This is a genomic window from Shewanella sp. SR43-8, assembly GCF_014163775.1.
In the GTDB taxonomy this organism is placed as follows: domain Bacteria; phylum Pseudomonadota; class Gammaproteobacteria; order Enterobacterales; family Shewanellaceae; genus Shewanella; species Shewanella vesiculosa.
Genome location: NZ_JACJDX010000018.1, coordinates 1 through 52,259, shown reverse-complemented (window position 1 = coordinate 52,259; position 52,259 = coordinate 1). Strand labels below are relative to the sequence as shown.

40 protein-coding genes and 2 tRNA genes are annotated in these 52,259 nt (G+C 40.9%); 21 read left to right on the top strand and 21 right to left on the bottom strand.

Annotated elements, in window-relative coordinates:
* Positions 1–193: 193 nt before the first annotated feature.
* From H5114_RS19200 to H5114_RS19190, 3 genes are read left to right on the top strand one after another with little or no spacing between them, the layout of a single operon-like run.
* Entirely contained in the window at positions 194–1,954 is a 1,761-nt protein-coding gene (locus H5114_RS19200; protein WP_124014968.1) for a cytosine permease, read from the top strand.
* 59 nt (positions 1,955–2,013) lie between these two features.
* Complete coding sequence (locus tag H5114_RS19195) at positions 2,014–3,540, top strand: mannitol dehydrogenase family protein (RefSeq protein ID WP_404948364.1); 1,527 nt, start codon at positions 2,014–2,016, stop codon at positions 3,538–3,540.
* A gap of 2 nt (positions 3,541–3,542) precedes the next feature.
* The gene (locus H5114_RS19190; RefSeq protein WP_182723791.1) at positions 3,543–4,463 is read left to right on the top strand and encodes a carbohydrate kinase; all 921 of its coding nucleotides are present in this window, start codon (positions 3,543–3,545) and stop codon (positions 4,461–4,463) included.
* A 124-nt stretch (positions 4,464–4,587) separates the two neighbouring features.
* Here the strand turns inward: H5114_RS19190 and H5114_RS19185 are convergent, their stop codons facing one another.
* From H5114_RS19185 to H5114_RS19145, 9 genes are all read right to left on the bottom strand, one after another.
* Positions 4,588–5,964: an anti-phage deoxyguanosine triphosphatase gene (locus H5114_RS19185; protein ID WP_220492617.1), complete on the bottom strand. Its 1,377-nt coding sequence runs from the start codon at positions 5,962–5,964 to the stop codon at positions 4,588–4,590.
* 9 nt (positions 5,965–5,973) lie between these two features.
* Positions 5,974–6,561 carry a 5'-deoxynucleotidase gene (gene yfbR / locus H5114_RS19180; protein WP_182723790.1) on the bottom strand — a complete coding sequence of 196 codons (588 nt, stop codon included), beginning with the start codon at positions 6,559–6,561 and terminating at the stop codon, positions 5,974–5,976.
* A 105-nt stretch (positions 6,562–6,666) separates the two neighbouring features.
* Entirely contained in the window at positions 6,667–7,881 is a 1,215-nt protein-coding gene (locus H5114_RS19175) for a pyridoxal phosphate-dependent aminotransferase (protein ID WP_182723789.1), read from the bottom strand.
* Between the two features lie 277 nt (positions 7,882–8,158).
* Entirely contained in the window at positions 8,159–8,719 is a 561-nt protein-coding gene (efp, locus tag H5114_RS19170; protein ID WP_124014963.1) for an elongation factor P, read from the bottom strand.
* 49 nt (positions 8,720–8,768) lie between these two features.
* The gene (earP, locus tag H5114_RS19165) at positions 8,769–9,956 is read right to left on the bottom strand and encodes an elongation factor P maturation arginine rhamnosyltransferase EarP (RefSeq protein WP_182723788.1); all 1,188 of its coding nucleotides are present in this window, start codon (positions 9,954–9,956) and stop codon (positions 8,769–8,771) included.
* A 94-nt stretch (positions 9,957–10,050) separates the two neighbouring features.
* Positions 10,051–10,578, bottom strand: a complete 528-nt coding sequence (fldA, locus tag H5114_RS19160; protein ID WP_124014961.1) for a flavodoxin FldA — start codon at positions 10,576–10,578, stop codon at positions 10,051–10,053.
* A gap of 51 nt (positions 10,579–10,629) precedes the next feature.
* A complete protein-coding gene (ybfE, locus tag H5114_RS19155; RefSeq protein WP_011637372.1) occupies positions 10,630–10,902 on the bottom strand; it encodes a LexA regulated protein in 273 nt (90 codons plus the stop codon).
* An 8-nt stretch (positions 10,903–10,910) separates the two neighbouring features.
* The gene (locus H5114_RS19150; RefSeq protein WP_124014960.1) at positions 10,911–11,132 is read right to left on the bottom strand and encodes a DUF2788 domain-containing protein; all 222 of its coding nucleotides are present in this window, start codon (positions 11,130–11,132) and stop codon (positions 10,911–10,913) included.
* 98 nt (positions 11,133–11,230) lie between these two features.
* Positions 11,231–12,004 (bottom strand): alpha/beta fold hydrolase, encoded by a 774-nt coding sequence (locus H5114_RS19145; RefSeq protein WP_182723787.1) that lies wholly within the window; start codon positions 12,002–12,004, stop codon positions 11,231–11,233.
* A gap of 302 nt (positions 12,005–12,306) precedes the next feature.
* Between H5114_RS19145 and seqA the strand changes: the two genes are divergently transcribed.
* The 3 genes from seqA (at position 12,307) to H5114_RS19130 (ending at position 15,179) form a co-directional block, all read left to right on the top strand.
* On the top strand, positions 12,307–12,933 hold the full coding sequence (gene seqA, locus H5114_RS19140) for a replication initiation negative regulator SeqA (RefSeq protein ID WP_182723786.1): 627 nt from the start codon (positions 12,307–12,309) through the stop codon (positions 12,931–12,933).
* A gap of 53 nt (positions 12,934–12,986) precedes the next feature.
* Positions 12,987–14,630, top strand: coding sequence for a phosphoglucomutase (alpha-D-glucose-1,6-bisphosphate-dependent) (gene pgm / locus H5114_RS19135; RefSeq protein WP_182723785.1), 1,644 nt, complete (start codon positions 12,987–12,989; stop codon positions 14,628–14,630).
* Between the two features lie 141 nt (positions 14,631–14,771).
* Positions 14,772–15,179, top strand: coding sequence for a hypothetical protein (locus tag H5114_RS19130; RefSeq protein ID WP_182723784.1), 408 nt, complete (start codon positions 14,772–14,774; stop codon positions 15,177–15,179).
* 116 nt (positions 15,180–15,295) lie between these two features.
* Here the strand turns inward: H5114_RS19130 and katG are convergent, their stop codons facing one another.
* The 3 genes from katG to dacB all read right to left on the bottom strand — a co-directional run bounded on the left by katG (position 15,296) and on the right by dacB (position 21,328).
* Entirely contained in the window at positions 15,296–17,482 is a 2,187-nt protein-coding gene (gene katG, locus H5114_RS19125; protein WP_182723783.1) for a catalase/peroxidase HPI, read from the bottom strand.
* A gap of 633 nt (positions 17,483–18,115) precedes the next feature.
* On the bottom strand, positions 18,116–19,528 hold the full coding sequence (locus H5114_RS19120; RefSeq protein WP_124014954.1) for a TonB-dependent receptor: 1,413 nt from the start codon (positions 19,526–19,528) through the stop codon (positions 18,116–18,118).
* 231 nt (positions 19,529–19,759) lie between these two features.
* On the bottom strand, positions 19,760–21,328 hold the full coding sequence (dacB, locus tag H5114_RS19115) for a D-alanyl-D-alanine carboxypeptidase/D-alanyl-D-alanine-endopeptidase (protein ID WP_182723782.1): 1,569 nt from the start codon (positions 21,326–21,328) through the stop codon (positions 19,760–19,762).
* A 722-nt stretch (positions 21,329–22,050) separates the two neighbouring features.
* Between dacB and pssA the strand changes: the two genes are divergently transcribed.
* The 5 genes from pssA (at position 22,051) to H5114_RS19090 (ending at position 27,156) form a co-directional block, all read left to right on the top strand.
* Positions 22,051–23,391, top strand: a complete 1,341-nt coding sequence (gene pssA, locus H5114_RS19110; protein WP_124014952.1) for a CDP-diacylglycerol--serine O-phosphatidyltransferase — start codon at positions 22,051–22,053, stop codon at positions 23,389–23,391.
* 71 nt (positions 23,392–23,462) lie between these two features.
* On the top strand, positions 23,463–24,272 hold the full coding sequence (locus H5114_RS19105; protein ID WP_182723781.1) for a tRNA-uridine aminocarboxypropyltransferase: 810 nt from the start codon (positions 23,463–23,465) through the stop codon (positions 24,270–24,272).
* Positions 24,273–24,421: 149 nt separating this feature from the next.
* Positions 24,422–24,775, top strand: a complete 354-nt coding sequence (locus H5114_RS19100) for a hypothetical protein (protein WP_124014950.1) — start codon at positions 24,422–24,424, stop codon at positions 24,773–24,775.
* Between the two features lie 105 nt (positions 24,776–24,880).
* On the top strand, positions 24,881–26,884 hold the full coding sequence (locus H5114_RS19095) for an ATP-dependent DNA helicase RecQ (protein ID WP_182723780.1): 2,004 nt from the start codon (positions 24,881–24,883) through the stop codon (positions 26,882–26,884).
* Entirely contained in the window at positions 26,881–27,156 is a 276-nt protein-coding gene (locus H5114_RS19090; protein WP_124014948.1) for a hypothetical protein, read from the top strand. The genes H5114_RS19095 and H5114_RS19090 overlap by 4 nt, the downstream gene beginning before the upstream one ends.
* A gap of 201 nt (positions 27,157–27,357) precedes the next feature.
* Here the strand turns inward: H5114_RS19090 and eco are convergent, their stop codons facing one another.
* Positions 27,358–27,924, bottom strand: a complete 567-nt coding sequence (gene eco, locus H5114_RS19085) for a serine protease inhibitor ecotin (RefSeq protein WP_124014947.1) — start codon at positions 27,922–27,924, stop codon at positions 27,358–27,360.
* A gap of 222 nt (positions 27,925–28,146) precedes the next feature.
* On the opposite strand from eco, the gene H5114_RS19080 reads away from it, so the two are divergent.
* Entirely contained in the window at positions 28,147–29,169 is a 1,023-nt protein-coding gene (locus H5114_RS19080) for a GGDEF domain-containing protein (RefSeq protein WP_182723779.1), read from the top strand.
* A 139-nt stretch (positions 29,170–29,308) separates the two neighbouring features.
* Here H5114_RS19080 and H5114_RS19075 read toward each other — a convergent pair whose 3' ends face one another.
* The 3 genes from H5114_RS19075 to H5114_RS19065 all read right to left on the bottom strand — a co-directional run bounded on the left by H5114_RS19075 (position 29,309) and on the right by H5114_RS19065 (position 36,700).
* Positions 29,309–32,017, bottom strand: a complete 2,709-nt coding sequence (locus H5114_RS19075; protein ID WP_182723778.1) for an acetate--CoA ligase family protein — start codon at positions 32,015–32,017, stop codon at positions 29,309–29,311.
* Positions 32,018–32,321: 304 nt separating this feature from the next.
* On the bottom strand, positions 32,322–35,507 hold the full coding sequence (locus H5114_RS19070) for an efflux RND transporter permease subunit (protein WP_182697418.1): 3,186 nt from the start codon (positions 35,505–35,507) through the stop codon (positions 32,322–32,324).
* A gap of 5 nt (positions 35,508–35,512) precedes the next feature.
* Positions 35,513–36,700: an efflux RND transporter periplasmic adaptor subunit gene (locus H5114_RS19065; RefSeq protein ID WP_182697417.1), complete on the bottom strand. Its 1,188-nt coding sequence runs from the start codon at positions 36,698–36,700 to the stop codon at positions 35,513–35,515.
* A gap of 148 nt (positions 36,701–36,848) precedes the next feature.
* Between H5114_RS19065 and H5114_RS19060 the strand changes: the two genes are divergently transcribed.
* Positions 36,849–37,409: a GNAT family N-acetyltransferase gene (locus H5114_RS19060; RefSeq protein ID WP_124014942.1), complete on the top strand. Its 561-nt coding sequence runs from the start codon at positions 36,849–36,851 to the stop codon at positions 37,407–37,409.
* A gap of 76 nt (positions 37,410–37,485) precedes the next feature.
* On the opposite strand, the gene trxB is transcribed toward H5114_RS19060, so the two are convergent.
* Together trxB and msrA are read right to left on the bottom strand one after the other, a co-directional pair.
* Positions 37,486–38,439 carry a thioredoxin-disulfide reductase gene (gene trxB, locus H5114_RS19055; RefSeq protein ID WP_124014941.1) on the bottom strand — a complete coding sequence of 318 codons (954 nt, stop codon included), beginning with the start codon at positions 38,437–38,439 and terminating at the stop codon, positions 37,486–37,488.
* A gap of 200 nt (positions 38,440–38,639) precedes the next feature.
* Positions 38,640–39,119 carry a peptide-methionine (S)-S-oxide reductase MsrA gene (gene msrA / locus H5114_RS19050; RefSeq protein WP_182723777.1) on the bottom strand — a complete coding sequence of 160 codons (480 nt, stop codon included), beginning with the start codon at positions 39,117–39,119 and terminating at the stop codon, positions 38,640–38,642.
* Between the two features lie 220 nt (positions 39,120–39,339).
* Between msrA and astE the strand changes: the two genes are divergently transcribed.
* The 5 genes from astE to nadA all read left to right on the top strand — a co-directional run bounded on the left by astE (position 39,340) and on the right by nadA (position 45,502).
* Entirely contained in the window at positions 39,340–40,368 is a 1,029-nt protein-coding gene (gene astE / locus H5114_RS19045; protein WP_182723776.1) for a succinylglutamate desuccinylase, read from the top strand.
* Positions 40,369–40,524: 156 nt separating this feature from the next.
* A complete protein-coding gene (locus tag H5114_RS19040; RefSeq protein WP_124014936.1) occupies positions 40,525–41,703 on the top strand; it encodes a thiamine pyrophosphate-dependent dehydrogenase E1 component subunit alpha in 1,179 nt (392 codons plus the stop codon).
* 3 nt (positions 41,704–41,706) lie between these two features.
* Positions 41,707–42,684, top strand: a complete 978-nt coding sequence (locus H5114_RS19035) for an alpha-ketoacid dehydrogenase subunit beta (RefSeq protein ID WP_124014935.1) — start codon at positions 41,707–41,709, stop codon at positions 42,682–42,684.
* 9 nt (positions 42,685–42,693) lie between these two features.
* Positions 42,694–44,331: a dihydrolipoyllysine-residue acetyltransferase gene (locus H5114_RS19030; protein ID WP_182723775.1), complete on the top strand. Its 1,638-nt coding sequence runs from the start codon at positions 42,694–42,696 to the stop codon at positions 44,329–44,331.
* Between the two features lie 103 nt (positions 44,332–44,434).
* Positions 44,435–45,502, top strand: coding sequence for a quinolinate synthase NadA (gene nadA, locus H5114_RS19025; protein WP_124014933.1), 1,068 nt, complete (start codon positions 44,435–44,437; stop codon positions 45,500–45,502).
* Positions 45,503–45,603: 101 nt separating this feature from the next.
* Here nadA and H5114_RS19020 read toward each other — a convergent pair whose 3' ends face one another.
* The 3 genes from H5114_RS19020 to H5114_RS19010 form a co-directional block, all read right to left on the bottom strand.
* Entirely contained in the window at positions 45,604–47,520 is a 1,917-nt protein-coding gene (locus tag H5114_RS19020) for a methyl-accepting chemotaxis protein (protein WP_182723774.1), read from the bottom strand.
* Positions 47,521–47,999: 479 nt separating this feature from the next.
* Positions 48,000–49,010, bottom strand: a complete 1,011-nt coding sequence (gene gap, locus H5114_RS19015; RefSeq protein ID WP_124014931.1) for a type I glyceraldehyde-3-phosphate dehydrogenase — start codon at positions 49,008–49,010, stop codon at positions 48,000–48,002.
* Between the two features lie 229 nt (positions 49,011–49,239).
* Positions 49,240–50,070 carry a DUF2989 domain-containing protein gene (locus tag H5114_RS19010; protein ID WP_182723773.1) on the bottom strand — a complete coding sequence of 277 codons (831 nt, stop codon included), beginning with the start codon at positions 50,068–50,070 and terminating at the stop codon, positions 49,240–49,242.
* Positions 50,071–50,271: 201 nt separating this feature from the next.
* Between H5114_RS19010 and H5114_RS19005 the strand changes: the two genes are divergently transcribed.
* The 3 genes from H5114_RS19005 to H5114_RS18995 all read left to right on the top strand — a co-directional run bounded on the left by H5114_RS19005 (position 50,272) and on the right by H5114_RS18995 (position 52,210).
* Entirely contained in the window at positions 50,272–51,708 is a 1,437-nt protein-coding gene (locus tag H5114_RS19005) for a glyceraldehyde-3-phosphate dehydrogenase (RefSeq protein ID WP_124014929.1), read from the top strand.
* A gap of 311 nt (positions 51,709–52,019) precedes the next feature.
* Positions 52,020–52,095 (top strand) — tRNA-Gly (locus tag H5114_RS19000).
* 41 nt (positions 52,096–52,136) lie between these two features.
* Positions 52,137–52,210 (top strand) — tRNA-Cys (locus tag H5114_RS18995).
* The last annotated feature ends 49 nt before the right edge of the window (positions 52,211–52,259 follow it).

Sequence of the window (52,259 nt, the reverse complement as noted above, 5' to 3'; positions counted from 1 at the left end):
CTTACTAATACTAATACTAATACTAATACTAATACTAATACTTTAGTCATTAATAAGGACGATAAAAATATAAATGGGGTTATTATTTCTACTCAAGCGAAATAATAAATAGTCAGTAAAGGTTATACAGTATCACTTTATCATCATTTTTAGGTGAGGGTTTTACTTATCTCCTAAACAGGAAATAAAAATAATGACAATAAGTCAACATGAGGCTTCATTCAAACTGATGAATGAAGAGCAACTTCCCGTTGCCAAAAATAAATTGCACGGTTGGAAACATTTTGCAGGTTTGTATGCTGGGGAGCATGTTGCCGCAACTGAATTTGTTATTGGGGCAACGTTTGTCGCTTTAGGGGCGTCGACCATTGATATTCTTTTAGGCTTACTTATTGGCAACCTACTAGCCATGTGTTCATGGTGGCTATTAACTGCACCAATTGCGGTCGAAACGCGTTTAAGTTTATATAATTACTTAAATAAAATTGCAGGCGATTCGATGACTAAGCTTTATAATTGGGCAAACGTGGTGATCTTTTCGGTGATATCGGCAGCAATGATCACTGTATCATCCACTGCAGTTCGCTTCTTGTTTGATATTCCCGCACAGTTAAATTGGTATCCCAGTAGTCTATGGTTTGTGATGATTGTATTAGCCGTTGGCTCAATTGTTGTTGTGGTCGCCATGTATGGTTTCTCGACTGTGGCAGATTTTTCTAAAATCTGTGCGCCTTGGTTATTTGTTATCTTCATCGCGGGTTCTTTTTCGTTATTCCCAGCGTTATCAAATCATGTGATTGGTAGCACCACTCTCAATAGCTGGCAAGATTTTATGACGATAGGTGATAGTTCAATCTGGACCGGCTTAAATGATAAAGGCGAGCCTGGTATTGGCTTGCTCGAAGTGATTGGTTTTGCATGGGCCGCCAATTCAATTACTCATTTTGGTTTGATTGATATGGCAATTTTTCGTTTCGCTAAACGTAAAAGTTATGGTTTGTTATCAGGTGTCGGGATGTTCTTTGGTCATTATTTAGCGTGGATCTCCGCAGGTATTATGGGGGCGGGGACTGCCGTCATACTTAAGACCACTATTAGCCAACTCGATCCCGGTGATGTGGCATATCAAGCTCTAGGTTTTTCTGGTTTTGTGATTATCATTATTGCTGGTTGGACTACTGCTAACGCCAATCTCTATCGCGCAGGATTAGCTGCACAGTCGATATTTGTTAAACAATCTCGTGAACGTACTACTGCGATAGTCGGTCTTGTGACCATGGTGATTGCCTGTTTCCCGTTTGTATTTACTCAGATGTTACCCTTATTGACTTACGCTGGTTTATTAGTCGTTCCTGTGGGAGGCATAGTGTTTGCTGAACACGTGTTATTTCCTAAGATTGGTTTAACCCGTTATTGGGCTAAATATCAAAACTTAACCAAGAGCACTCCGGCAATTGCATCTTGGGCATTAGCACTCGTGTTTGGTTTTGGCCTAAATACGCTTAATATTATTTCATTTTATTATTTGTTTATTCCTACGTGGATATTCACCATTATTATTTATACTTTATTAGCTAATAAATATGGTGCAGGTTTGGATTATTCTGAACATATTAAAGCTGATGAAATAGAGCAAAAGCAAATTGCACAGTATCAGGATACTATGGCCAAAGGTGATAACCCTCACGTTGAAGACAATAGTAAATTAACAAAATTACTCAATGGTTTTGCATTTTTCTCATTGGTTATGATTAGCATTTTGGCGGCAAGAGTGATGTTTTATAGCCCAACTATGGAGATCTATACCGTTAATAAATCACTGTTTGAAACCATCTGCCTGGTTTGTACTGTTATTTATTTTAGTTGTTCTTATGTCGCATTAAGAAGACATAAAAAATTAAATTATCATACTGCTGAACCAAGACTTATACGAACAACGGCAAATGAGTCTTAGTCTGAAGTGTTATTTAATTGAAATAACATTCAGTTCCATCATTTATTATTTTATGAGGCATGTACATGCATCACGCTCAACAAGTAAACGTTCCACTTAAGACCTTAAATCAACAATGTTTATCCACTTTACCTAGTGATGTTGATGTACCTAGGTACGATCGTAGTAAGTTAACAGCAGGTATCGTTCACATTGGTGTTGGCGGTTTCCACCGTGCTCATCAAGCGGTATACATTAATGAGTTATTAAAACAGCCGGGCTCTGAATCTTGGGCTATTTGTGGCGTTGGTTTATTAGAAGCCAATCGTAGTTTACGTGATGTGTTGGTTAAACAAGACTACTTATACAGTTTAACCGTGCGTCATCCGAATGGTCAGATTGATCATCAAGTGATTGGCGCTATGATTGATTTTCTGTTCGCACCAGAAAATAAGCAAGCCGTGATTGATCGATTGATACATCAACATACTAAAATTGTGTCACTGACAATTACTGAAGGGGGCTATAACTTTAACCCTGCTACGGGTGAGTTTGATTACTCTAACCCAGATATTATTCATGACATGAGTCATCCAGAAGATCCTATTACCGCATTTGGTTATCTAACTGCCGCATTGAAGCAACGTAAAATCAAAGGGATGAAACCTTTTACGGTGCAGTCTTGTGATAATATTCAGCATAACGGTGATATGACTCGTAAAGTGCTGTTGGCCTTTGTGAATAAAAACGATACTCAATTAGGCAAATGGATAGCAGATAATGTCTCGTTTCCTAATGCGATGGTAGATCGTATCACCCCAGTGACCACCAAAGCCGACATTGATTATGTTGCCAGTACCTTAGGTATTAATGATCAATGGCCGATCACGTGTGAAGCGTTTAGCCAATGGGTCATTGAAGATAATTTTAGTGATGGTCGTCCGCCGTTAGATAATGTCGGTGCACAATTTGTGGCTGATGTTACTCCGTTTGAAAAAATGAAGATCCGCTTATTAAATGCTGGCCATTCAGTATTAGGTTTATTAGGATCTATCCATGGCTTTGCCACCATTGATGAGTCAGTATCTGATCCACTATTTGCAGGCTACTTACGCCGCTTTATGGACGATGAAGTCACACCATTAGTTGAACAACTTGAAGGGATTGATTTAACCCAATACAAAGACACCTTAATTGAACGTTTTGCCAATCCGAACATTAAAGACAGTTTGGCGCGTATTTGCTCAGAAAGTTCGGCAAAATTGCCTAAATTTATCATTGCATCGATTAATGAAAATATCGCCTTAGGCCGCGACAGCTCATTGGCGACTTTAGTGATTGCGGCATGGTGTTTATACAGTGATAAGCGCGTCGATCAGCAAGGGCAAACATTAGCGATTAGTGACCAAATGGCACCGCAATTACACGATTTTGCCAGCAAGACGGCGCAAGATCCGTTGGCTTTTTTACAGTTAAGCGATTTATTTGGTGATCTTTGTCATCAAGCAAGCTTTTGCCAAGATTATCGCCAAGCGATTTCGGCCTTATATGCACCCGAAAGTGAGATTAAAACCATTATGCAAGCAAGATTAGACGCTAAGGAATAGTGATGAACAGTATATTAATTAATCATAAAGCCACCGCAGATATCAATATCAGCTGTTTTGGTGAGGTATTATGGGACTGTTTTCCTGACGGTAAACGCGTTGGCGGCGCGCCGTTAAATGTCTGTGTCAGACTCAATGCCTTGGGTATTAAAGGGTCAATGATCAGTGCGGTTGGCGACGATCAATTGGGTCATGAATTATTGGCTTTCATTGATGAACGCGGCGTTAATCGGAATTGTATCGCCATTGATACCGTAAAAAGTACCAGCACAGTGCAAGTGAGCTTAGATAAAAGTGGTTCGGCGTCTTATGACATCGTCGCCGATACTGCCTGGGACAATATCGCATTAACTGACGCTATCATCGATCTTGTTCATTGTTCAGATGTGTTGGTGTTTGGCAGTTTAATCGGTCGAAGTGCGGTGTCACTTGGTACATTAACGGCGCTGGTAGGTTTAGCCAAATTTAGTGTGTTTGATGTCAATCTTCGTGCGCCACATTATCAACTTGAGAGTATTGTCGAGTTAATGAAGCAAGCAGATTTTATTAAGCTCAATGATGATGAACTCTATGAAATCGCTAAGGCCATGGGCTCGCCATTTCACTCACTTGAGCAAAATCTCGAGTTTATTGCGGTCCAAACCCATACCGATTATTTATGTGTCACCAAAGGCAGTCATGGTGCATTACTGAGTATTGCTGGGAAGAAGTATTATAATTCAGGTTATTTAGTCAATGTAGTTGATACCGTTGGCGCCGGAGATTCTTTTTTAGGGTCGTTACTGTATCAATTGTGCACGGATACTGATCCGCAGTATGCGATTGATTTTGCTTGTGCAGTGGGTGCTATGGTTGCTCAGTCTCATGGGGCTACGCCACAGCTGACGTTAAATCAAATCCAAGCGTTTATGTACCCAAAGTAAACAGTCCGATGTTTTTTTGTGTGAAGTGTGAGAAGTGTGGGTTATTTCCCCTTATCTAACCCGTTAGCGCTTGGTCGTAATGACCAAGCGCTTTTTTATGGAAACTTAACGGCGGCAATTAATTTTATTGCTCGCTGCTTAACTCCATAATACCCGCTGCTTTTGAACCAAATAGTTGCTGATGTAAGCGACTTGCAAATCCATCTGTCATGCCAGAAATATAATCGGCAATCACTCGCATTGAATTATTCCCTTCATTACGCTCCGCTAACCATCGCTCACGAGTATTGACGGGTAAAAGACGTTCAGGATCTGAGGCAAATGCTTCAAATAATTCCATCACAATTTGTTGGCCTTTGTATTCCAGCATTTGGATTTCCGGTTTACGAATAACGTACTTGAATACTAATTGTTTCAGTACATGCAATGTTGCAGCAAAGTCTGGCTCCAGTTCGGCATTATATTTTAATAAGTCTTCGTCAAACTGCGGATTGGCGCTAATACCAATCGCGGTGACGAAACCGTTGACTAAGGTACCGATAGCATCTTTACGTAAATGATGCTCATGGGAAAACAGCTTGCCACCAATGCTAGCCATTTCCGATATCAGCCATTGATCTTTGATTTCAGTTAATTGTTCGACCACATCGCGTTGCCACTGATGTTGGTTGACAATCCCCATGACAATGGCATCTTCGAGATCGTGTACTGCGTAAGCTATGTCATCAGCCAACTCCATAATCGAGCAATCAAATGATTTATAGCGTGTTTTTAAATGGGGATAATCAAGGTGCGTATGGCTTTGTTCACTGCTGATAAATAATTGCCTGTCAGACTCTGATAATGGCGCTAATACCCAATCAATAATGGGCTTGTCATCATTAAACAATCCTTTCACCGGCGGCCATTCTGAGGGTTTTAATTGACGGTGATTAACGATATCAGGACGTTGTTGATCCACAAATAACTGCCCATGAGTTGCGGGATATTTCATTACCCCGAGTAACGTTCGGCGGGTCAGGTTCATTCCCCATGAAGGCGTGTAGGGTTCTAAACGAGTTAAAATCCGAAAGGTTTGCCCATTGCCTTCAAAGCCACCATGATGGCGCATCATGTAATTTAATGCCACTTCACCGCCATGTCCGAAAGGAGGATGGCCTATGTCATGGGCTAAACAAATTGATTCAATAAGGCTCATTGAATTGAGTAAATACCGCAGTTCTGGATATTTCCGCCGTAGTTGAGCAGTAATGCCAGTACCAATTTGTGACACTTCTAATGAATGTGTCAGCCGAGTGCGATAAAAGTCATTCATACCAACGCCAAGCACTTGTGTTTTGGCTTGAAGCCGACGAAATGCAGCTGAATGCAGAATACGGGCGCGATCACGCTGAAATGGACTACGATGATCATTTCGGCGTTGTTTATCTTCACCGAGTAAACGCTGTAGCCAACGACTGCTCTGTTGTGTATCACTGGACTCGATGGTGTTATCAGGCATAAAATTCCTTTACAGCATTTGATTAATTTCGTCTAAATTCAATGTGAAACTTGGAATAAAACACTCACGGAAATAACCTACAGCAGGGTTAGTGTTATCGTCTAACATTTGTTCTAAACGTTTACGGGCACTATTAAATTCACTATTACCGGCTTTTTGTTCTTCTAGGCACTTTAAATATGCGCAAAGTGTATCCGCCGCTTTTACAATGGCCTTATATTGTGGGTCGGCTTCTTCACTGATAAACAGACTACGATAATCTTCTCTAAACTCAACAGGGACCATTTCCAGCATACGCTGTTCTGCTATAGCTTCTATTTTTTTATATTCAGCTTCGATTTCTTTATTAAAGTACTTTACTGGTGTCGGTAAGTCGCCGGTCAAAATTTCACTGGCATCATGATAAATGGCAATCGCAGCCGCTTTATTAGCATCTAAGTCAGTAGCGAATTTTTTATTACTGATGATCACTAAAGCGTGAGCGACCATCGCCACTTGCAGCGAATGCTCTTGAACGTTTTCACGGCGTACGTTATGCATTAACGGCCAACGTTGGATCAGTTTCATCCGTGATAAATGGGCAAATAAATGACTCATGAGACTCCTTACTGCGCTCAATAGTTTGTCTCAGCTTACAGCAGCTTATCGATAAAAAAAAGCGACTGTTCAGTCGCTTAGTATTTTATGGCAGAGATATTGTGTCTATTGACGATAATCTTCTAAGAAATTGCCAAATTCAGTTATTGCTTTAGTTAGATCTTCTTTATACGGTAAAAAAACCACGCGTAAATGATCCGGTTCTGGCCAATTAAAGGCTGTGCCTTGAACTAGCAAAATCTTTTTATTTCTGAGTAAATCTAATACCAAGCGTTCGTCATCGCGTAAATTAAACTTTTTCATGTCTAATTTCGGGAATGCGTACAAGGCACCTTGAGGCTTTTTGCAACTGACACCAGGAATTTGGTTAAGCAATTCATACACAGCATCACGCTGAATCGTTAAACGGCCATTAGGTAATATCAGCTCATTAATGGACTGATAGCCGCCCAATGCGGTTTGAATCGCATGTTGATTGGGTACGTTGGCGCACAAGCGCATTGAAGCAAGCATTTCTAAACCTTCAATGTAGCTTTTAGCGGCTTTTAAATTACCCGATAACATCATCCAACCCACACGAAAGCCTGCGGCGCGATACGCTTTCGATAAGCCATTAAAGGTGATAGTTAGAATATCATCAGACAAACCTGCTGCAGGAATATGTTTAGCTTCGTCATAGAGAATTTTATCGTAAATTTCATCAGCAAATAAAATCAAATCGTGCTGGCGACATAGCTCAATAACTTGCAACAACAACTCTTTACTGTACACAGCACCAGTAGGGTTGTTTGGGTTGATTAATACTATCGCGCGGGTGCGACTACTAATTTTACTGTTAATGTCGTCTAAGTCAGGAAACCAATCCGCTTCCTCATCACAGCGATAATGCACTGCTTTGCCGCCAGCGAGGTTTGCAGCTGCTGTCCATAACGGGTAATCAGGTGAGGGGATAAGGACTTCATCATCAGTATTGAGCAATCCTTGCATAGCCATGACGATAAGTTCTGACACACCATTACCAATATAGATATCTTCAATATCAACGCCAAAAATACCCTGTGCTTGATAATGTTGCACAATTGCTTTGCGGGCAGAAAATAAGCCTTTTGACTCACAATATCCTTGAGCACTTGGCAGATTTAAAATAACGTCACGCACAATTTCTTCTGGCGCTTCAAATCCAAACGGGGCCGGGTTACCGATATTAAGCTTTAAGATACGATGACCTTCGTCTTCTAAACGGCGGGCTTCTTTATGCACTGGTCCACGGATATCGTAGCAAACAGAGTCAAGTTTATTGGATTTGATAATGGGTCGCATACTACTCTCAATAACTAAATACGGCTTAAGTTAGCGAACCATAACGAATTTATCGTTATTGTGAAAGGGGCAAATGGGTAAAAATGATAATAATATCAGTCAAAAATACTGTTTTCTGGGGTAAATTAGGCTTTGCTTCAGTGTTTTATGCTATTTATGACGCTGTATTTAGTGGTGATATAGGGTTTAATAACAAAAAAGCCAGCACGTAGTGCTGGCTTTTAATGAGTTGACTTGTGTTATTACTATTTTACTAATAACCCAAGTTAACTGGCGATTAAACGCGCTTTTTGAACTCGCCTGTACGAGTATCAATTTCGATCTTGTCACCCACTTTAACAAAGTCTGCTACCGTAATAGTACCACCACCAGTAATGGTAGCTGGCTTCATTACTTTGCCTGAAGTGTCGCCACGAGCTGAAGGCTCGGTGTAGATAACTTCACGTACAATGTGAACTGGTAATTCAACAGAAATCGCTTTCTCGTTGTAGAAAGTCACTTGGCAAACGTCTTCCATACCATCAATGATATAGTCAGCAGCATCACCTAAGTTATCAGCTTCTACATCATACTGGTTGTATTCTTCATCCATGAATACATACATAGGGTCAGCAAAGTAAGAGTAAGTACAATCAAGACGTTCTAAAATGATATCGTCTAACTTGTCTTCACCTTTAAAGGTTTGTTCAGTACCAGAATCTAGCAATACGTTCTTTAATTTTAACTTAACGATTGCAGCGTTACGGCCAGAACGAGTTGTTTCAGTCTTCTGAACAACCCATGGGCTGCCATCTAACATGATCACGTTACCAGGACGGATTTCATGAGCAGTTTTCATTTCACTATTTCCTATATATTTGGACTTTTTTTATTTATAGAGCAGTATCTTAGCAATTGTTAACGAATTGAACGAGTCGACTCGCAAGATCTGCATCATTTAACGCGTTAATTGGCCATTTAATCGCATGGTGCGTTAAAGGCAAACTAACAGAATTTAACTGTTGCCAGTGCATTACTACCGAGTTTGTATCACCACAGTTGAAGGCCGAATTCACCTCAGACCAAGTGGTAGCAATTTCTGGAGCAAGATTATCGCAGTAAATTTGCATAAAAGCTTGTAATTTTACCAAGTGATAATCATCTTCTTGAGGATAAATGTGCCATATAAAGGGTTTTGCGGCCCATTGAGCACGTAAAAACGAATCTTCACCCCGCACAATATTAAAATCACAGCTCCATAGCAAGCGATCAAAGTCATTTTGATCTGTCATAGGTAATATATGTATGGTTAGGTTGCCAAGAGTAAATTGTTGACCGGACATCAAATCTGCAATGGCGCAAGGCAATAAACTGGATAAACTATGTAAACTACGGCCTTTAGGGATAAGCGCATGGATGGGCGTTGACGATGCTTGCCATAATTCACACAGCGCAGTTAACGCGGGAGTTTCATAACTGAAAACACTGATTACCCTATCTTGAGCATTAATACCCTGCAAACCTAGTTGCTGGAATAATGCTAATTTATGTTTCGGATCGGCTTGCCATTGATCTCGTTGCTTAAATAATTGTGTTTCACAAATCAGTCCGCCAGTTTTAGGGCTAAATCCTGGAAAGTAAAACCACTTCTTAACACCATTGGGCTGTGTTGATGGTAGTCCATGACAGCCATCAACCCATTTTTCAGCGCTTAAATATTCAAGGTTTAACCAAATAGGCGTCTGAGTATCTGGCTGAATATGTAACTGGCCAATAATAGATTTAACCTGTGATGGTAATTCACAAGCAAAGGCTTCTATTATCACAGCGCCAGCTTCATACTCTATTTTAATTGGAGTTTCCCAGTGAAAAATATTCACACCATTAAATTCCTGCTGGCTTTTTGCAGGATTTAGCAAGGGTAAAATATGAGAAAAACTCAATAGATCGTCGACCCATAAATTAATGGGTATGCCATATTCGCTTGCCAATTGTTTAGCTAAACGCCAAGTTACACCTATGTCGCCGTAGTTATCAACCACGGTACAAAAGATATCCCAATGAGTGGGTAATGGGTTTGAATGATGGACTGACATATTAATAGTTACTTAATCGTTAAACCTAAACCATAGGTATAAAAAAGCGGCAATAAAGCCGCTTTTAATCACAAAACTAATTTGATGATGTGGGTTAGTCTTCTAACTCAGCTAAACACATTTCTTCATATATCTGCTTAACCCAACCGTCAACACGTTCTTCGGTAAGTTCTGGCTGACGATCCTCGTCAATCCCTAAACCAACAAAGTGCTTGTCATCAGCCATGCCTTTAGATGCTTCAAAGTTATAACTTTCTGATGGCCAATTACCAATAATAATGCCACCACGAGCTTCAACGATATCTCGTATCATGCCCATAGCATCAAGGAAGTATTCAGCATAATCTTCTTGGTCACCACAACCAAAAATAGCGACTAGTTTATCGGTGAAGTCGATTTGCTCAAGTTCCGGGAAAAAATCATCCCAATCACACTGTGCTTCGCCGTAATACCAAGTTGGAATACCAAACATAAGCAAATCGTATTCAGCAATTTGCTCTTTAGTACTCTTGGCGATGTCTTTGACATCTAACATGCTTTTACCCAGTTTTTTCTGGATCATTTTGGCTACAGCTTCGGTGTTGCCAGTGTCGCTACCGAAAAAAAGACCTACAGTTGCCATTGTCTATCCTTTAAATATCTAGTTCGCGTTGTGCGATGTTCTAAAAACGTCTCAGTTGTCGAGTTGCTGTTGCAGAATAAATTCGATTAACTGGCTACGGCTGATGTTACTGTTCAAAGCTTGTTGGTTCAAGGCATCATATAAATCTTGTGACACCTTTAACTCTATTCGTTTTAAACCGTTAGCGCGATCACGCTGAATTTGGTTACGCTTATTGATCTTTAATTGCTGCTCACGAGACAGTGGGTTACTTCTCGGACGCCCACGGCGAGTTTCTGCGGCAAAAAGGTCAATAGTCGTTCTATCTGTTGTTTCTTTTGCCATTGTACTCTTTAACCGATCCCAGAGCCTTCCCAGGTCATCTGAATAATACCTTTTGCAATAAACCCGGCGCAGCCGAGGAATAACACTGCCCAAACAATATATCGACCAAATTTGGGGACGTCACCCTGTTTAAGCACATCATGGATAGCCATGCCGATAAAAAAGAATATCGATGCAAAAAACAGGTTTAAGCCAACCGCTTCAATTTGATCCATGTATTGGTTTAACATACTTCTACCTTCGCGATTAAGTGTCTGGCGAAAAGAGGGCGCGAATATATCACATCAGGATACGATCGGCTATGTACAAAAGGGGAAATATTAAAAATTTACCCTTGGTTTTGTTCAATAAACTCAGACACGATACGGTTAAATATCTCTGGCTTTTGGGCATGTAACCAATGACCTGTGCCATTTAGTGTTTTCGCGCTGGCATGTGGAAATTGACGCATGATCTCATCGCGATGTTCAGCCGTGACATAATTTGACTCACCGCCACGGATAAATAATGCAGGCTTATCGAAATGATTGTCGTCTGTTAACGGTAATGTCCAGCCAATAATACGATCATAAGATTCAATTAGCCCAGTTAAATTCATTTTCCATTCAAAACCGCTATCAGTGCGTTGCAGATTCTTAAGTAAAAACTGCGATGTTGGCTCATCAATACCGGCAGACGTTAAATGTGATAAGGCTGATTTGCGTGTGGTATTGGCGTTTAATTCTAAACTGGTTAGGCCTGCAAACACGATTTGATGTCTTGGGCTGTAGGCAACAGGTGCGATATCGGCAACAACCAAGCTTATAACTCGCTCAGGATGAAGCAGTGCCATTGCCATGGCAATTTTACCACCCATTGAGTGGCCAACCACATGGGCTTGTGTAAGATGTAATTCATCGAGAACATCTATCATGGCATCAGCCAACTGTGGGTAGTCCATCTGATCCCAATGCTCACTTAAGCCATGATTGGGGACGTCAACCCGAATAACTTGATGTTGTTGCTCAAGCACACTACCGAGATTTTTTAGATTATCAAGATTGCCAAATAGCCCGTGAATAAGTAGGACGGCTTCACCTTGACCAGAAGATACGAAATGCATAACGCAATAAGCTCATTGGGACAATTTGTACGGCAGATTTTGCTGTAATGAGCCAATCAAATCAAGTCATCATAACGATAGTGACCATTGTTGATGATATTTTACCCGCCTTTTGATAAATTTTTAAGAATATAGGCCATTTAATGATTTTGTGACTTTATTAGTTGGTTAAGCTTGGCTTACACTGAAGCCATAATTTTTGATCGCATTAGTAATAGGCGATCTGCGCTCCCGAATTACCAAGCGCCAGTCAAATAATGGCGACAGTAGTAACAAAGACTGATAGAAAAAGGATGACTCTGATGAAATACATTGAGATTGACGAAGAACTTTATCGCTTTATTGCCAGTAAGACTGAACGCATTGGCGAAAGCGCTTCGGATATTTTACGTCGTTTACTGAACTTGTCAGTTGAAAATGTCGATATAAGTTTACCCGCTTCCATCAGTCAGCCCAGTTTAGAATCTGAATCAGCAGCTAGTCATCATCCGGTTTTTAACCAAGCAAAAGCTGCTGTTGAAAAAATCATTGCTGAACAAAATAGCACCGGCCAATACAATCCTGCAGATGAACAAACATCGTCACCAGCAACGATTGATTTTGATGCTATTGTTAGTCAGCATTTGTTGAGCCAGCAAAAAGGTGCAGTAGGGCGTTTTATGCACTTATTAGCCAGTCTTGAAACCACAGCTCGCAGTGACTTTGATAAAGTACTGAATGTACAAGGGAAAGGGCGCTTGTATTTTGCTCGTTCTAAACAAGCGCTACTCAATTCTAGTCAATCTTCTAATCCAAAAGAAATCGCTGCTAGCGGGTTTTGGGTGACAACCAATAACAATACTGCAAAAAAACAAACGATATTAACTGAAGTATTAGAGCATTTAGGTTGCGATAGTGAACGAGCCAAGAGTATCGCTGAACACATTTAATGTTTGAATTTTGTTGAGAATTATATTTTTCATTTACTAACAGGAGACCATTCGTGGCCATTCACACACGCGCAGGGCAGCAAGCTTTACAAACGGATTTAGTGAATATTCCTAAATTAATGAGTCATTATTATCGCATTATTCCAAACGTGGAAGACGTGCAGCAAAAAGTGACGTTTGGCACTTCAGGCCATCGTGGTTGTGCCTATACCGCTAGTTTTAATCAAAACCACATATGGGCTATAACCCAAGCTGTGGTTGATTATCGTATTTCTGCCAATATTACCGGTCCAATGATTGTTGGTTTTGACACTCATGCACTGTCTTATGCGGCGTTTATGTCCGTCATTGAAGTGTTAACGGCTAACCAAGTCAAAGTATTAATCCAACAAGATGACGGTTTTACCCCGACACCTGTCGTGTCTCAAGCTATTGTTCGTGCCAATTCGTCTGCACCTGCTGCCTTAATCGATGGTTTAATCATTACGCCTTCGCACAATCCTCCACAAGATGGTGGCATTAAGTACAATCCACCTCATGGCGGACCTGCTGAAGGTGAAATTACTAAAATCATCGAAACAAAAGCCAATGAATATCTAGCCAATCAGCTGTCAGGCGTTAAAAAAGTCAATTACGGTGTCGCGGTTAAATCCGGCTGGATTGATGAAGTTGATTTTATTGCACCTTATGTTGAATCTCTTGCTGAAGTGATTGATATGGAGGCGATTAAAAAAGCCAATATTCGAATAGGTGTTGATCCTTTAGGTGGGTCAGGTATTTATTATTGGCAACACATTGCGACACAATATGGTCTTGATATCACCTTAGTTAATGACAAAGTTGATCCTACTTTTGGCTTTATGCCATTAGATAAAGACGGCAAAATCCGCATGGATTGCTCCTCTCCTTATGCGATGGCAGGCTTATTAGCCTTCAGCGAAGATTATGATTTATGTGTTGGTAATGACCCAGATTATGACCGCCACGGTATTGTGTGCCCGGGATTTGGTTTGATGAACCCGAATCATTACTTAGCTGTTGCGATAGATTATTTAATGACCCATCGTCCGCAATGGTCAGAGTCGTTAGCTGTTGGTAAAACCTTAGTATCAAGCGCGATGATCGACAGGGTTTGTAATGCCTTAGGCCGTCATTGTTTAGAAGTACCAGTTGGTTTTAAATGGTTTGTTGATGGCTTAGCCCAAAGCACCATAGCCTTTGGCGGTGAAGAAAGTGCCGGTGCCGCTTTTTTAAAGCGTGATGGCAGTACTTGGTGTACCGATAAAGATGGTTTTATTTTAGCCTTGCTTGCGGCGGAGATTTTAGCCGTAACCGGTAAAACACCCGCTCAGCGTTATCAAGAGTTAACGACTAAGTTTGGCGAGAGTTTTTATACTCGTATTGATAGCCCTATTAGCCTCAAGAAAAAGGCCAAGTTTGAGCAATTAAATCGTGATAGTTTCACTGACACTCAATTAGCGGGTGAACCCATTACGGCTATTTTAAGCCACGCACCTGGCAATAATGCTGCCATTGGTGGCATTAAAGTCACTACCGAAAATGGCTGGTTTGCTGCGCGTCCATCAGGTACTGAAGCCTTGTTTAAAATCTACGCCGAAAGCTTTATTAGTCAGCAGCATTTGGATGACATTATTACTCAAGCACAGACTATGATTGACCAAGCCTTAAAAGGCTAAGTTTACTGTTAGTTGTTTAATCAATATAAAAAGCACTGATTTTCAGTGCTTTTTTTGCTTCTATTGATGAGATTTTTTGTCAGTATGGCTTAACTGTTGGTTGTTAATAATTAATGTTAAGTCATTTCAAGGAAGATATTAATGAATAAATATATGCCACTACTTTTTTTACCGGCGATGATGTTAACGGCTTGCCAAACTCAACTTGAAACTGTTCAAGTACCTCAAGCCGTGTTTAATACAAAGGTAATCACTATTGAAAATTCTCAACTCAATCAATATTGGTTATTGGAGCAGATTAAACCTGTAATGTTAAACAAACGTCCTGATTGGTTACCAAGAGGTGCAGGTAAGGGCGAATATTATATTACGATTGACTCAAACGGTAACGAAGTCAGTAAAGAGCTTATTAGCTCGCAGCCAGAGGGCTGGATGACGCAAGCATTGGTCAATAAGATGCCAAAACAGCAGTATGTGCCAGCGGCATCGAATATTAAGCGAGTACCAGTGAAAGTGAAAATGGATTTTGAAGTAAAGCGAATGAATTGATCTTGAGGTTACTTAACCTGTATTGAGCGATTTAACCCAAAATAACAACAGGGCAGAATAATACATTCTGCCCTGTTGTTATTTTACAAACTAAACATTATTACTGACGATAGTCACTACGCTAAGTCAAACCGATCAGCATTCATGACTTTAGTCCATGCTTTAACAAAGTCTTTAACAAACTTTTCTTTTGCATCATCTTGAGCATAGACTTCTGCATAAGAGCGTAAAATAGAGTTTGAGCCGAAGACTAAATCAACACGCGTCGCAGACCACTTCATCTTGCCTGTTTTGCGATCGATGATGTAATACAGGTTATCGCCGGCAGGTTTCCATGTGTATGACATATCGGTTAAATTTACAAAAAAGTCATTCGATAATACGCCTACATTATCGGTAAATACGCCGTGTTTAGTATTGTCATAGTTAGTACCTAGCACTCGCATACCGCCGACCAAGACCGTCATTTCATGAGCGGTTAGGCCCATTAATTGAGTACGGTCGAGCATCATTTCTTCTGGCTGAACAATGTAGTCCTTCTTTTGCCAATTACGATAAGCATCGTGTAATGGCTCTAACACTTCAAACGACTCAATATCGGTTTGCTCTGCAGTGGCGTCACCACGACCAGGAGCAAATGGCACAGTAATCTTAACCCCTGCTGCGTGAGCTGCTTTTTCAACCGCAGCGGTTCCGCCTAGGACGATTAAGTCGGCCATACTCACAGGTTTTGTTAGCCCAGCTTGAATATCAGTTAGGGTATCTAACACTTTATTTAATCTTGTGGGTTCATTGCCTTGCCAGTCTTTTTGCGGCGCTAAACGAATACGCGCCCCATTGGCTCCACCGCGATAATCTGAACCTCGGAAAGTTCGGGCACTGTCCCAAGCTGTCGCCACGAGTTCAGCAATGCTTAATTCACTGGATAAAATTTTAGCTTTAAGCTCAGTGATTTCTTGTTCACTTAAGCTGTAATCGACTTGTGGAATAGGGTCTTGCCAAATAAGATCTTCCGCAGGCACATCAGTTCCAAGGTAACGACTTTTAGGACCTAAATCACGGTGAGTCAGTTTAAACCACGCGCGGGCAAACACCTCTGAGAAATAGGCAGGGTCTTGATAAAAACGGTCTGAAATTTTGCGATATTCAGGATCCATTTTCATCGCCATATCAGCATCGGTCATAATTGGACTTAAGCGAATAGATGGGTCTTCAACATCAACCGGTTTATGTTCTTCCTTGATGTCGATAGGTTGCCATTGCCATGCACCAGCCGGACTCTTTTTCAGTTCCCACTCGTAGTTAAGCAGTAATTCAAAGTAGCCGTTATCCCATTGAGTAGGATGGGTTGTCCAGGCACCTTCGATTCCACTGGAAACGGTATCTCGGCCTATGCCTCGACTGGTTTTATTTAACCAACCAAAGCCTTGGTCTTCTAATTCAGCACCTTCAGGTTCGGCTTGTAAATTGTCGACATTGCCATTACCGTGACATTTACCAACAGTATGTCCACCAGCGGTTAATGCGACGGTTTCTTCGTCATTCATTGCCATACGTTCAAAAGTAGTGCGAATATCATGGGCGGTTTTTAATGGATCAGGATTACCATCAACACCTTCAGGGTTGACGTAAATTAATCCCATCATTACGGCTGCTAATGGATTTTCAAGATCTCTTTCACCAGAATAGCGGCTGTGCTCTGAACCGCTTGGGGCAAGCCATTTTTTTTCAGATCCCCAATAAATATCTGTTTCTGGATGCCATATATCGGCGCGGCCGCCAGCAAAACCAAATGTTTTTAGCCCCATAGACTCATAAGCTACGTTACCGGATAAAATGATCAAATCAGCCCAAGAGAGTTTATTGCCATATTTCTTTTTGATCGGCCAAAGTAGTCTGCGCGCTTTATCGAGGTTAACGTTATCAGGCCAGCTATTGATTGGTGCAAAGCGTTGATTGCCAGTCCCTGCGCCACCGCGACCATCAGCAATTCGATATGTGCCTGCAGAATGCCAAGCCATGCGGATCATTAATCCACCATAATGGCCCCAATCTGCTGGCCACCAATCCTTACTGTCTGTCATTAAAGTGGTTAAATCGTGTTTTACAGCAGCGAGATCGAGGCTTTTGAATGCTTCGCTGTAATTAAACGTCGGATCCATTGGATCCGTCTTTTTGTCATGCTGATGGAGAATATCGAGATTGATCGCTTTAGGCCACCAATCCATGTTATGGCTATCGTTTGAAGTATTGCTGCCATGCATAACAGGGCACTTACCTTGACTATGTTGTACTTTGTCCATGAGATTTCCCTTTATCACTAGAGTAGCTTAATTTTGATATATCATTGGATGACAAGCTCAGGCTAACTGACTGTGGTTACTAATTAAAGCGACTTTTTCCGGTTCAGTTAATCGCTTTTATTGATACATAAAAGTAAGCCGTTGATTCAAGTTTGCGCTAACGTAATAAACTCAGTCTAGTTATCAATACCATAAATGCGCCAGTAAATAACATCATGATGGAAATATACCGTCGGTTTTGCCAAGTCATAATGTTTACACTGTTTATCAACAGGCCCTAATGAGAGCCAAGATTCAACACCATTAACCTTTTAAAGCCGCTGTGACTGACATGTTTTATGCCAATGCCATTTAGCGGGTTAGGTTTAAATACATCATTAGCCTTAACGATAAGCATTGTTGAGGCAACTATCTGGATGTAGAACCAGTTCTTATTGCATTGAGGAAGTAAAAATAGATGAGTTTTATTAACGGCTAGCGCATTGTCTAGGTGATACACATAAAAATGGCTAACCCAATACAGGTTAGCCATTGAAGCGATAATACACTATAGCAGTTGTGCCAAAAGGTTGTTGCTTAGCAGTGATCAATAATCTTTAAATCAAATACTTAAGGGTGACTTTTGGTAGGATTTTATCCACGATAACCAAATAATTTTTGTTCCATGATTGCTTTGCTTACGGCTTCCGGAACGGCGTTAATCCAATCGCCTTGACCGCGGCAAATTTGTTGTAAAATTTCTCGCGAGAAAATATTAAATAAATCAGGGTTGCTCGACTCAATACTGGTGATAAAGCCATTATCGAGAACATGACGGAATAAATAGCGCAGATTATTGGGGACACTAATGGTCGTTAAGTTATTCAGATCACCTTTTTCATCTCGTTCAGGGTAAACGAATAAGCGCGTGTTATCGGGGAATAATTTACCGAATGCTTCGAGTATTCCGCCTTCCATACCGCGATAATATTCTTCATCAAAAATTTGTTTAATATTAACCATACCGACCACAATGCCGATTTGTAATTGGGTGTATTGGCGGAAATAGGCTCGTAACGAGAAATATCGGGTATAGTCGGACACCATGACATTGTAGCCGAGTAAATTAAGTAACTTGACCCGTTCCATAATGTCTTTTTCAGACATGTTGGCATCTTTACCGCTCAAGTCATTTAAGGATATTTCAGCAATCAATACGGTACTTTTATCTGTTACACCATCGAGTAAGGAAAAGGCTTTATAGCCTTGTTCGATCATATCGACATTAAGTTTTGTTACTGGCTTAAATGAACCTCGAATGGTTAATACGTTCTTTTTGTAAAGCATGTCAGCAGGAACTGCGACACTGCCATCCGCTTTAAACATAATGGCGCGCGTTTTCCAACTGCGAATAAGATGAATATTCTTGGCTTGATTGTCGACATCTTCAAAGTAGGGCCCTTGAAAGTCGATACAATCAATCTCAATTCGATTAGCTTTCATGTTATCGGTTAATGAATCGATAATCATTTTAGGATCTTCAAAATAGTAATAACTGGCGTAAATGAGGTTGACCCCTAAAATCCCTAATGCTTGTTGTTGTGCTTCAGCGGTATCGTCAAACATACGCACATGAACAACAATATTAGACGGCTCTGCCCCCGGGTACATTTGAATTCGCACACCACACCATGCATGACATTCATTTTTACGATTAAAGCTCTTGGCTGAGACAGTTGCTGCGTAGGTAAAATAACGCGAAGACTTAGAGCGAATAGCTCCTACACGGTCAACAACGAGATCAAATTCTTGCTCCATCATTGCCAATACGCGTGCTTTACTGACATAACGACCATCTTCTTGAACACCGTAAATAGCGTCAGAAAATTTCATATCATAGGCCGACATGGTTTTCGCTATCGTACCCGCAGCAGCACCAGCGACAAAAAAGTTACGTGCGACTTCTTGTCCTGCACCAATTTCAACTATAGTGCCGTACTTTTTCTCGTCTAGGTTTAAACGAAGAGCTTTTTCTTTTGTGCCACGGGAACTGACTTGCTTATCCATAATATCTCCACACGATAAAACATTGGTATCTTAAGATTACTGCTAACAATGTTATAGCAAGTTAAAATATCCGCTAGTGCTGAAAGGATATTTGTGGCGATAAATTAATAATTTAACCTTTTTGAATAGCTTATAGATGTTTATTGCGACACTTTTGATCATCGTCAACCGTGAGGAGCGCGTTAATAGCATGATTGCCGCAACCATACACGTTGCGGCTTTATAACTTTATTATCTAGGTACATCCATCATGGTTTGTAAAAATACCGCAGAAAAGGGGGCTTTTTGCTGTTTTTTAATTTGAGGACTTAAGCCATTTTCAAACAACACAAATAAATAGTTATGACCATTACTCACATTCACTCTACCGGCCAAGTTTGCAATTCCTAGCATACTGCCGGTTTTTGCAAATACATGATGTTTGAGTGGTGATTTATTAAAATAACGTTTGTAGCGTAAGGTGCCACTGACACCTGACTCTGGAAGTAAATCGAGCAAGAATCGGTATTCTGGTTGTTGATATATGACGGTGAGTACACTTAATACGTGTTCTGGTGTGAGCAAGTTATAGCGTGATAAACCTGAACCATCGGCAATGTTTGCCGTCGATAAGTCGATACCTATCGAGTACAGAATGGTTTTCAATGCCTGGCCACTGCGAGCAAAGTCGCTTGGGGTTTGATAATACACCTCACCGAGTTTTTTTAATAAACTGTCGGCAATTAAATTATCCGATTCGAGTAACATGGTTTCTAGCAATTGCGGTAAAGCATCAGATTGATGGCTGGCAATAACTTGTCGTTGAGCCATAAACTTGGGCTGCTTGTTCATCTTAATTGTCGTAATGGGGTGGTTATAGCGAATTCCTAAAGATTCGAGTTGTTTAGCTATGATGTGCTGAGCGTAAATTTGCGGATCGCTAATGGCTATTGCTAAAGGTAATGACTTAGCTCCGACATGACAACCGCTTAGGTGATAGCGATTATTATCGAAACGACTTAAGGTTAACTGACACTGGGGTACTGACTCAGTGAGGTATGCAGGCAGAGTATTGGCCACTGGTAATGTAACGGCGGGCTTTACCACTGGGTTGTCTATGGTAGGTGAAACAAAATATGCGTCATTAGTGATGTCAATTGGGCGGTTTCCCATCATGGTGATTTTCGCCACTTTATTGTAACCATTGGTGGATAATCGACCATAGACGCAATTTTTATTAATGATAAAAGGTGAGATTGGCGCAGCGTAGCAAATCCCTAAATCGTCCCATACCCAGCCAGGAGCCTGTAATTGGCTGTCTTGTTCGCTCGCCAACATAATATTCCCGGTAAGTTTTGTGATCCCCAACGTGCTTAAGGATCCAAGAAGTTGATGTAAATCTTGGAATGTTAAGGTTGGATCGCCACTGAATTCGATATAAATGTCACCAGAATAAACCCCATTGCTAATCTGAGTTTTATCCAGCGGTTGTTCGGCTAAGGTTATGAGTTGGGTTTGATAGCTAAATTGTTTACCGAGTTGCTTGGTTGCTGCCAATGCGGTTAACAGTTTTTGAACACTAGCAGGTTGCATTAATGATTGATTATTATATTGAAATACTGTTTTTTGACTGGTCATATCCCACACGGTAATGCCCAGTTGTGAATGTATCGGCTTTAATAGTTGCAACATATTATCAAGATACAGGGCTGTGGGTTGTTGATTAATATTCTCTAGGGGTGAAGAAGGTATCTGTGGTTGCACCACCGCTGGTTGAGTAAGCGGCTCGACCGCGCTGACGGTATTCAGGCAGATGATCATCAAAGACCCTAATAGAGATAAAGCACGCCTCAGCCATAAAGGTTGTTGCCTATGAGATGATTGTGGCCGTGGGAGATGGAATAGTATTGAAGTCATATAAGTCTACATCTAGGTATCACTAACGATAGGTTATGGTAGCTGATGCTAACCTTGGCTGATACGAATTTGATAATGTTTCGTCCTTTTTGATGACATGCTTATCCCTTTAGTGTGATTATCATGTTTCTACAGCTGACCATAGGCTGGCTAGTTCGCAAGCAATATGGCATTAAAGTATTAATTATCGGCAAAAAAACACACTAAAACGGCTGCTAAGTAAGAAAAATCTTGCTCATCACCTTGTTAATCGGTAATTTCTATCAGCTTAAGAGGACGCCAATCTCAACTATCTGCCAAATATCAATGCTACAGTGCTGCAACAGCAGTATTTGATTGCATATTGTGTCTTAGCAAAAGCAGATTTGAGTTTGATAGACTGGCGATAATTTATCGTTAAACAGTATTGTTTTTACTGAGATGTTATTTTGTCAATATTATCGCAATCGCGTTGTAAGAAACATCATCAGTTGAGGTTGGTTATAAAAACGGCCTTTATGTCGAGGCAAACATAGCGTGTGCTTAAACATGCAACCTTATGATTGTTAAACAATTGAACAGCGTACTCACAATTACAATATATCGCTGTGATGTTTTTGAATTTGATCCCATTACTGATAAGCGTAATGGTCACCCATTTTAAGGAGGATGCCTTGCTGGATAAGCTAGGTGGTATTGCCCTAAATGCAGATGCTGTGTCTTGGTTGCTTAACCCGAAAGATTTTAAGCAAGCCTTGCTAACTAAAATCGCAGCGGCAACATCTTCAATTTACATCGCGGCATTATATGTTGAAGATGATGAAGCAGGTCGTGAAGTATTGCAGGCGTTATTAGACGTCAAAGCCCAAAATCCACAAATAGATATTAAGGTATTAGTTGATTACCACCGTGCACGCCGCGGCTTAATTGGTCAAAAGGGCGACAGTGGCAACTATATTTTATACCGTAAATTAATGGCTGAAGCGTCACACCCATTTGATATAGTGGGCGTGCCAGTAAAGTCGCGAGAATTTATGGGCGTGTTGCATCTTAAAGGTTTTATTATTGACGACGCCGTGATTTACAGTGGCGCGAGCATTAACAATATTTATTTACAGCAACAAGAAAAATACCGTTTCGATAGATATCATGTTATTGACTGTCCAGAGCTTGCTCGCAGCATGCGTGACATGATCAAACAAGATATCGTCAGTGATCCTGCTGTAAGCATATTAAGTCAATCTGGCGATATTGAAGAAAACCCTGAAAAGAACGACATCAAAAGTTTTAAACATCGTTTATCTCAGGTGCGCTATCAGTACAAGTCAACCACAGTCGGTAACCGTATTACACCGTTAGTTGGCCTTGGCAGAAAGAACAACCAATTAAACGACACTGTGATAAACCTGGTCGATTCCTCTACAAAAGAGCTGTTTATTTGTACCCCTTATTTCAATCCACCAACGATTTTGACTCGCGCATTAGCTAGACACCTGCGTGAAGGGAAGAAAATAGACATCGTTGTGGGTGATAAAACCGCCAATGACTTTTATATTCCACCGGATCAGGATTTTTCAACCATTGGTGCATTGCCTTACATGTATGAACAATCACTGCGTAAATTTGCCAAAAATCAGCAGTGGGCGATCGAGAATGGACAACTTAATATTCATTTATGGAAAGATGGGATTAACAGCTTTCATTTGAAAGGCATTAGTGCCGATAATCGCAAGCATCTGATCACCGGCTCTAACTTAAACCCGCGAGCTTGGGCGTTAGATTTAGAAAATGGTTTATTGTTGCATGATGAGTCGGGGAGTTGGAAAGAGTCGTTCATCAAAGAGCAGCACTATATTTTACTCCACACTGAACGATTATTTCATTATAGCCAAATTGATACCTTGCAGAAGTACCCAAAACCAGTGAAAAAAATTATGAATCGAATTCGCCGTTTAAAAGCAGACTTTTTATTGCGGCGTATCTTATAATTACCTCATCAGTGTCATATCCGTTCATCACCAAATTTGGTGATGAATTTTTTTCACCTCAGAGTTCTTTAATGTCAGAGTTATCAATAAAATCAATTAAACCGCCTATTCATGCAGTCCATCGCTTACATGAATACCGAAAGTCATTATCGACTAAGCCGTTTGGTGCCCGCGGTAAGAAGCTGATTAGGTGTAATCTTTGTCTCTTAGGTGAATTATTTTGTACCTGTGAACATCGGCAATATTTAACCACGAACGTTAGCTTTATGTTGGTGATGTATAACGACGAAGTCTTAAAGCCCACTAATAGCGGCAGGTTAATTGCTGATTTAATTCCAGATACCCATGCATTTTTATGGACTCGAACAGATACCGACAGCGCAATGTTAGCGTTACTCGATAATCCTCAATACCAACCCTTTTTAGTGTTTCCACAACAATATGTGCAGAGTGAGCAAATTATTGTTGAGCAAATAACCCCAACCTTGCTAACTTCGGAGCAGGGGCAAGCTAAAATTCCTTTGTTGGTAATGCTTGATGGCAGTTGGCGCGAAGCAATCAAAATGTATCGCAAAAGCCCATATTTACATCAAATGCCGGTATTATCATTTGCGCCAGAAACCTTAGCGACTTATGCACTACGTAAAGGCAGTCATGATTTTCAGTTAGGCACAGCTGAAGTTGCGGCGCTAGCATTAAGCGCTGCTCAAGAGCCTCAAAATGGTTTGGCACTATCGACCTGGTTTGATTTATTCGTAGAATCTTCATTGCTGGGGCGTAATCGCCGCGCAAAAGAAACCTTAACCCCAATTGCTGTGTATATTGATGCGTTTAAACTCGCATTAAAAGTCAGTCATGAGCACATAAAACTCAGTATTTAGGCGGCTTAATCGACGCCAAACGGTTGCATATTGTGACTAATTACGAGATGCTAACAGACGTTTATTACTTGAGATATATTGCTAACAAATGAGCGAAGCTAAGGCTTTACGCTAATGTCAGGTTTTCATTAAGGACTGTTTTATACGTTATGGAAGAGTTGATCAACAGTGCTAAAGCGCTAAATGCTAAGAAATTGGTTGTGTTGTGTCGTCTTGAACCGGGTTGTTTAGGCCCTGATGGCATCGATCATATTGACGCTTTTTGCCAAGTTGCAGAACGTGCATTAGTGAATTTTAATGCCGATATATGTCATTGGTGTCTTGCGCCTCGCTTAGATAAAAGTTTGATTGAAATACAATACAGCCTTGCAGGAAAAGTCTTATCTCGTGATAAAGCAATTAAGTTTATCAGCTCTTTTGAACAAGACCTTGATGTCATAGAAGAACGCTTTGAAGATAAACTGACTCAATTGATCAATCAGTATATCGCCCGTAAACGTTAGATTGAGCATAGCGTGCTTTAGCTTTTCCTCCATGCGACTGATGCTCGATCTCATATCGTTAACAGTTTAATCCTATGTTATTTGGGGTTAATAATAGGATTTATTATGACTCCCTTTATAGATTCAGCCGCCGCTGAAGCCAGCCCAACATCTTCCGAAACTCAGATATTGCACCAACAATTACAACAGCAATTTGGTTTTACTCAGTTTAGAGAAGGCCAACAGGCGGTTATCGAAACCATTTTAGCGGGCCATTCTGCGCTAGCCATATTTCCTACCGGTTCGGGTAAATCCTTGTGTTATCAATTTTGCGCTCAACAGTTACCTAAGCTGACTTTGGTTATTTCACCGTTATTAGCGTTAATGAAAGATCAATTGGCCTTTTTAGCGAGTAAAGGCATAGCTGCAGCGAGTATTGATTCAAGTTTAACTTATGATCAAACTCAGCAAGTGATGCGCGATATTCGTGAGCAACGTACGCGGATTTTGATGGTATCGGTTGAGCGTTTTAAAAATGAACGCTTTAGGCAATTTCTCAAGTCGGTTCCCATTTCTTTGCTGGTGGTTGATGAGGCGCATTGTATTTCGGAATGGGGACATAATTTTCGCCCCGATTATCTGAAAATCCCTCAGTACTGCCAAGAGTTTTCCATACCGCAAAGTTTATTATTAACCGCGACAGCCACTGAACAAGTTAAATTAGATATGGCTAAGCGTTTTGGTTTGTCCGCGCAACACATAGTACAAACCGGGTTTTACCGAGCCAATTTAGATTTGGCAGTTGTTGCAGTGAGTCAGCAACAAAAACTTACTCAGCTTACACGTACCGTAAAAGACTATTCCGGTAGCGGTATTGTTTATGTCACCTTGCAGCAAACTGCTGAAGATGTAGCCGCGCACCTAATCGCTGAGGGTATCAATGCCGCGGCTTATCATGCGGGAATGGATCAAATACGACGTCAACAAATTCAACAGCAATTTATGGATAATCAAATCCAAGTAATTGTGGCAACCATTGCCTTTGGCATGGGCATTGATAAATCCGATATTCGTTTCGTTATCCATTTTGATTTGCCTAAATCGATTGAAAACTACAGTCAGGAAATTGGCCGAGCAGGGCGTGATGGTCAATTATCCCATTGTGTGACACTCGCTAACTTAGACGGCTTAAATACTGTTGAAAATTTCGTTTACGGTGACACTCCTGAACTACAAAGCATTGGCCAGTTATTAGAGACTATTGCCTCAGAAACTGACAATGGTCGCTGGGAAGTACAAGAATACCCTTTATCAAGCGCATGCAATATTCGCTCATTGCCGCTAAAAACTTTATTTGTCCAATTAGAGCTATTGGGCGTGATCCGTCCAAGTTATGCTTATTTTGCAGAATTTAAATACCGCTTTGTTGAAGAGCAGGAAGCCATTCTCAGACGATTTAACCAACAACGTCAGCAGTTTCTTCGCCAAGTGTTTGCTCATACACAGTTTAAAAAGATTTGGGGACAGTTAGATTTTGATACTTTATATCAACAACATGGCTGTGAACGGCAGCGTGTTGTGGCTGCACTAGATTATTTAGCAGAGCAAAATTTGATTATTCTTGAGACAAAAAAAATCACTCAAGTGTATGATGTACAAGAGCAGGCATTAGCGACACCGCAACAATTGCACCATTTGACTCAGCAACTGGGTCAATATTTTAGTGACAATGAACACAAAGAGATTGTGCGGATTGGTAAGCTAGTCGAATTTTTTGAACTTGATCGTTGTTTAAGTGCGAATTTAGCTCAATATTTTGATGACCACTCAGTGCCACAAAATTGCGGTCACTGCAGCGTTTGTCGTGGGCAAATTGCCATCTTATCCAAACAAGCTGTGGCTCCGTTACCAGACTCGGCCACAGTGACAACATTGCTTGAACCGTTAATCTCAGTGGCTCAAGCAAAATCGTTACCCACTCCAACCATTGCTACGCAAGCTAAATTCCTTGCTGGTATGATAATGCCAATGTTTAGTCGTTTGAAAGTTAAACAATTAGAGGGCTTTGGACGTTTTAGTGCTTATCGATATCAAGATATCCTGGATACTGTTAAGAAGGTAAATTCATGAAACCGGTTCCTAAAATATTGTTAGAGCGACACGGTGAGTTAATACAAAGTGAAGGTGTGACAGTCGTGTCCCATATTCAACGTCAAGTTGGAGACTGGGTGGTACAAACGTTAATGATTAAAGATTGTGATGTGCCATTTAAATACAAGCGACCTCAACGTTTCAAGAGCTTGTTAGATCATAAAGTCAATTTGATTTATTACCCATCGAAAGAGGTCATTGGCGGCTTTGAAATTGAAATAATGCAAGTAGTAAGGGTGCGCCGTTACTAAAACCTATATTAAGCTCAGCTCACCAAGCTTTCGGTGTGCTGAGCGCAATATCAGACAGCTTGAGAACTTGAACCCCCCAGTATGTTTATCATCTCTATCTGCAGCGTTATTGGCTGCTTGAATGAGATGCCCCCCCACAAAGTCAATCAATAGTCGATGATTAAAGACTCAAGAATTACTTAAGTCCTTTATATCTAGAGCTTACTGCCCACTAAACACAAACTCATTTGCGGTTTTCCATAATCTATAACGTAATTCAGTTCCTTGCGGCAAATAAAACACTTTTGGTTGACGACTGTCATAGCTGAGTGTCAGGGCTTGATTGAGAACAATAAATTTGGCTTTTTTCGCTTCAGTACACATCATTCTGGTCGTCGGCCCCTGCATGACCTGATCGACTTGATAATAGACATATCCCCAACCAGGTAATGATAGGGTGTTAATATCGCCCATCAGTTGAGTTTTATTACAGTCAACGACTTTATTTTGGCCTATTTGCACTTCAAGCATGTAATCTTGTTCATTTGTCAGAGCAGGCAATGTCAGGATATGTTGCACCATTCCAGAAGTGGGTGCTGGATACATTTTTGTGGACTCTTGCGCTTGATAGTCACGGGTATCCATCACGCTGCTACTGATGTTTATGCTGTTTAAGTGATTGTTGTCAACTGGGTTGGTCGCACAAGAGCTGAATGATAATGCACTCGCTATGACAACGGTAAGTGTGAGGGATATTTTCTTTGCATAAGCATATGTTTGCTGGTTCATCTTGTTTCCTTATGGAGTAAATATTGCCAATAATGACTGGCTGGTTGGCTTATCTATTTACATTAAACGTGCTGTAACTGAAAAAGGGTTAAATAAATAAAGTTAATTTTCCCATGTTTAATGGTTAACATAACGAACAATAATTGAGTTTAGTTCATAAGTATGACATAACATACTGATAACCTTTAACACATTGTATTTATCAAAAAGGTATCGTCGTCGATGCATAATACCCAAAATCTTGAGCAAACCGCGCATATTCTGAATTTAGCGTTACCTAAAATGGCGTCTTTAGCTATTCCTGTAACGCCAGAAAATTATGCTATTTGGTTTGAATATTTTGCTGAGACGAACCTTAATTTAAAGCGCTCTATTGATGGCTTAATTGCTAATGGTGTTAAATTCACACCCGAAGTTAATTTAGGCTTATATAATCGCTTTATCGAAGAACGCTCTCCAGAAATCATTGAAAATGTGCAAATTGAAACGCATATTTTGATCAATAGTTTGCTGAGTAAGATAGAGCAGCTTAATGAAGGTACAGAAAAATTCTCAAGTAATCTCAATCAGTACGGTGAAAAACTGCAAACCAACCCTAATGTCGATGACCTTAATCTTATTGTGATGAGTATAGCGGCTGAAGTTGAACAAGTCATTGCCAAAAACCGGCAAATGTCGTCGAGTCTAGAGACGTTGTCGACAGAGATCCTTCATCTTAAAGATGAAATGGACAACTTAAGTAAAGTCGCCATGATGGATGAACTCACCTCATTAAAAAATCGCCGTTCATATGAGCTGTTTGCTGCAGAGCAGGTGACTAAGTTTGTTGATACTCAAACCGTATGCAGTCTGTTAATGATTGATATAGATGATTTTAAGCAATTTAATGACACCTTTGGTCATTTAATTGGCGATAAAGTGTTGGCCTATGTCGCTTTAGCAATGAAGAATACGGTTAAAGGTGACGATTTAGTCGCTCGGTATGGCGGTGAAGAGTTTGTCGTGATGTTACCTAATGCCAAACTTAATGATGCTGTGAAAGTCGCCGAAAAAATCCGCGAGCGAATTTCATTAAAGCAGCTTTCTATCGGTAAAGAGAAAAAACAAAATCTGGGCCATATTACCGTTTCTATTGGTGTGGCAACCATTAACACTGGCGATGATGTTGATACTTTATTATCGCGAGCAGATGAACAACTCTACAAGGCTAAAGCAGCAGGCAAAAATTGCGTTAAGTTCTCTTAATGCCAAACCGCTTTATTCACGAATGTATTTGTTCCCTGATTTATGGCTATACACTTTTAGCCTAGTAATCAAATGATCATGAATTATTTTAGGTTTGTGTTTAGCTGCCGTTAATCATTACCTTTTGATCATCATAATGTTATTTATCTTCAGCCTTAGTGCGTAAATCCATGTGCATTTTTATCAGGTGTTCTTCCATATCAAACGACACAGTAAATCCAAGTGATTTAGCCAAGTTGGCCATGTTACGGTTTTCAAACATGGTAAAGCCCATTAAGAAAGGCGTGTTATTGGTTTTGTAATAGGCAATCAGTTTTTCGAGTAATAACTTCCCTAAACCTATCCCTTGATAGTTACTGCGCACAGCCATTGCAAACTCAGCTTCGGTATTATCTGGGTCTATAGAGGCTCTGACGGCGCCTAAGGTGAGCTCTTCACCGTCTGCAGTCATTGTGGTTGCAATAAACGCCATTTCTCGCGAATAATCAATTTGAGTTAATACCGCCATCTCTTCGTGGGTCATGCGCGATCGCACCCCAAAATAGCGTTTATATCTGTCTTCATCACTTAATGAGTTATCAAACTCTAAATGCCTGGGTTCATCTTCTGGCAAAATAGGTCGCAACATGACGTGTAGACCATTTTTTAAGGTGGTGGTTTGTTCTAATTCCTTAGGGTAGGGCAAAATAGCTAATCTGTTAAGATTATCTTGTGGGGTGTCATGCAGACGGATATTGACGTCTAATAAGGTGATTCTTTCGCCCGCAGCCAACACGGGGTTTATATCGATTTCGGCGATTTCTGGACAATCTATAATCAAGTGTGAAATTTGAGTCAGCATCACACACAAGGCATTCATGTCTAGCCCTAGGGGTAAATGACGGTCACGCAATTTATGCGTTTTAAGTGCTTGAATGACCATATAGCGTGCCAACGCCATATTTAATGGTGGCAGTGCCACAGCAGCATCGCGAGTGGGATCCCATTCAGAACCTCCTTCACCTAAACAGATCGCAGGGCCAAATACTGGGTCATTAATCACCGAGACTCTTATTTCTTGTGCGCCTGCCGTTAAGGCCATTTTTTGAATGATTAATCCGTCTATTTTGGCTGTAGGATTAATTTGATGAACCCGTTCAATAATAGAGTGGGCTGCATGACTGACTTCTTCGTCTGAGGTTAAATTTAATACCACGCCATGTACATCTGATTTGTAAAGTATGTCGGGTGATTGCACTTTCAGCGCAACCGGATAACCTGCTTGATTCGCGACATTAACCGCTTCATCAACATCTTTTACAAACCAAGTTTCAATGGTGTTTAACCCGTAAGCCCTTAAAATATCAACCGCTTGATGAGTTTCCAGTACCGTTTGACCGTTTTCTAAGCTGTGTTGCAATAATGCCCGTGCTGCCTTGCTGTCAGTAGGGATGTTATCAGGTATTGATTGTGGTACTTCTTGGAGTAGCTTTTGGTTACGTCGAAACTCAACCATGTGCATAAAGGCTCTTACAGCACCTTCTGGGGTTCGATAGGTAGGAAGACCCGCCGTGGTAAAGCGTTTACGACCGAGGTAGGCTGAATCTTCACCGCTCCAATTGGTGAGCATATTAATTCGATGTCGGTTGGGATGTTGGTTAACCGTATCAATAATACTATTGGCAATTTCGACACTTTCACCCAATATAGACGGTGAATGCAGCACTAAAATAGTGTCAGTGTCGTTACTGCTCATAAGTACTTTTAATGTATCAGCGTAGCGTTGGCTGTCGGCATCACCAATCATGTCGATAGGATTTTGTTTCGACCAGGTACTGGGTAAAATAGCGTTAAGTTGTGTGACTGTTTTTTCGGATAATTGAGCTAGTTTACCGCCTTTGATAATTAACTCATCCGCAGCCAGTACCGCAGGACCGCCGCCATTGCTCATTATCACTAAACGTTCTCCCTTAAGCGGGGTAGAATGCGCCAGACTTTCAACTGCAGCAAATAATTCAATGAGATCATTTACCCTAAGCATACCTGCACGTCTAAAAGCGGCTTCATAAACAGCATCATTGCCACCAATTCCGCCAGTATGCAGCATTGCCGCTTGAATGCCTTCTCGGCTGCGGCCTGATTTGATCACAAAGATAGGTTTGTTTCTTGAGGCTGCTCGGGCGGCAGACAAAAAATGGCGCTTTTCATTAATGGAATCAATGTACAACATAATAGCGCTGGTTTTACTGTCACGGCCTAAGTAATCGAGTAATTCATCAAAATCGATATCGGTGGCATCGCCTAGTGAAATAAACGATGAAAAGCCAATTCCCTTGTTGTTCGCCCAATCAAGAACCGTGGTACAAATTGCAGCAGATTGCGATACAAAAGCAATTTTACCTATGTTAGCTCCTGCATGCGCTAAGCTGGCATTCAATCCCATTGGCGGTAATATCATCCCTAGGCTGTTAGGGCCTAACAAACGCATGCCGTAGCGTTTAGCATATTGCTTGGTAATTTCGAGTAAATTGTTACCTTGCTCGTCGGTTTGCGATGCCATCCCAGAGGCCATAATAATCGCCACTTTGCAGCCAAATTGAGCTAAGCGTTCGACAATACTGGGAACCTTTAGCGCATTGGTGCATATAATGGCTAAATCAGGTTTGATGGGTAAGGCTTCAATGTTCGGGTAAGCTAAGACTCCCATGACTGCGGTATATTTAGGTGTTACCGGCATAATTGGACCCGAAAAGCCACCCGAAAGTAGGTTCTTCATCACCGCTTTTCCTGCACGTTTATTGCCGTTAGATGCGCCGATAACCGCCACTGACGTTGGCTTAAATAGCGCATTAATGCTGCGTTGACTCATAGAATTTGACCTTAGCTGGCTGGCAATAAACACTGTGATTATGCTTAGATTAGCATAAACTTTTATCAAATAACGATAAACAATCTATTTTACTTGATGAGATATTTTATGAATAAAACCAATTACTCAGAAAGTTTTTACAATTAATTGTCACATCTTAAAATTGTATACTGTTTACACTTTAGATTAAAAATCAATGTTGAATGAATAATAGACAAGGCTCAGTAATGCAACAAAGTAAAAGGGCCATTAAGGCCCTTTTTTATGGTTGATACTCATTATTGCAAGTCGAAGTTGCCCGTGACTAGTGTTGCTCGGTGACTGTTGTTGCAGACGAGGATTTAGGTGCATAAATATTGATAAGCTTGCGCATCATGTCTTTACCGTCTTCAATTGCAATGTATAAGCAAGGGATGAGACACAAGGTCACCACAGTTGCGAACAGTACCCCAAAGGCCAATGATACCGCCATTGGGATCACCATTTGAGCTTGCATACTGGTCTCGGCCATAATCGGTACTAAACCAATGAATGTAGTCAGCGAGGTTAGCATGATGGCTCTAAAGCGGCGGCAACCTGCATTTAAGACAGCTTCTTTTATTGGTACCCCTGATTTTCGCGAAGTATTGACATAATCCACCATCACTAACGAATCATTCACAACCACACCCGCAGCAGCGATAATACCAAACATAGATAGCACACTTAAATCGATACCCAGGATAATGTGTCCCATTACCGATCCAATGACACCAAACGGGATCACAGACATGATCATAATCGGTTGAATGTATGAGCGTAGTGGAATTGCCAATAAGCTATAAATCAGCAATAACGATAAAATAAAGTCACGCATTTGGGTATCTGCGCTGTCTAATTGCTCTTGAATACTACCTGATACTTCACTGTGTACCCGCGGATACTTAATTAGCAACTCTGGCATAAAGTTATCACGGATATCTTTAGCCAATTTAAAGGGTTCAGTTTGATCGGCATCCACACTGGCCCATACGTTAATCGTACGGTTTCCATTTTCACGGCGGATGCTGTTAACCCCTTGAACCACTTTAATGTCTGCCACTTCGGATAAAGGTAACTCTGTCCCTTGTGGAGTGTTAATCATCACATCTTGTACCAGTGCGATAGAATTGCGCTGTTCTTCTGGATAGCGAAGCATTACTTTAATTTCTTCACCATTTCGAATAATTCGCTGTGCTTCTAAACCGTAAAAACTGTTACCCACTTGCGAGGCAATATTGGCCAGTGTTAGGCCTAATGCATTGGCTAACGGTTTTAATTGGAATTGCACTTCTTTAACACTTGATTGGCGACTGTCATTAACGTCACTGACACCCTTAAGTGAATTAAGCTTTTGTTTAAGCTCTAGTGATGCAGCAACTAATTGGCTCTCATCTTTTCCCTCAAGTCTAAAGCTAATGTCGCCGTCTTCACGACCGCCACCCATTAAACTGTCCTGAATGCTAAATGATTTTACCCCTGGAATTTGCGGCATCGCCTTACGCCATAAATCAGCTAAAGCAAATGTATCCATTGGTCTGAGTGACGGATCGACTAGTTTAGTCATTACTTCTGCAGTCGTTTGATCTTTAAGATCAACCTGCATATCAGAAATCATTTTTTGGCCGTATTGTCGCTCTATTTTTTTATCGACATCGTATAAGGTTTGCTCAATCGCCAATGCCGCCGCTAGTGTCGACTTCTCTGAGGCATCTACGTTCATTTCAACTGTGACTCTAGGGAAGTCATGAGGAATTTTTGGTTGACCAATAAAGCGCACCAAACCACCCATATACAGACCAACACAGATCAGGATCAAGCTGATGAACAACATGATCACGGCATAGCGATACTGAACCGCTAATTCAAGCGAAGGGCGATACATAGAAGTAATGAATATATTCAAGCCACGATCAATTTTGCCTTGAATAAAATTGACCCCGTTACGCAACCAATCTAATGGATTTTTTGAACCGGGTTTAACGATTTTAGGTTTTTTCATGTGCGCCAAATGCGCGGGTAAAATCAGCTTTGATTCTATTAATGAAAACAACAAACATAAAATAACGATATAACCAATAGCCTGACCAAATGCTGATGACGGGCCATCGTCCATAGTGATGGGGAGGAAAGCAGCAATAGTCGTCAGTACCCCAAAGGTTGCTGGCATGGCGACTTTTTTGACCCCACGGATTACACTGTCGATGCTTTGGCCGTGCTCTTCAGATTCGCTGTGGGCACTTTCGCCCATCACAATCGCATCGTCGACCACGATCCCCAGCACCAAGATAAAGGCAAACAAGCTAATAACGTTGATGGTGACATCGATAAATGCCATTGGCATAAACAGTAAGGTACCTAAGAAACATACTGGTAGTCCCATCATTACCCAAAATGCTAATCGAACCCTTAAGAATAGCGCTAGCATGATAAATACCAGTACGGCACCACTTTTCATACTGTCGAGCATCAGCTGTAAACGCCCATCTAAGTAGTAAGTCATGTCAACCCAAGGTTCAAGCTTAACTCCTTGGGGTAATATTTTTTGCTGTTTTTCGACAAAATTATTAATTGTTTTCGCTACATCGGTAATACTCTGATTTTTAGCCGCACCAATAAAGAAGGTAACCGAATTCTTGCCATTAAATTTTGAGTATTGAATACCTTCTTGAAAGCCATCATTGACGGTGGCGATATCACCCAATAAGATCTTAGTGCCATCATCTAATGTTAATAATGGTAGCTGTTCAAACTCATAACCTACATAGGCTTGGTTCTGGACTCGTAAATTAATGTAACCATTTTCTGCTTTAATTTGTCCTGCAGACATATTTCGTGAATAACCACGCACCGCACTAGCAACATCGTCAAAGGTTAAACCATATTCACGTAAGCGATCTTTGCTGACTTCAATACCGATTTCATATCCAAGACCGCTATAGTATTCGCTAATATTGACACCAGGCAGTTGCATTATCTCATCGTTAATTCGCTCGCCTAAATCTTTTAGCTGTATTTGGTCTAAATCGCCATACAGACTTAAATACATCACCTCTTGTCTGAATTTAATGCGTTCAACTTTAGGTGGTTCCATACCACCTGGAAAGGTTGAAATAGAGCCAATTTCGGCTTTAACTTCTTCAAGTACTACTTGAGGATCATATGATTCCTCAACTTGAAAATACCCTTGAGCCATATTACGGTTTGAATAGGTAATGACCCGTTTTAATCCTTGAACACTCTCTAAAGCTTGTTCAATTTTAATGGTAATGCCTTCTTCCACTTCTTGTGGTGCAGTGCCTGGGTAGACTGCGCTGAATTGGATCCAGTTAATTTCAACCGCTGGGAAGAATTGCTTGCGGATAGTATTAGCAGTCAACAGACCGCCGAGTAAAATAATGATCATCAGCAAGTTTGCCGCGACACTATTACGGGCAAACCAAGCGATGATTCCTTTATTCGTATCGTCCATGATGTTTATTTACCTTCCATAGCGATTTCAGTTTTATCGGTTTCTATCGGCTCGTCTTGAAGGATTTTATCTACCGGTAACGCCAGCTTCATGCCTTCTAATGGGTAATCAAGCGCTGATGTGATGACTTCCATTCCAGGATCCAGACCTTCAGAAATAACCACATTGGCGCCTTCTTGGCGAATAATTTTTACGGGTTTATAGCGTAAGGTGTTGTCGCTATCCATTATTGCGACTAAGCCATTTACAATTAAATGACGTGGAATAACGGCGACATTGCCAGCATTACTACCTTGTATGTTTGCAGTAACATAGGTGCCGAAACGTAATTCATTTTTATCGGTTTTCAGTCCATATGGGTCTTCAATTTCAGCAACCAGATAGGTCATGCGACTTTTACTGTCAACAACTCCTTCACTGCGAACTATTTTCCCTTGCCACTGTTGTTTACTACCGGCGAAGTTACCCATTAATGTCACTTCAGAATGAGTGCCTTTTTGATCCAAATATTGCATTTCTTTATCGGCGAGAGGTAAGCGAATTTCAGCCGTATCGGTATTATAAATGTGTCCGATTTTACTTCCTGTGGTGACATAAGCACCTAAACCAATTTCACGGCTAGAAATAAGTGCATCATAAGGGGCGCGGATCACAGTCCGTTCTAGATCTCGATGTGATCGGAGTAAATCGGCTTCTGCACTTTTTAGCTTAGCTAATTCTTGAGCGAGTTGTGGTTTACGCAAACTGAGAGCGGTAGGCTTACTATTGGTAATTTCTGCCCATTCACGTAAGGCAACTTCACCATTAGCGCGTTCTTGAACCATGTTAGCTTTTGCTGATGCCACATTAGCCTGAGAATCTAATAAGCCAGCTTCGTAATCACTAGGATCAATCTTAGCTAAAATATCGCCTTTTTTAACAAAGCCACCTTTGACGAATTTATCCGCTAGATAAATGATTTCACCACTGACTTGTGCAACCAATTCGGTATCGTACTTGGCTGCGACGACACCGTATGAACTGACCGAAAAGGTCATGGGTTTGTACTCGATGGCTTCCACTGACACCAGAGGAGTAGTATCAACGACAGGCTTTTCCTCTGGGGGCTTTTTTAACGCAGAAATCCCAACTAAACCAGCTATTCCAATTGCTAATACTATTATCGGTAGTATGATTTGTTTTTTAGTTGCCACGATCTTTCCTTATAAAATAATGCGTTATTTTTGCAGTAAGCCAAGTCAATACTGCCAATAGTCTTTTTTGTCATTTATATGTTAATCGAAATGTTTAATCTTTGGTGTTTCATTGTGTAAACTTGTGTGTCAACCCAAGGAGAAAACAATGCAAGTCGCCAATACATCTAGATTACAATTATCATTAATAACCCTTGATGACAGTGCATTATTATTTGAACTCGACCAGGACGAGCGAGTCATGCATTTTCTCAATGGTGGAATTAAAACCACACAGCAGCAGATTGATACGGTGATGATGCCAAGATTAGCTCAATATTTACATCCTGCTAAAGGTTGGGGGTTATGGAAAGTCCAAGCGCTTGATTGTGCTGAAAATGAGCAACACGGCTTAAGCGGTGAGTATTTAGGCTGGGTATTAGTTAGACCGATGCACTTTTTTACCCAAGCACAGCCACATAACTTGGAATTAGGTTGGCGGTTTAAACATATCAGTTGGGGTAAAGGCTATGCTACCGAAGCAGCGAAAGCGGTAATGGAGGCTGTGAGTGCCTCAGCTGAAGTAACCCATGTCAGTGCTATTGCAGTAGAAGACAATCTAGCTTCAATTGCAATAATGAAAAAACTCGGTATGACTTTTCAGCATAAGAGTATTCACCGCGATCCTTTAGGTGATACCGAAGCGGTGTTCTACCAAAAAATGGTGTAATACTCATTCGATTCATTTTAATAACAGCTATAAAAAAAAGCAGCCTGAGCTGCTCTTTTTAATTAAATGCAATCAATTACTTTTTTGCGTCTAGGTAACGTTCAGCATCAAGTGCTGCCATACAACCCGTTCCGGCAGAAGTGATGGCTTGACGATAATGTTGATCCATTACGTCACCACATGCATAAACACCTTCGATGCTAGTTTGTGTTGCATTGCCTTGTAAGCCACTGTTAACTTTTAAGTAACCGTGATTCATTTCTAGCTGATCAGCAAAAATGCCAGTATTTGGGCTGTGGCCGATCGCAACAAACACACCAGCGACTTCTAGGTCGGTAACTGAACCATCTTTAGTGCTCTTTTTCTTGAGACCTGTCACACCCATGTCATTACCCGTCACTTCTTCCAGTGTTTGGTCTAGGTGTAAAATGATATTACCGTTAGCGACTTTATCCATTAAGCGGTTAATCAAAATCTTTTCTGAACGGAAACTATCACGACGGTGAATTAAGTGAACTTCAGACGCGATGTTGCTTAAATAAAGTGCTTCTTCAACAGCAGTGTTACCGCCACCGATAACCGCAACTTTTTGGTTACGGTAGAAGAAACCATCACATGTTGCGCAGGCAGAAACACCACGGCCCATGAACGCTTCTTCAGACGGAAGGCCTAAATATTTAGCCGATGCACCGGTCGCAATAATTAATGCATCACAAGTAAACTCGCCGTTGTCACCTTTTAAGCGGAAAGGGCGCTCAGTTAGGGTCACTTCATTGATATGATCGAAAATAATTTCAGTATCAAACTTTTCAGCGTGCTTTTGCATGCGTTCCATTAATGCTGGACCAGTTAAGTCTTCCGCATCGCCTGGCCAGTTTTCTACTTCCGTAGTGGTCGTTAATTGGCCACCTTGTTGCATACCTGTGATCATCACAGGATTTAAATTTGCACGCGCAGCATAAACAGCAGCGGTATAGCCGGCAGGGCCAGAACCTAAAATTAGTAGGTTAACGTGACGAGCTTCACTCATGATTTTGATCTCCGATAACATGCCTTAAGCAATTTGCATGGGATTGTATGGAATTTACTGCGGCGGGTAAAGTGAAGTTGAGTGTAGGAAATCGATTGGGGTTATCTATTATGTAAATATTCCGTTTCAAGTGAGGCAATGCTAAACATCATCTCACTTGAATCGCTTAATTATCGCTCGGTAGTGTTGCTCGTTTAGACTTAGTAAACCAAATGACAAGTTGGTAGGTTATTTTTTTCTAAATAATTCTGGTGATATTCCTCGGCTATGTGGAATGTTTGTATCGGTACAATTTCAGTCACAATATGACGCTGTCCCCATTTACCGCTGCGAGCTAATGCCAGCTTTGAACTTTCAGCTTGGGCTTTTTGCTCTTTATCGTGAAAAAATATCGTACTGCGATATTGAGTGCCAATGTCGCCACCCTGCATGTTTAACATGGTCGGGTTATGGTTTTTCCAAAACACATCCAGTAGGTCGTTAAAACTGACCACTTCAGGATCAAATTCAACTTGGACAACTTCAGCATGGCCAGTGGAACCCGTCTTCACTTCTTTATAAGTTGTTGCAGTGTCTTTGCCACCCATGTAGCCACACGTTGCGTTACTGACGCCGTTAATTTCACGGAAAAAATATTCAACACCCCAAAAACAGCCTGCACCAAATGTTGCTAACGCCATGACATACCCTTAAAACATATTATAGAAGTCTAGATGGCTGTAATTGTGTTGAATATTGTGATCTTTTGCAAGCAAACTTTTATTAATAAATAAAACTAACATATGCCTGCAATAAAATAGTCCTTGGCTATGATAGAATCTGCCGTAATAGGCATCTTAGTTAACAGCCGTTTACGTCAAGTTTAACTACGCCATATAATAATGAGACAAGGAGTTGATAGTGTTATCTGACCTGATGATAAACCACGATTTTTTAGCCTATACCTTAGCAAATCCGACTCGACTACCAGCAGCGTATGACTTTATGTTAGCCCAACATACTCGGGTTGATGTATTAGATACTGGGGTGATTGTGTTTACGCCAACAACTGCCACTAAAGACATAGTGTTGTCATGTGCCGTGCACGGTAATGAAACTGCGCCAATTGAAATATGCAATCAACTGATTAAAGATTTGCTGACTCAACGTATAGAGGCCAAGCAGCGTGTAATGTTTTTAATCGGTAATCCCGCTGCGATCATTAATAAAACCCGTTTTATTGATGAAAACATGAATCGCCTATTTAGCGGTGCGCATTCAAAGGGCGAGGGTTTAACTCACCCAGAGCGCCATCGAGCTAAAGCGTTAGAGCAATACGTGGCTGACTTTTTCAATGCCAATAGCGACAATCAACGCATTCATTACGACTTACATACTGCAATACGTGCTTCAAAGCATGAAAAGTTTGCCATTTACCCATATCGTCCAGGTCGTGCTTTTAGCGGCGAGCAAATTATGTTTTTGGCGGCATGTGGTGTTGATACCATGTTATTCCATCATGAACCGACAACTACGTTTAGCTACTACTCCTCAGAGCAATTTCAAGCAGATGCATTTACCGTTGAATTAGGAAAAGTGATGCCATTTGGTCAAAACGACATGAGTCGTTTTGACCAAACTCATACTATGCTTGAAAAACTGATTACTGAGCCTAAGTTAGCGCCTGTTGAGTTTGACGCAAGTAAGGTCAACTTGTATAAGGTGTCTAGGTCGATTAATAAACATTTCGATGACTTTGAATTTAGCTTTGCTGGTGATGCTGAAAACTTCAGTGCTTTTAGTCACGGGGCAGTGTTAGCGACAGAAGGTGGTAAAGCGATCACCGTCGAACAGCCACAAGAGGCCATTGTATTTCCGAATGCAAATGTACCCATTGGGCAGCGTACAGTGCTATGTTTAGTACCTGCACCGAACGAGTCAATCTTATAGTCGTAAAGCAATATATACATGTCAATCGTGAGTAAAATACGTTTACAGTGAGAGTAAGTATTGATAGGTAGTTTACGTTAACGTAATGTCTACTCGCATAGTATAAATAGAGCCATGTTTATGTTGAACATGGCTTAACAATAACAAGAGCATAATATGAGCAACGCACCACTGACCAATGAAACAGTGCACCGTGTCAGCTTCTTAGACAAAGCGTCATTGCACATCCCCATTTTGCGTATTTTGCAAGCTGATGGCACCACATATGAAAATGCGGTTTTACCAGTAATCGACAAGGCTCTGGCCGAAAAAATATTTGATACCTGTGTTTTTACACGAGTATTAGACGAGCGTATGTTGGGTGCGCAACGTCAAGGACGAATTAGTTTTTACATGACCTGTACCGGTGAAGAAGCCTCAATTATAGGCAGCACTGCAGCGCTTGATAAAGACGACGTCATTTTGGCTCAATATCGCGAACACGCCTCATTGCGTTATCGTGGATTTAGTACTGAACAATTTATGAATCAAATGTTCAGTAACGAGAAAGATTTAGGTAAAGGTCGCCAAATGCCGATCCATTACGGCAGCCGTGAACTCAATTACCAAACCATTTCGTCACCACTGGCAACGCAAATTCCGCAGGCGACTGGTGTTGCTTACGGTATGAAGTTACAGGGCAAGCGTAATGTGGCCATTTGTTATTTTGGTGAAGGCGCTGCATCAGAAGGTGACTTCCATGCTGGTTTGAATATGGCCGCAGTACTCAAGTCTCCTACCATCTTTTTCTGTCGCAACAATGGTTATGCTATTTCTACCCCAACCGAAGAGCAATTTGCCGGTAACGGTATTGCCAGTCGCGGTGTAGGTTACGGTATGCATACCATACGTGTAGACGGTAACGACATGCTCGCAGTGCTAGCTGCTACGCAACAAGCTCGAGCTCACGCATTAGAGCACAATGCTCCGGTATTGATTGAAGCGATGACATATCGTTTGGGGGCGCATTCTTCATCAGACGATCCATCTGGGTATCGTTCAAAAGAAGAAGAAGCAAAATGGCAACAGCACGACCCAGTAAAACGTTTTAAATTGTGGATGATCAACAAAGATTGGCTTACTGAAGCCGATGAAGCCAAGTTATTTGAACGTTATCGCGAAGAAGTGTTAGCGGCAGTTAAAGTGGCTGAAAAGTTGCCGGTGCCGAAACTCGACGAAATTATCGAAGATGTGCTTGATAAACCAACTCCAGCGCTTAGAAAACAGCTTAAAGAGTTGAAAGAGCATATCGCTAAGTATCCAAAAGCCTATCCAAAAAGCGCAGGGAGACTCTAAATCGTGGCTCAAATGAATATGTTACACGCCATCAATGAGGCGTTATCAATAGCTATGACTGCCGATGAGCGCATGGTGATTTTTGGTGAAGATGTGGGTCACTTCGGTGGCGTTTTTCGTGCGACTTCTGGTCTGCAAGAACAGTTTGGTCGTGATCGTTGTTTCAACACACCGCTAACAGAGCAAGGCATTGCAGGTTTTGCTAATGGCTTAGCATCTTATGGTATGACTGCGGTTGCTGAAATTCAGTTCGCTGATTATATTTTTCCAGCATTCGATCAAATAGTTAATGAATCAGCAAAATTTAGATACCGCAGTGGTAATCAATTTGATGTGGGTGGATTAACCTTCCGAACCCCATATGGCGGTGGGATAGCAGGTGGTCATTACCACTCACAATCTCCTGAAGCCTATTTTACCCAAACACCAGGCCTAAAAGTGGTGATTCCACGCAATCCAGAACAAGCAAAAGGATTGTTGTTGGCATCTATTCGCGATCCAAACCCGGTTATTTTCTTTGAACCTAAGCGTTTATACCGCGCATCTGTTGGCGAAGTGCCAGCCGGTGACTACGTTATCGAATTAGGTAAAGCACAAGTGGTTAAGCAGGGCAGTGATATTACAGTCCTGGCTTGGGGCGCACAGATGGAAATCGTTGAAAAAGCCTGTGAGCGAGCGGAAAAAGAAGGTATTTCATGTGAAATTATCGACTTACGTACTATCGCACCATGGGATGTTGAAACCATCGCTAAATCAGTCACCAAAACCGGTCGTTTACTGATTAACCATGAAGCCCCTTTAACCGGTGGTTTTGCTGGCGAAATTGCCGCAACGATCCAACAAGAATGTTTCTTATCGCTTGAGTCACCAATTTGTCGAGTGTGCGGCCTAGATACGCCTTATCCATTAGTGCATGAAAAAGAATACATGCCAGATGAGTTAAAGACCTTCGAAGCTATCAAGGCCACAGTTGCTTATTAGGAGTAAGATATGATTAAAGATTTTATTTTACCTGACATCGGCGAAGGTGTAGTGGAATGTGAATTAGTCGATTGGTTAGTCAGTGAAGGTGACATGGTTACCGAAGACCAACCGATTGCTGATGTAATGACTGATAAAGCCTTAGTACAAATTCCTGCGCCGCATGCCGGAAAAATCACTAAGCTTTATTATGCTAAAGGCGAAATAGCCATAGTGCATCAGCCATTATATGCGGTTGAGATGGACGGTGATGACAGCTCTAGTGTTTCTGAGACTCCTGTAGCTGCTGTCACTCCGGTTAAAGAAGCTGTTAACGATACATCGGCTAATCACGCTCCTGTTGACCGGGATAACTCTGTCGCTGCGACAACAAAAAATTCATCAAATATTGAAGAATTCTTACTACCCGATATTGGTGAAGGAATTGTTGAATGTGAGCTAGTTGACTGGTTGGTAGAAGAAGGCGATATGGTGGTCGAAGACCAACCGATTGCTGATGTGATGACAGATAAAGCGTTAGTGCAAATTCCGGCGATGAAAGCCGGTAAAATCGTTAAACTGCATTACCGTAAGGGTCAGCTTGCTAAAGTGCATTCGCCTCTATTTTCCATCGAAGTCGAAGCTGATGCTGATAGTGCATCTGCTAGCGTTGACGTGGTTCAACAGGCTCAAGCCGCTGCACCACATGTTAATCTAGAGCCCGTTGCTCAGGGTAAAGCGTTAGCCAGCCCAGCTGTTCGCCGTATGGCGCGGACACTCGATATAAATATCGCAACTGTAGTGGGTACGGGCAAAAATGGCCGTGTTTACAAAGAAGATATTGAACGTCATCAGCAAGGTGCAAGTGCCTCTCAACCCGCTGCAAATACAAATGCTGCTTTATCGTCTGCTGATCAAGTTACAAGTCCTGTCAGTGGTCAATTAGTTAGCCCTGCTTCAGCAAGTGATCGTGTTGAACCTATCAAAGGCGTCAAAGCTATTATGGCTAAAATGATGGTTGAGTCAGTATCGACAATTCCACATTTTACCTATTGCGAAGAATTTGACTTAACTGAATTGGTTGCTTTGCGTGAAAGTATGAAGCAGCGCTACTCAACCGACGAAGTGAAGCTCACTATGATGCCATTCTTTATGAAGGCCATGTCGTTAGCTATCAATGAATTTCCGATCTTGAACAGTCAAGTAAACGCTGATTGCACTGAACTCACATATAAGTCGCGCCATAATATTGGTATGGCAGTTGATTCAAAAGTGGGTTTATTGGTTCCGAATGTTAAAGATGTGCAAAATAAGTCTATTTTAGATATTGCCGCTGACATTTCACGCTTAACCACAGCTGCACGCAGCGGCCGTGTGTCACCAGCCGATTTAAAAGATGGGACTATTTCAATTTCTAATATCGGTGCATTAGGCGGCACGATAGCAACACCTATCATTAATAAACCTGAAGTGGCGATTGTGGCATTAGGTAAGTTACAGATACTGCCTCGATTTAACGCCAAAGGTGAAGTTGAAGCACGTAAGATTATGCAAGTTAGCTGGTCTGGCGATCACCGCGTTATTGACGGTGGCACCATAGCTCGCTTCTGTAATTTATGGAAACACTACCTAGAGCAACCACAAGAAATGCTCTTAGCCATGCGTTAATAATGATTAAGCTATCTTATGCAAAAGGACGCTAACGCGTCCTTTTGTTTTAAGTGGCTTTTTCGTATAATACACAAACAATGTAAATCGATTGGAACTTTGTATGAGTCTGTCGGCACCTAAAATTGAAACTATTGAATATCCGTTTCCGCCAAAACCTGCCGTGTTGTCTGACGCTGAAAAAGCACAATATAAAGCACGTATCAAACAGTTATTGATTGATCAAAATGCAGTCCTTGTTGCCCATTATTATACCGATCCTGAAATTCAAGCATTAGCTGAAGAAACTGGTGGTTGTGTGTCAGATTCTTTAGAAATGGCTCGCTTTGGTCGCGATCACCCAGCAAAGACATTAATTGTTGCTGGGGTTAAGTTTATGGGCGAAACCGCTAAAATCTTAAGCCCTGAAAAAACCATTTTAATGCCCACTCTGGAAGCCACTTGTTCGTTAGATCTAGGTTGTCCGATTGAGCAATTTAATGAGTTTTGCGATGCCCATCCAGATCATACTGTTGTGGTGTATGCCAACACCTCTGCAGCAGTAAAAGCTCGTGCAGATTGGGTGGTCACCTCAAGCATTGCTTTAGAAATTGTTGAGCATCTCGATAGTCAAGATAAAAAAATTATCTGGGCACCCGATCGCCACTTAGGCTCCTACATCAATACACAAACTGGCGCCGACATGTTGTTATGGCAAGGCGAGTGTATTGTGCATGATGAGTTTCAAGCTAAAGCATTGCGCGAGCTTAAAAAGCAGCATCCTGGTGCAGCCATTTTGGTTCACCCAGAGTCACCAGCTAGTGTGGTTGAGCTTGCTGATGCTGTAGGTTCTACCAGTCAGTTGATTAAAGCGGCGCAAACCATGGCCAACGACACCTTTATTGTTGCCACGGATCGCGGTATTTTTTATAAAATGCAGCAGGCTGCTCCAGGTAAAACCTTGCTCGAAGCCCCAACCGGCGGCAACGGTGCCACCTGTAAGAGTTGTGCCCATTGCCCGTGGATGGCCATGAACGGTTTGCAAGCTATCGAAGCTTCACTAGTTGATAGTGATAAAACTAATCATGAAATATTTGTTGATGATGAACTGCGCATCAAAGCACTCATCCCACTAACTCGCATGCTCGATTTTGCAAAAGAATTGAATATGAAAGTGAAGGGCAACGCATAAGTAAATAGCTAAGTTTGCGAATCAATGACTAGCCTGATAAAAAAACCGACTTCATGTCGGTTTTTTATTCTCAATTGTGATTGTTGTGGTGCAGTATTCTGTTAAATTTTAAATTGCCCAACTAAGGTATTAAGTTGCTTAGACAAATCAGCAAGGTCCTCGCTTGCCTTGGCTGTTTGCATTGCACCATCCGTAGTCTTAGTAACGATATAGTTGATGTTATTGATGTTTTTATTAATCTCATTTGATACCGCACATTGTTCATTTGCTGCACTGGCGATTTGAATATTCATCTCAGTGATAGTATTGACCGCTGCAAAAATGTCATCGAGCGCTCGGTCGGCATTATTTGCCTGTGCTACACAAGAATCTGTGACCTTACTACTTTCTTTCATGACTTGAACTGCTTTCGCTGCACCACTTTGTAATTGTTCTATCATGGCTTGAATGTCTTGGGTTGAGGCCTGTGTTCGGCTTGCTAAGGTTCGAACTTCATCAGCAACAACAGCAAAGCCTCTGCCTTGTTCGCCAGCGCGAGCAGCTTCGATTGCGGCATTCAGAGCTAACAAATTAGTTTGATCAGAAATATTGCGGATTACTTCCAGTACACTATCAATGGCTGTTGTTTGGCTTTGTAAATGTGAAACAGTTTCTGTCGCAATGTTGATTTCTGATGCTAATTGATTAATTTCTGATGACACTGCGCTGACGACAAGTTTTCCCGTTTCTGTTGCTTCATTGGCTTTTTGGGCAGCATCAGCTGCTTGAGTAGCATTTTGTGCAACCTCTTGAACGGTTGCACTCATTTCATTCATCGCGGTCGCAACCTGCTCAGTTTCCTGTTGCTGTTGAACGGTATCAGCTCGTGTTTCAAGTGTAATATTAGATAAGCGTTCAGCAGAGTTATTAAGCAGCTGAGTAGCTGACATCACTTGGGTAATTGTGCTATGAACCTTGGTAGCAAATTGGTTGAATGCTTTGGATAGCTGAGTAATTTCATCGTTGCCGATAACGGTTAAACGCAGGGTTAAGTCGCCATCGCCATCTGCAATATTATTCATCGTGTTAGTGGTAGTATTAATTGGCTTTGTAATACTTCTGCTTACCGCCCAAGCAATGGCTATCCCTAATAATAACGCAATAATACCTACAAAAATCATAGTTAAAGATACTGTCTTTAGTGCACTCGTATTATGAGTACGATCCATTGCGATTTCTAGGACGCCAATAGGTTGACCAGAAAAATCTTTTATTTGACGTAAGTAGATAGCATAGGGGGTGTCGTTTAATGTTGACTGGCTATTAAGCACTTCACCATTAAATGCTTGCGTTAAATCGGCATTATTTGAAAAACTATTAGGTTTTGTTGTGGTTCCAAAAGCTTCAAATCGTCCATTTTTCTCAGTGTAGAGAGCAATATCGACGTTATAATCTTTTTTAAATTCGTCAAAAAATGTTTGTCCAAAAGACATACCAAACTCAACAGAGCCAATATGTTTGTTTTGATAATTTATCGGCATAATTCCGCGAATGCCTATCCCAGCGACTCCTTTTTCTAGTCCTTTAACCGCTTTTTTGTCTCGATTTGCGACAACGATGGTTTGTCTAAAAGAGGATAAATCATCCCCAAACTCCTCTGGCTTGTGAACCCTTAAAAAGGACGTCGCAGGAGGTAAGTGGAACTGGAATTGACGAACGCCATAACTAGTTTTTAATGAGTCGAAAAGCGGAATAGTTCTAGCCGCTAATTCATTTCTATTGCCCTCACTGAATAGCTTTTGTAATTCTCTATCGCTAGCAATGACAGTTGCTAAAGCTTGAGCCAATTTCCCTGTTGATTCAATATCAGCTGTAGCCGTTTCATATAGCTTGTGTAGCTCGCGTTGCTCCGCGCTATCGATAGTGGCTGAGAATTCAGATAGTACGAAAGGAATAACGGTACCCATGACTAAAAACAATACAATGGCAATACCTAAGATAATACGGTTGCCGATAGTTAAATTAAATTTGCTCGCCATTTTTAATTCCTTTGACTTTTTTTAAATGAATAATATTTAATGATTTAAAATATCAGCTATAAACAGAAAATAAACAAGGCTCTATTGGTCGAATTTTGTGCTCTATGTTGTAATAACTTATCTTTACTCATAATTAAATTCATTTCATTATTCTCATTCCATTTTGTACGATTAATAGACTAGTGAACGAATTGAAATAGAAGGGGAGTCGAATCTGTCTTACTTTATTTAGTGCTATTCGACTTCGTCACTTATAAGCAATAGATATTGGGTAATAGGATATAAAAGCTAACAGTGTATGTATGATTTTAGCGTGTTGATAAAATTGTAGGCGATGAATTTAATGATAATAGAAAATTGCAGTATTATTTGGATCCCCGAGCGATGAACTAACTTTTTAATAAATAAAAAAGCCCCGCAAATGCGAGGCTATTAAGTTTACTATAAATTAGATCTTAACGAGCTAATTTATAGTTTAATTACTTAGCGTTCATTAACGCTACAGCGTTGTCTAACATGCGGTTACTGAAACCCCATTCGTTGTCATACCATGACATTACTTTCACTAATCGACCGTTAACACGAGTTTGTGTAGCGTCGAAATTAGAAGAGAAAGGATTATGGTTGAAGTCGATAGACACTAATGGCTCTTCATTAATCGCTAATACTTCAGACATTGGTGATGTTAGTGAAGCACGGGTAATGATGGCATTCACTTCTTCAACAGTGGTATCTCTAGAGGCTAAGAATGTTAAATCAACTAAAGACACGTTGATTGTTGGCACTCGTACCGCTAAACCGTCAAATTTACCCATAAGCTCAGGAACCACTAAACCTACTGCAGCAGCTGCACCGGTTTTAGTTGGGATCATCGACATTGCCGCAGCGCGAGCACGGCGTAAATCTGTATGGTAAACATCAGATAGACGTTGATCATTGGTGTAAGAGTGGATCGTGGTCATCAAACCAGATTCAATACCAATTTCATCATTTAACGGCTTAGCAATAGGTGCAAGGCAGTTAGTGGTACATGATGCACCAGAAATGACTGTCATGTCTGAAGTTAATATATCGTTATTCACACCATATACGATTGTGGCATCAACATTCTTACCAGGAGCTGAAATAATAACTTTCTTAGCACCAGCAGTAAGGTGTGGTTGCACAGATTCTTTAGATGTGAAAATACCCGTACATTCAAAGACAACATCAATTTTTAATTCTGCCCAAGGTAACTTTGACGGGTCACGTTCTTGGAAAGTTAAAATTTTGTCGCCATTGACATAGATAGCTTCATCGTCATGATCAACTTTCGCGTTGAAACGACCATGTACAGTATCGTACTTAGTTAAATGAGCATTAATAGAAGCATCACCTAAATCGTTTAACGCAACGATTTCGATTGGGTAATCTTTGTCGCTTTCGTACAGTGCACGTAGAACGTTTCTACCGATACGGCCATAGCCGTTAATTGCTACACGGATAGTCATCTCATATCCCTCAAGTTAAAATAATTTGGTGGCATATCATTCGCCTGGTTGTAAAATTACCAAATTGGCCGTAATAATCAAGTTAAATCACCCAAATATGCCGAATTAAGCCAATAATATTCGTATTTTTTTTACATTTAGCCCATTTTGAAGATATTTTAAGCACAGTTTTGTAAGTAATAATAAATTTAATAAGCCACAAAATGGATTCAAAGTTCACAATCCTAGCTTATTTTAATAATGCTTCACTGTGACTATTGGCAAATTGTTCGCTCATTACCACTGAGACGAGTTCAATGGCTTGACTGTCTAATGTCGATGCAAGCGCTTGATCCCCCTTAATGATAGCTAATAACTGTTGTTCATCTGCTTGGTTTTCACTGATCAATAAGTTGGCTCTGGTTAACAGGTATTCTTTTTCACTATCTTGTTGTTGGCGGTAAATAGAAGCGAGGGCTAAAAACCAGTCAGGATCAATATCTGCTGGCTTGGTGGTAGCAAGCAAATGCAAATAAAGCGTTTTGGCATCATTAGGCGAAACTCTCACATAATAGGCTGCTAGTTGAGTAATGATATCGTTATCGACAAGCAATCCTTGCTTATAAGTGTTTTCTACAATCGCTAATCCTGCTTGATCGTTAAAACGCATCCAACGATAAAAAGCTAAATGCACTTCGTTATTTGCACGGGTGGTTTCTTGAAGTTCGCTGAGTGTCTGAGTGCTTACCGCAAAAGCGCGTTCTCGATCACGGGTTCGGTCAGTATTAATTTTATGTTGTACACCAGCAGCCAATTCGATGCATTTACTGTATTTCTCTAAGTAAATAAGTTGCTGGTAAAGTTGTTTACCTGTAGGCGATGAGCTCTGTTTTAACGCATATCTGTGGCGGATCAGGTCACCTTTCTCAAATCGGCACCAACTATCTTTGTGTAAATCACTACAAAGTTCAGGATTATTTTTACAAATAAGGTCGCTGTTTCGGTCATTATCGCAGCCAAAAAGGCCAAAACAGGCCCCGATAACTGTAAATGATGTAATTAATACAAAATTATGGCTCAAAAGCGTCTCCGAGCGGTAAATTGTCTAATAAAATTACACATTTACCGAAAATTTGTTACTAGCGAAATCGGCTGTATTTCTTTACAATGTCGGCGACCAACAGGGGGCCACCCCCATACAATATACTAAATTATTGGTCTTTTCTTTTTGTTACTCAAACCTTTCTGAAAAAACGAGAAAAGTGAGATAAAGGATCCCTACATGAGCGCAGATAAACATTTACAAAGCTGGCAAGAACGTTTCGAAATGGCAGAAGCAATGCAACCGTTGCTTGGCAAGTTGTATCGTAACCAAGGTATTGAGGTTATGGTATATGGTAAACCACTACTCAATGCATCAACCATCGAAATCATTAAGTCACACCGTTTAGTACGTCGTCATGTCGGTGAAAAATTACGTCTTCGTGAAAGTTTCCCATTTGTTGTAGCACTTAGCAAATTAGCCATCAAGCATTGCCGAGTCGATATTGGTAAATTAGCGATTAATTACTGGCGTGATAACAAGGATGCAAGTGGTATAGAAGCTTATATGGCACAGGAGTTGTCAGAAGCGGTTAATCATGGTGATGACACCCCAGCTCGTGATGTTGTACTTTATGGCTTCGGTCGAATAGGGCGTTTGTTAGCTCGTTTACTCATTGAGCGTACTGGTAAAAGTAATAAAATGCGCCTTCGTGCCATTGTATTGCGTGGTGGTAAAAAAGGTGATTTAGAAAAGCGTGCCAGTTTATTACGTCGTGACTCAGTACACGGACCATTTAATGGTTCGGTTGAAGTTGACGAAGAAAACAACGCAATTATTGCCAATGGAACTTACATTCAAGTCATTTACGCTAACTCACCAGATGAAGTTGATTACACTAAGTATGATATTAACAATGCGTTAATTGTTGATAACACAGGTATTTGGAAAGATGAAGCTGGTTTAGGTTTACACCTTAAGAGCCCTGGAGCAGCAAAAGTATTATTAACAGCTCCAGCCAAAGGTGCGATTAAAAATATCGTTTACGGCGTTAATGAAAACGATATCCTTGATTTAGACACCATAGTGTCAGCGGCAAGTTGTACAACTAATGCCATCACACCAGTGTTAAAAGCGGTTAATGACAAATATGTGATTGAAAATGGTCACGTAGAAACGATTCACTCATATACCAACGATCAAAATTTAATTGATAACTATCACAGTGCAGATCGCCGTGGACGTAGCGCCCCACTTAACATGGTCATTACCGAAACAGGCGCGGCTAAAGCTGTTGCTAAAGCATTGCCTGTATTAGCGGGTAAACTAACCGGTAACGCGATTCGCGTTCCAACGCCTAACGTCTCTATGGCTATCATCAGTGTTAATTTACAACACGAAACTAATCGTGATGAACTGAATGAATACTTAAAAGATGTCGCATTGCAATCTGGGTTACAAAATCAAATCGATTTTACTGAATCGACTGAAATTGTTTCAAGTGACTTAGTGGGTTCACGTTATGCAGGTGTTGTCGATTCGCAAGCAACGATTGCAGAGGGTAAACGTGCCATTTTGTACGTATGGTATGACAACGAATTTGGTTATAGCTGCCAGGTTGTTGGCGTTATGCAAAAAATGCTTGGCTTAACCACATTATCACTACCTAAAAACTAATATTTAATTAGTACCAAGTTTGCTGACAGTGGATGTTTAACAAGGTTTGCAAAGTTAATATCGCTGTTTATTGAGTACTTACCCAGTATGTAGTCTTGAAAGCATCTCTTTGGAGATGCTTTTTTATCCGCCTTGTAATATATTTAATCAGAATGATGATTTATGCATCAAACAGTCATTTTGTTGCAATAAATCTGTTTTTATTGATTGACTATCAGAGCTAAAACGGTAGAATGCCATTCCGCAGTCAGGGGAAACATCCTCTTATTGCAACGTTCTAGTTTTAAATAGAGCGTTAAAGAGATACAAATGCGACATTAGCTCAGTTGGTAGAGCGATACCTTGCCAAGGTATAGGTCATCGGTTCGAACCCGATATGTCGCTCCAATTTCTTATCTCCTCCGATGGATTTGATTTTGGTTAAGCATGGCGCGATGGCAGAATGGCTATGCTACGGATTGCAAATCCGTCTATCTCGGTTCGACTCCGGGTCGCGCCTCCACAAAATTGCGTTTAATGGTTACTTTTAGTAGCGGTTAAAACAACACTTT

Excerpts from the sequence above, each read along its gene's own strand:
- H5114_RS19005 (WP_124014929.1), top strand. The coding sequence starts at position 50,272 with ATGAGCGCAGATAAACATTTACAAAGCTGGCAAGAACGTTTCGAAATG.
- katG (WP_182723783.1), bottom strand. The coding sequence starts at position 17,482 with ATGGACAAAGTACAACATAGTCAAGGTAAGTGCCCTGTTATGCATGGC.
- seqA (WP_182723786.1), top strand. The coding sequence starts at position 12,307 with ATGAAATACATTGAGATTGACGAAGAACTTTATCGCTTTATTGCCAGT.
- gap (WP_124014931.1), bottom strand. The coding sequence starts at position 49,010 with ATGACTATCCGTGTAGCAATTAACGGCTATGGCCGTATCGGTAGAAAC.
- earP (WP_182723788.1), bottom strand. The coding sequence starts at position 9,956 with ATGTCAGTCCATCATTCAAACCCATTACCCACTCATTGGGATATCTTT.
- H5114_RS19080 (WP_182723779.1), top strand. The coding sequence starts at position 28,147 with ATGCATAATACCCAAAATCTTGAGCAAACCGCGCATATTCTGAATTTA.
- fldA (WP_124014961.1), bottom strand. The coding sequence starts at position 10,578 with ATGGCAACTGTAGGTCTTTTTTTCGGTAGCGACACTGGCAACACCGAA.
- dacB (WP_182723782.1), bottom strand. The coding sequence starts at position 21,328 with ATGATCATCTGCCTGAATACCGTCAGCGCGGTCGAGCCGCTTACTCAA.
- H5114_RS19150 (WP_124014960.1), bottom strand. The coding sequence starts at position 11,132 with ATGTTAAACCAATACATGGATCAAATTGAAGCGGTTGGCTTAAACCTG.
- H5114_RS19120 (WP_124014954.1), bottom strand. The coding sequence starts at position 19,528 with ATGGATAAGCAAGTCAGTTCCCGTGGCACAAAAGAAAAAGCTCTTCGT.
- trxB (WP_124014941.1), bottom strand. The coding sequence starts at position 38,439 with ATGAGTGAAGCTCGTCACGTTAACCTACTAATTTTAGGTTCTGGCCCT.
- nadA (WP_124014933.1), top strand. The coding sequence starts at position 44,435 with ATGAGTCTGTCGGCACCTAAAATTGAAACTATTGAATATCCGTTTCCG.
- H5114_RS19095 (WP_182723780.1), top strand. The coding sequence starts at position 24,881 with ATGACTCCCTTTATAGATTCAGCCGCCGCTGAAGCCAGCCCAACATCT.
- H5114_RS19190 (WP_182723791.1), top strand. The coding sequence starts at position 3,543 with ATGAACAGTATATTAATTAATCATAAAGCCACCGCAGATATCAATATC.
- H5114_RS19030 (WP_182723775.1), top strand. The coding sequence starts at position 42,694 with ATGATTAAAGATTTTATTTTACCTGACATCGGCGAAGGTGTAGTGGAA.
- H5114_RS19105 (WP_182723781.1), top strand. The coding sequence starts at position 23,463 with ATGTCAGAGTTATCAATAAAATCAATTAAACCGCCTATTCATGCAGTC.
- H5114_RS19200 (WP_124014968.1), top strand. The coding sequence starts at position 194 with ATGACAATAAGTCAACATGAGGCTTCATTCAAACTGATGAATGAAGAG.
- efp (WP_124014963.1), bottom strand. The coding sequence starts at position 8,719 with ATGAAAACTGCTCATGAAATCCGTCCTGGTAACGTGATCATGTTAGAT.
- ybfE (WP_011637372.1), bottom strand. The coding sequence starts at position 10,902 with ATGGCAAAAGAAACAACAGATAGAACGACTATTGACCTTTTTGCCGCA.
- yfbR (WP_182723790.1), bottom strand. The coding sequence starts at position 6,561 with ATGAGTCATTTATTTGCCCATTTATCACGGATGAAACTGATCCAACGT.
- H5114_RS19070 (WP_182697418.1), bottom strand. The coding sequence starts at position 35,507 with ATGGACGATACGAATAAAGGAATCATCGCTTGGTTTGCCCGTAATAGT.
- H5114_RS19090 (WP_124014948.1), top strand. The coding sequence starts at position 26,881 with ATGAAACCGGTTCCTAAAATATTGTTAGAGCGACACGGTGAGTTAATA.
- H5114_RS19075 (WP_182723778.1), bottom strand. The coding sequence starts at position 32,017 with ATGAGTCAACGCAGCATTAATGCGCTATTTAAGCCAACGTCAGTGGCG.
- H5114_RS19130 (WP_182723784.1), top strand. The coding sequence starts at position 14,772 with ATGAATAAATATATGCCACTACTTTTTTTACCGGCGATGATGTTAACG.
- H5114_RS19145 (WP_182723787.1), bottom strand. The coding sequence starts at position 12,004 with ATGCATTTCGTATCTTCTGGTCAAGGTGAAGCCGTCCTACTTATTCAC.
- eco (WP_124014947.1), bottom strand. The coding sequence starts at position 27,924 with ATGAACCAGCAAACATATGCTTATGCAAAGAAAATATCCCTCACACTT.
- H5114_RS19195 (WP_404948364.1), top strand. The coding sequence starts at position 2,014 with ATGTACATGCATCACGCTCAACAAGTAAACGTTCCACTTAAGACCTTA.
- H5114_RS19185 (WP_220492617.1), bottom strand. The coding sequence starts at position 5,964 with ATGCCTGATAACACCATCGAGTCCAGTGATACACAACAGAGCAGTCGT.
- H5114_RS19100 (WP_124014950.1), top strand. The coding sequence starts at position 24,422 with ATGGAAGAGTTGATCAACAGTGCTAAAGCGCTAAATGCTAAGAAATTG.
- H5114_RS19020 (WP_182723774.1), bottom strand. The coding sequence starts at position 47,520 with ATGGCGAGCAAATTTAATTTAACTATCGGCAACCGTATTATCTTAGGT.
- H5114_RS19060 (WP_124014942.1), top strand. The coding sequence starts at position 36,849 with ATGCAAGTCGCCAATACATCTAGATTACAATTATCATTAATAACCCTT.
- pssA (WP_124014952.1), top strand. The coding sequence starts at position 22,051 with ATGGTCACCCATTTTAAGGAGGATGCCTTGCTGGATAAGCTAGGTGGT.
- H5114_RS19040 (WP_124014936.1), top strand. The coding sequence starts at position 40,525 with ATGAGCAACGCACCACTGACCAATGAAACAGTGCACCGTGTCAGCTTC.
- msrA (WP_182723777.1), bottom strand. The coding sequence starts at position 39,119 with ATGGCGTTAGCAACATTTGGTGCAGGCTGTTTTTGGGGTGTTGAATAT.
- H5114_RS19175 (WP_182723789.1), bottom strand. The coding sequence starts at position 7,881 with ATGCGACCCATTATCAAATCCAATAAACTTGACTCTGTTTGCTACGAT.